Source organism: Bacillus sp. Leaf49 (assembly GCF_001426125.1).
Lineage (GTDB): Bacteria > Bacillota > Bacilli > Bacillales > Bacillaceae > Bacillus > Bacillus altitudinis.
This window is the reverse complement of record NZ_LMRK01000021.1, coordinates 171631-229301: the sequence shown is the minus strand read 5'-3', so window position 1 is coordinate 229301 and position 57671 is coordinate 171631. Positions and strand designations below refer to the sequence as shown.

The 57671-nt window shown below is 41.3% G+C and carries 61 protein-coding genes (2 of these 61 only partly in view); 44 read left to right on the top strand and 17 right to left on the bottom strand.

The genetic code is table 11. The features are described from left to right. Together ASG46_RS14290 and ASG46_RS14285 are read left to right on the top strand one after the other, a co-directional pair. Positions 1–51 carry the end of a hypothetical protein gene (locus ASG46_RS14290; RefSeq protein WP_046343310.1) on the top strand. The gene continues 123 nt to the left of window position 1, outside the view, so the window shows 51 of its 174 coding nt (coding positions 124–174); its start codon lies beyond the left edge, outside the window; the stop codon is at positions 49–51. A gap of 102 nt (positions 52–153) precedes the next feature. Further along, the gene (locus ASG46_RS14285; protein ID WP_170916880.1) at positions 154–984 is read left to right on the top strand and encodes an SMI1/KNR4 family protein; all 831 of its coding nucleotides are present in this window, start codon (positions 154–156) and stop codon (positions 982–984) included. A gap of 32 nt (positions 985–1016) precedes the next feature. On the opposite strand, the gene ASG46_RS14280 is transcribed toward ASG46_RS14285, so the two are convergent. Both ASG46_RS14280 and ASG46_RS14275 read right to left on the bottom strand, forming a co-directional pair. Continuing rightward, positions 1017–1892, bottom strand: coding sequence for a LysR family transcriptional regulator (locus tag ASG46_RS14280; protein WP_056704908.1), 876 nt, complete (start codon positions 1890–1892; stop codon positions 1017–1019). 23 nt (positions 1893–1915) lie between these two features. Further along, complete coding sequence (locus ASG46_RS14275; protein WP_017359621.1) at positions 1916–2614, bottom strand: aspartate/glutamate racemase family protein; 699 nt, start codon at positions 2612–2614, stop codon at positions 1916–1918. Between the two features lie 192 nt (positions 2615–2806). On the opposite strand from ASG46_RS14275, the gene ASG46_RS14270 reads away from it, so the two are divergent. Further along, positions 2807–3331, top strand: a complete 525-nt coding sequence (locus ASG46_RS14270; RefSeq protein WP_046343317.1) for a DinB family protein — start codon at positions 2807–2809, stop codon at positions 3329–3331. A 4-nt stretch (positions 3332–3335) separates the two neighbouring features. Here ASG46_RS14270 and ASG46_RS14265 read toward each other — a convergent pair whose 3' ends face one another. Together ASG46_RS14265 and ASG46_RS14260 are read right to left on the bottom strand one after the other, a co-directional pair. Beyond that, a complete protein-coding gene (locus tag ASG46_RS14265; RefSeq protein ID WP_052320235.1) occupies positions 3336–3899 on the bottom strand; it encodes a GNAT family N-acetyltransferase in 564 nt (187 codons plus the stop codon). Positions 3900–3915: 16 nt separating this feature from the next. Continuing rightward, complete coding sequence (locus ASG46_RS14260) at positions 3916–4821, bottom strand: LysR family transcriptional regulator (RefSeq protein ID WP_019743043.1); 906 nt, start codon at positions 4819–4821, stop codon at positions 3916–3918. Between the two features lie 112 nt (positions 4822–4933). On the opposite strand from ASG46_RS14260, the gene ASG46_RS14255 reads away from it, so the two are divergent. The 3 genes from ASG46_RS14255 to ASG46_RS14245 all read left to right on the top strand — a co-directional run bounded on the left by ASG46_RS14255 (position 4934) and on the right by ASG46_RS14245 (position 7838). Further along, complete coding sequence (locus tag ASG46_RS14255; RefSeq protein WP_056705039.1) at positions 4934–6094, top strand: MFS transporter; 1161 nt, start codon at positions 4934–4936, stop codon at positions 6092–6094. A gap of 74 nt (positions 6095–6168) precedes the next feature. Next, entirely contained in the window at positions 6169–6606 is a 438-nt protein-coding gene (locus ASG46_RS14250) for a GNAT family N-acetyltransferase (RefSeq protein WP_045035281.1), read from the top strand. 104 nt (positions 6607–6710) lie between these two features. Further along, the gene (locus ASG46_RS14245; RefSeq protein ID WP_056704906.1) at positions 6711–7838 is read left to right on the top strand and encodes a response regulator aspartate phosphatase; all 1128 of its coding nucleotides are present in this window, start codon (positions 6711–6713) and stop codon (positions 7836–7838) included. A gap of 714 nt (positions 7839–8552) precedes the next feature. Here the strand turns inward: ASG46_RS14245 and ASG46_RS14240 are convergent. Next, a complete protein-coding gene (locus ASG46_RS14240; protein ID WP_024720168.1) occupies positions 8553–8816 on the bottom strand; it encodes a hypothetical protein in 264 nt (87 codons plus the stop codon). 251 nt (positions 8817–9067) lie between these two features. Here ASG46_RS14240 and alr point away from each other — a divergent pair, with 251 nt between their 5' ends. Further along, entirely contained in the window at positions 9068–10249 is a 1182-nt protein-coding gene (alr, locus tag ASG46_RS14235) for an alanine racemase (RefSeq protein WP_056704903.1), read from the top strand. Between the two features lie 78 nt (positions 10250–10327). On the opposite strand, the gene ASG46_RS14230 is transcribed toward alr, so the two are convergent. Beyond that, the gene (locus tag ASG46_RS14230; protein WP_056704901.1) at positions 10328–11440 is read right to left on the bottom strand and encodes an NAD(P)-dependent alcohol dehydrogenase; all 1113 of its coding nucleotides are present in this window, start codon (positions 11438–11440) and stop codon (positions 10328–10330) included. Positions 11441–11654: 214 nt separating this feature from the next. Between ASG46_RS14230 and ASG46_RS14225 the strand changes: the two genes are divergently transcribed. The 5 genes from ASG46_RS14225 to hag (ASG46_RS14210) all read left to right on the top strand — a co-directional run bounded on the left by ASG46_RS14225 (position 11655) and on the right by hag (ASG46_RS14210) (position 16213). Further along, positions 11655–12269 carry a TetR/AcrR family transcriptional regulator gene (locus ASG46_RS14225; RefSeq protein ID WP_056704900.1) on the top strand — a complete coding sequence of 205 codons (615 nt, stop codon included), beginning with the start codon at positions 11655–11657 and terminating at the stop codon, positions 12267–12269. A 146-nt stretch (positions 12270–12415) separates the two neighbouring features. Beyond that, entirely contained in the window at positions 12416–13897 is a 1482-nt protein-coding gene (locus ASG46_RS14220) for a Kelch repeat-containing protein (RefSeq protein WP_056704898.1), read from the top strand. A 225-nt stretch (positions 13898–14122) separates the two neighbouring features. Continuing rightward, positions 14123–14338 carry a flagellin N-terminal helical domain-containing protein gene (locus ASG46_RS20650; protein ID WP_082515494.1) on the top strand — a complete coding sequence of 72 codons (216 nt, stop codon included), beginning with the start codon at positions 14123–14125 and terminating at the stop codon, positions 14336–14338. 17 nt (positions 14339–14355) lie between these two features. Next, positions 14356–15103 (top strand): flagellin Hag (hag, locus tag ASG46_RS14215; RefSeq protein WP_156376673.1); only part of this gene is annotated, 748 nt, incomplete at its 5' end. 288 nt (positions 15104–15391) lie between these two features. After that, the gene (gene hag / locus ASG46_RS14210; protein ID WP_008346306.1) at positions 15392–16213 is read left to right on the top strand and encodes a flagellin Hag; all 822 of its coding nucleotides are present in this window, start codon (positions 15392–15394) and stop codon (positions 16211–16213) included. Positions 16214–16239: 26 nt separating this feature from the next. Here the strand turns inward: hag (ASG46_RS14210) and ASG46_RS14205 are convergent, their stop codons facing one another. Further along, the gene (locus tag ASG46_RS14205; RefSeq protein ID WP_056704896.1) at positions 16240–17709 is read right to left on the bottom strand and encodes an NAD(P)/FAD-dependent oxidoreductase; all 1470 of its coding nucleotides are present in this window, start codon (positions 17707–17709) and stop codon (positions 16240–16242) included. Positions 17710–17930: 221 nt separating this feature from the next. Here ASG46_RS14205 and ASG46_RS14200 point away from each other — a divergent pair, with 221 nt between their 5' ends. Next, positions 17931–18755 carry a methyl-accepting chemotaxis protein gene (locus tag ASG46_RS14200; protein ID WP_056704894.1) on the top strand — a complete coding sequence of 275 codons (825 nt, stop codon included), beginning with the start codon at positions 17931–17933 and terminating at the stop codon, positions 18753–18755. Between the two features lie 39 nt (positions 18756–18794). Here ASG46_RS14200 and ASG46_RS14195 read toward each other — a convergent pair whose 3' ends face one another. Then, positions 18795–19166: a DUF5412 domain-containing protein gene (locus tag ASG46_RS14195; protein WP_017359605.1), complete on the bottom strand. Its 372-nt coding sequence runs from the start codon at positions 19164–19166 to the stop codon at positions 18795–18797. A 244-nt stretch (positions 19167–19410) separates the two neighbouring features. Between ASG46_RS14195 and ASG46_RS14190 the strand changes: the two genes are divergently transcribed. Beyond that, positions 19411–20034, top strand: a complete 624-nt coding sequence (locus ASG46_RS14190) for a poly-gamma-glutamate hydrolase family protein (protein ID WP_056704890.1) — start codon at positions 19411–19413, stop codon at positions 20032–20034. Here ASG46_RS14190 and ASG46_RS14185 read toward each other — a convergent pair. Beyond that, positions 20025–20609: an ImmA/IrrE family metallo-endopeptidase gene (locus tag ASG46_RS14185; protein ID WP_048001650.1), complete on the bottom strand. Its 585-nt coding sequence runs from the start codon at positions 20607–20609 to the stop codon at positions 20025–20027. The two genes, ASG46_RS14190 and ASG46_RS14185, sit on opposite strands and share 10 nt — an antisense overlap. Before the next feature lie 311 nt (positions 20610–20920). Here ASG46_RS14185 and ASG46_RS14180 point away from each other — a divergent pair, with 311 nt between their 5' ends. Then, positions 20921–21820, top strand: a complete 900-nt coding sequence (locus ASG46_RS14180) for an N-acetylmuramoyl-L-alanine amidase (protein ID WP_035700416.1) — start codon at positions 20921–20923, stop codon at positions 21818–21820. On the opposite strand, the gene ASG46_RS21475 is transcribed toward ASG46_RS14180, so the two are convergent. The 6 genes from ASG46_RS21475 to ASG46_RS14155 all read right to left on the bottom strand — a co-directional run bounded on the left by ASG46_RS21475 (position 21809) and on the right by ASG46_RS14155 (position 25595). Further along, a complete protein-coding gene (locus ASG46_RS21475) occupies positions 21809–21940 on the bottom strand; it encodes a hypothetical protein (protein WP_255201815.1) in 132 nt (43 codons plus the stop codon). The two genes, ASG46_RS14180 and ASG46_RS21475, sit on opposite strands and share 12 nt — an antisense overlap. Before the next feature lie 99 nt (positions 21941–22039). Then, complete coding sequence (locus tag ASG46_RS14175; RefSeq protein WP_008346289.1) at positions 22040–22216, bottom strand: type II toxin-antitoxin system SpoIISB family antitoxin; 177 nt, start codon at positions 22214–22216, stop codon at positions 22040–22042. Beyond that, positions 22185–22955, bottom strand: a complete 771-nt coding sequence (locus ASG46_RS14170; RefSeq protein ID WP_056704888.1) for a type II toxin-antitoxin system SpoIISA family toxin — start codon at positions 22953–22955, stop codon at positions 22185–22187. The genes ASG46_RS14175 and ASG46_RS14170 overlap by 32 nt, the downstream gene beginning before the upstream one ends. Before the next feature lie 343 nt (positions 22956–23298). Further along, positions 23299–24297 carry an inorganic phosphate transporter gene (locus ASG46_RS14165; RefSeq protein ID WP_017359158.1) on the bottom strand — a complete coding sequence of 333 codons (999 nt, stop codon included), beginning with the start codon at positions 24295–24297 and terminating at the stop codon, positions 23299–23301. Positions 24298–24312: 15 nt separating this feature from the next. Beyond that, on the bottom strand, positions 24313–24930 hold the full coding sequence (locus ASG46_RS14160) for a DUF47 domain-containing protein (protein ID WP_017359157.1): 618 nt from the start codon (positions 24928–24930) through the stop codon (positions 24313–24315). A 206-nt stretch (positions 24931–25136) separates the two neighbouring features. Next, complete coding sequence (locus ASG46_RS14155) at positions 25137–25595, bottom strand: ASCH domain-containing protein (protein WP_025207200.1); 459 nt, start codon at positions 25593–25595, stop codon at positions 25137–25139. A gap of 227 nt (positions 25596–25822) precedes the next feature. Between ASG46_RS14155 and ggt the strand changes: the two genes are divergently transcribed. The 18 genes from ggt (at position 25823) to ASG46_RS14065 (ending at position 43157) form a co-directional block, all read left to right on the top strand. After that, a complete protein-coding gene (ggt, locus tag ASG46_RS14150) occupies positions 25823–27577 on the top strand; it encodes a gamma-glutamyltransferase (RefSeq protein WP_008346275.1) in 1755 nt (584 codons plus the stop codon). 258 nt (positions 27578–27835) lie between these two features. After that, positions 27836–28867: a sulfate ABC transporter substrate-binding protein gene (locus ASG46_RS14145; protein ID WP_412055251.1), complete on the top strand. Its 1032-nt coding sequence runs from the start codon at positions 27836–27838 to the stop codon at positions 28865–28867. A gap of 11 nt (positions 28868–28878) precedes the next feature. After that, a complete protein-coding gene (gene cysT / locus ASG46_RS14140) occupies positions 28879–29724 on the top strand; it encodes a sulfate ABC transporter permease subunit CysT (protein WP_019743464.1) in 846 nt (281 codons plus the stop codon). A gap of 5 nt (positions 29725–29729) precedes the next feature. After that, positions 29730–30599, top strand: coding sequence for a sulfate ABC transporter permease subunit CysW (gene cysW, locus ASG46_RS14135; protein ID WP_056704886.1), 870 nt, complete (start codon positions 29730–29732; stop codon positions 30597–30599). Between the two features lie 15 nt (positions 30600–30614). Continuing rightward, positions 30615–31346: a sulfate/molybdate ABC transporter ATP-binding protein gene (locus ASG46_RS14130; protein WP_017359151.1), complete on the top strand. Its 732-nt coding sequence runs from the start codon at positions 30615–30617 to the stop codon at positions 31344–31346. 240 nt (positions 31347–31586) lie between these two features. Continuing rightward, complete coding sequence (locus ASG46_RS14125) at positions 31587–32054, top strand: PTS sugar transporter subunit IIA (protein ID WP_017359150.1); 468 nt, start codon at positions 31587–31589, stop codon at positions 32052–32054. Positions 32055–32104: 50 nt separating this feature from the next. After that, positions 32105–33478: a PTS galactitol transporter subunit IIC gene (locus tag ASG46_RS14120; protein WP_007498866.1), complete on the top strand. Its 1374-nt coding sequence runs from the start codon at positions 32105–32107 to the stop codon at positions 33476–33478. A 19-nt stretch (positions 33479–33497) separates the two neighbouring features. Then, positions 33498–33776 carry a PTS sugar transporter subunit IIB gene (locus ASG46_RS14115; protein WP_008346262.1) on the top strand — a complete coding sequence of 93 codons (279 nt, stop codon included), beginning with the start codon at positions 33498–33500 and terminating at the stop codon, positions 33774–33776. A gap of 62 nt (positions 33777–33838) precedes the next feature. After that, positions 33839–34285 carry a hypothetical protein gene (locus ASG46_RS14110; RefSeq protein WP_056704883.1) on the top strand — a complete coding sequence of 149 codons (447 nt, stop codon included), beginning with the start codon at positions 33839–33841 and terminating at the stop codon, positions 34283–34285. Beyond that, the gene (locus ASG46_RS14105) at positions 34282–35313 is read left to right on the top strand and encodes an alcohol dehydrogenase catalytic domain-containing protein (protein WP_056704882.1); all 1032 of its coding nucleotides are present in this window, start codon (positions 34282–34284) and stop codon (positions 35311–35313) included. The genes ASG46_RS14110 and ASG46_RS14105 overlap by 4 nt, the downstream gene beginning before the upstream one ends. Positions 35314–35493: 180 nt before the next feature. Continuing rightward, the gene (gene pdhA / locus ASG46_RS14100) at positions 35494–36477 is read left to right on the top strand and encodes a pyruvate dehydrogenase (acetyl-transferring) E1 component subunit alpha (RefSeq protein ID WP_008346257.1); all 984 of its coding nucleotides are present in this window, start codon (positions 35494–35496) and stop codon (positions 36475–36477) included. Between the two features lie 31 nt (positions 36478–36508). Continuing rightward, positions 36509–37489, top strand: a complete 981-nt coding sequence (locus ASG46_RS14095; protein WP_026050078.1) for an alpha-ketoacid dehydrogenase subunit beta — start codon at positions 36509–36511, stop codon at positions 37487–37489. 17 nt (positions 37490–37506) lie between these two features. Continuing rightward, on the top strand, positions 37507–38829 hold the full coding sequence (locus ASG46_RS14090) for a dihydrolipoamide acetyltransferase family protein (protein ID WP_056704880.1): 1323 nt from the start codon (positions 37507–37509) through the stop codon (positions 38827–38829). 12 nt (positions 38830–38841) lie between these two features. After that, a complete protein-coding gene (gene lpdA / locus ASG46_RS14085; RefSeq protein ID WP_056704878.1) occupies positions 38842–40224 on the top strand; it encodes a dihydrolipoyl dehydrogenase in 1383 nt (460 codons plus the stop codon). A 31-nt stretch (positions 40225–40255) separates the two neighbouring features. Then, the gene (locus ASG46_RS14080) at positions 40256–40951 is read left to right on the top strand and encodes an SDR family NAD(P)-dependent oxidoreductase (RefSeq protein ID WP_046526584.1); all 696 of its coding nucleotides are present in this window, start codon (positions 40256–40258) and stop codon (positions 40949–40951) included. Then, on the top strand, positions 40929–41714 hold the full coding sequence (locus tag ASG46_RS14075; protein ID WP_056704875.1) for an SDR family NAD(P)-dependent oxidoreductase: 786 nt from the start codon (positions 40929–40931) through the stop codon (positions 41712–41714). Before ASG46_RS14080 ends, ASG46_RS14075 begins: the two co-directional genes overlap by 23 nt. Before the next feature lie 93 nt (positions 41715–41807). Next, complete coding sequence (locus tag ASG46_RS14070) at positions 41808–42764, top strand: sugar-binding transcriptional regulator (RefSeq protein ID WP_017359143.1); 957 nt, start codon at positions 41808–41810, stop codon at positions 42762–42764. A gap of 63 nt (positions 42765–42827) precedes the next feature. Then, a complete protein-coding gene (locus ASG46_RS14065) occupies positions 42828–43157 on the top strand; it encodes a hypothetical protein (protein ID WP_008358910.1) in 330 nt (109 codons plus the stop codon). Between the two features lie 13 nt (positions 43158–43170). Here ASG46_RS14065 and ASG46_RS14060 read toward each other — a convergent pair whose 3' ends face one another. Beyond that, positions 43171–44496, bottom strand: a complete 1326-nt coding sequence (locus tag ASG46_RS14060) for an APC family permease (protein WP_056704873.1) — start codon at positions 44494–44496, stop codon at positions 43171–43173. A 329-nt stretch (positions 44497–44825) separates the two neighbouring features. Between ASG46_RS14060 and ASG46_RS14055 the strand changes: the two genes are divergently transcribed. Further along, positions 44826–45776, top strand: a complete 951-nt coding sequence (locus ASG46_RS14055) for a ring-cleaving dioxygenase (protein ID WP_046526586.1) — start codon at positions 44826–44828, stop codon at positions 45774–45776. A 42-nt stretch (positions 45777–45818) separates the two neighbouring features. Here ASG46_RS14055 and ASG46_RS14050 read toward each other — a convergent pair whose 3' ends face one another. Beyond that, complete coding sequence (locus ASG46_RS14050; RefSeq protein ID WP_056704871.1) at positions 45819–47138, bottom strand: S1C family serine protease; 1320 nt, start codon at positions 47136–47138, stop codon at positions 45819–45821. A gap of 169 nt (positions 47139–47307) precedes the next feature. Here ASG46_RS14050 and proG point away from each other — a divergent pair, with 169 nt between their 5' ends. The 10 genes from proG to ASG46_RS14000 form a co-directional block, all read left to right on the top strand. Further along, positions 47308–48132 carry a pyrroline-5-carboxylate reductase ProG gene (gene proG, locus ASG46_RS14045; protein WP_039963379.1) on the top strand — a complete coding sequence of 275 codons (825 nt, stop codon included), beginning with the start codon at positions 47308–47310 and terminating at the stop codon, positions 48130–48132. 189 nt (positions 48133–48321) lie between these two features. Then, positions 48322–49146, top strand: a complete 825-nt coding sequence (locus tag ASG46_RS14040; protein ID WP_025207215.1) for a M55 family metallopeptidase — start codon at positions 48322–48324, stop codon at positions 49144–49146. Positions 49147–49164: 18 nt separating this feature from the next. After that, positions 49165–50100 carry an ABC transporter permease gene (locus ASG46_RS14035; RefSeq protein WP_008346233.1) on the top strand — a complete coding sequence of 312 codons (936 nt, stop codon included), beginning with the start codon at positions 49165–49167 and terminating at the stop codon, positions 50098–50100. Next, on the top strand, positions 50097–51059 hold the full coding sequence (locus ASG46_RS14030) for an ABC transporter permease (protein ID WP_017359137.1): 963 nt from the start codon (positions 50097–50099) through the stop codon (positions 51057–51059). Before ASG46_RS14035 ends, ASG46_RS14030 begins: the two co-directional genes overlap by 4 nt. Before the next feature lie 7 nt (positions 51060–51066). Next, positions 51067–52080 (top strand): ABC transporter ATP-binding protein, encoded by a 1014-nt coding sequence (locus ASG46_RS14025; protein ID WP_007498841.1) that lies wholly within the window; start codon positions 51067–51069, stop codon positions 52078–52080. Further along, positions 52077–53696 carry a peptide ABC transporter substrate-binding protein gene (locus ASG46_RS14020; RefSeq protein ID WP_025207217.1) on the top strand — a complete coding sequence of 540 codons (1620 nt, stop codon included), beginning with the start codon at positions 52077–52079 and terminating at the stop codon, positions 53694–53696. The genes ASG46_RS14025 and ASG46_RS14020 overlap by 4 nt, the downstream gene beginning before the upstream one ends. Positions 53697–53972: 276 nt before the next feature. After that, positions 53973–54914, top strand: a complete 942-nt coding sequence (locus ASG46_RS14015; RefSeq protein WP_017367085.1) for a S66 peptidase family protein — start codon at positions 53973–53975, stop codon at positions 54912–54914. Beyond that, entirely contained in the window at positions 54911–55990 is a 1080-nt protein-coding gene (locus tag ASG46_RS14010; protein WP_025207218.1) for a dipeptide epimerase, read from the top strand. Before ASG46_RS14015 ends, ASG46_RS14010 begins: the two co-directional genes overlap by 4 nt. Further along, positions 55990–56907, top strand: a complete 918-nt coding sequence (locus ASG46_RS14005; protein WP_025207219.1) for a C40 family peptidase — start codon at positions 55990–55992, stop codon at positions 56905–56907. The genes ASG46_RS14010 and ASG46_RS14005 overlap by 1 nt, the downstream gene beginning before the upstream one ends. Beyond that, positions 56897–57671, top strand: the 5' portion of a protein-coding gene (locus tag ASG46_RS14000) for an ABC transporter ATP-binding protein (RefSeq protein WP_035700468.1). Its footprint extends 194 nt past the window's final position; only the first 775 of its 969 coding nucleotides appear in the window; its start codon is at positions 56897–56899; the stop codon falls past the right edge of the window. Before ASG46_RS14005 ends, ASG46_RS14000 begins: the two co-directional genes overlap by 11 nt.

Below are 57671 nucleotides of genomic sequence, written 5' to 3'. Positions count from 1 at the left end.
AATCGAAACATGACTATGATTGATCGAAATACAACTTCTGAAAACGTATAGACAAGATTAAAACAGACTTTAAGAGTCTGTTTTTTTATACAGTAGAATGAGTAAATGAACAGTTGGTCAATGTTATACTTATCTCAGATAGATACGAGGAGTTTGAAATCATTCTGGGAGAAAGAAGAAGAGAGTCCTTTTACGTTAGAAAAGATAGATGAGGAACAAATTCGTGAAGCAGAGGGAACGCTTGGTGTCACTTTACCTGATACATACAAAAAACTCATTTTAGAATGGAATGGTGGTTTTACAGTTCGTAATGCTTTTCCAACCGATCGGCCGAATTCATGGGCAGAGGATCATGTTCAATTCGACCATCTAAGAGGAATCGCCAAAGATGATGGAATTATGAATAGCGCTCAGTTAAGTGATGAATTGGAGATGCCAGAGGGACTTATTTTCATCAGCGGGGAAGAAGATACATGGATCGCCATGGATTACCGAGAAACGAAGGAACATCCTCCTATTCACTATTTTGATTTAGAGCTGGAAGTAGATTTTAAGCTGGCAGATAGTTTCGATGAATTTGTTGAGCGGTTATATACAGCTGACGACGCCATGGTTGAAGTAGTAGAGATTGAGGAGGAAGCTTCGGATTTATATATCAGTAAAGAAGAGCTTGAACTCATTTTTGAGAGAGGAGACCTTCGTCAGCAGAATCTCTTCAAAATAGCGCATTATCCGATGGAAGACATTGAAGAGATCGCATGGTTCTTCATGCGCATGAAACAGTGCATCAAACAGATAAAAGATCAACATGTCTTGTATGAAACAGCTACTGCTATTTACTCCAAACTTCTGTTAAACCCAGATATGCCAAGGAATGACTGTATCAATAAAGAGCTGCAAGAAATGGCAGAATTTCTAGAAAATAGTGGAGATCCGAATATCGCCTTTTTGGGAGGGGACATTCATCCAGTGAAAAAAAGATAGTGAAAGAAAAAAAGCCCCTAAAAAGGGCTTTTTTAATCTAATTCATGAAAAAACTGTTTGAGTTGATCAATGAAAACGGATTTGGATTTTCCCTTTTTATAGATAAACTCAATATTGATGTTGAAATCGATGGATGGCTCAATTGAAATTTGTTTTAATGTTCCTTGTTTTACTTCATTTCTAACACAATGATGAGGTAGAAACGATAGTCCCATTCCTTGCAGCACTAAATTTTTTGCAGTTTCCATATGATCAACCTCAATGGAGATGTTCGGTGTAATATTGTTTTTTTGAAATAATCGGTGGAGCATCAACCAATCAAATGACCCATAGTCAAAGAAAATAAAAGGTTGTTCTTCTAGTTCATTCATATTGATGTTGCCTAGGCTGGCAAGCGGGTGATGAGTTGGGACGAACAGCCCGATTGGATCGCTGAAAATCGGGATTGATTCAATTTGAGGATGTGTTTCAGTCCTGACAATGCCAAAGTCTACTTGGTTGTTAATCACTTTTTGGACAACATCCTTTGAATGTCCTGTTACAATTTTCACTTTCAGGTTTTCGTATTTTTCTTTTAGGGCGGGCAATATGTTAGGCAATAGATTATTGGAAATAGAGGATGCGCATCCAATCGTCAATTCATAAGGGATCATCGTTTGTTTGAGACTATGCTTTGCTTCTTGATAAGAATGGAGAATCTTTTTGGCATGCGGGTAAAACTGTTCACCTTTTTCCGTCAGAGATAGTTTATTTCTCTGTCTATCAAATAATTTCAGATCTAATTCTTTTTCTAACGATTGAATACGTGCCGAAACAGAAGGCTGGGTTAAATACAGTGCTTCTGCAGCTTTATTGATACTGCCTAGCTGGCATACATAAATAAACGCTTCTATATTCTCAATATTCATGTTATCCCCTTATATGACGTTCTTTAAATGTTTAGCTTTTCAAGCTCATACACTAATTTTACAGCTTCTTTCGCCAAAATGACAGTAGGGTCAATCACTTTCACAGCTTTGGTTGACCTTAGAACTAGAGGAATTTCTGTACAGCCGGCAATGATGGCTTCTGCTCCTTGATTGATTAAAATTTCTGCAGCTAACGCCAGTTCACTTTCGCCTTTACTCAATTTCCCTGCTTTCACGGCATAAATCCCATTCATCACACTTTTCTGAAGATTTTCACTAGGAGTCATGACATCAATCTTGTGATGGGCACAAGCCTTTTGATAGAGCTGGGTTTTTAATGTGCCATCAGTACATAGTAAGCCGACAGACGTATAGTGATGTTTGTTCAGGTGCTTTGCGGTTTCTAATGGCATATTCATAATAGGGATATGAGTGGCTAGTTGTACGTTTTCTAAAAAGAAGTGAGCGGTATTGCATGCAATCAGAATAAAGTCCGCTCCTGCGCGTTCTAATCTTTTAGCTGATGCAATCATATATTCTGTAGGATCTTCGCCTTTCCCAAATATGGCATTGGTTCTATCAGGGATTTGCGGATCATTATCAGCAATTACATGGAGATGATCCTGATCTTTTATCGCTGGTGTATGAGAAATGATTTTTTTCATCAGATCAATCGTCGCTAAAGGGCCCATACCACCCATAATACCAATTGTTGTAGACATGCATATCACCACATTTCATTTTTTTCTATTATAAAAAAAGAAAGGATGGTGAGTGTTATAGAAAAGTTCTATTTGTATATAGAAGGTTGATTAAAAGCAGCTTTTATTTTCTTCTTTATCTGTTTTGAGGTATGAGTTGCAATCTAATCAAAAAACATTAGAATAAAGAAAAATTGATAAAGGAGCTACCATATGAATTTCAATTTGGATGAAGCTTTAGATATGTTGAGTCGAACTCCTCGTACATTAGAAAGTCTTTTGTCAGGTTTATCGAAGGATTGGCTTCACAGTCGTGAAGGGGAGGGAACGTGGAATCCCGTTGAAGTCATTGAACATTTGATTGAAGCAGAGAAATCCAACTGGATTCCTCGATTAAGTGTCATTCTTGCTGATGGAGAGAATACCCCATTTCCTGCATTTGACCGCTACGCCCATTTGAATCAAACTGAAAGACAGATAGAACAAGCACTAGCGGAGTTTCATCATGTGCGGATGGAGAATGTGTCATACATTCAGCGTATGACACACTCAAGTCTTGATCTAGAGAAAAAGGGCGTCCATCCAGAATTTGGCATCGTGCAAGTGAGCGAATTACTTTCTGCGTGGGTTGTCCATGATTTCACCCATATCTCCCAAATTGTTCGGGTCATGGCGGAACGATATCGAACCGATGTAGGACCGTGGAGCGCTTATTTAGGGATTTTGAATAGGAAATAAATGTTTAATGACGCTTCGCGGCCCACTCAGATTGAAGAATGGCATATTGATATTCATCGACCCAATGTCCCTTCGACATATAATTTTGCAGCAAATGTCCTTCGCGTCTCATGTCTAAACGTTCCAGCACTCGAATGGATTTTTCGTTGCGTACATCTGTAAAGGCAATGATTTTATGCTTGTTCAGTGTAGTGAAAATATATTCGATCATTGAATTCAAGGCTTCATGAATATAGCCCTTTCCTTGAAATTCAGGCGCGAGTGTAAATCCTATTTCAACGATTCTAGGCTCGCTGCTGAGTGTATGAATGGCGCAATCTCCTATCAGCTGATTGGATTCAGATAAGGCAATCGCGTATTGAAACCACGTCCCTGGTTGATTAGGTTGTTGCGTCATTTGGTGTTGTACAAATGATTCAGCGTCTTCGTGCGTGTAGTTTTCCCAAGATTGAAATGTGGCAATAGAGGGGTTTGAACGGTATTGATAAAATGCTTCAATATCCTGCTGATCAAATTGGCGAATCACAACCCGGTTTGTTCTTGTAAATATGCTGTTTGCATTCTTCATGTGTTACCCTCACTTTTTAGTTTGTTCTTGATTTGAAAAAGTCTATTAGCCATTCAGATAGCTGTTTTTGCGCTTTGGTCACAAATCGATCGGCATAATACGTTAATTCAAGATGCCGAACAGGAGCAGGGGCAGAAATAGGGATAGAGACAATATTAGGCCATGCTGAATGTTGCTTTAACAGCCCTCTTGGCTGGATGGTGGCACCGATCCCGGCTTCAACCAACTGCAATAATGAAGTGGCAGACCCAACATCCATGACCGTGTCCAATTCAAAACCGTGTTCTTTACATACGTCATCGACCAAATCTCTTCCTAGATAGCCTTTTGGATACATGACCAGTGCATGCTTTGTCAGCTCTTTTAGCGTCACTTCACGCCTTTTTGCCAGTTCACTGTCTGAATGAACAAACAATTCGTAGGGCTCATCGCCAAGTGGAATTTGAATCAGTCGTTTATCCGCAGGCCCGCGCAGCCCAATTCCGATATCGACTTTATGTGAGAGCACTTCGTCACGAACAAAGATGGTCGAAAAAGCCTTTAGGTTGATCTCTGGATACAGCGTTTTAAATTCTACAAAAAGCGGAACAAGCTGAAAGTCAAGATCAGAGGGAAGGACGGCAAGCCGAACGGTACCCCGCTGTTCAGATAACAGTTCTTTCATGGCATTTTTGGCATCTCGTTCAGCCTGAAGCATTTTCATGCCATATTGATAAAGAAGCGTACCAGCTTCAGTTGCAACTACTTTTTTACCGATTCGGTCAAAGAGCGGCATCCCAACTTCAGCCTCAAGCAGCTGAATCTGTTGGCTTAATGTAGGCTGTGATATACCTAGTTGCTCTGCAGCCTTTGTGAAATGTAAATGATCGAATACAGCCATAAAATAGGTAATGTGACGAGTATCCATATGCCATCCTTTCATTAATGATAGTATTTTCCTATCATCATAATATGAATTATTGTATTGATCAATGAATGAAGCGGATTTATACTCATAGTAACCTCAACAAGATGAGAGAGGAAGAAGAGTATTGATAAAAAAAATATTTTATTTAGCTGCTTTATTTTTAGCTGCCTTAAACTTGCGCCCAATCATTACATCCGTGGCTTCTATGATGAGCATGATTCAATCAGACCTTGGCGTTAGTGCACTCACGGCAAGTCTTTTAACCACTTTGCCGGTCTTGTGCATGGGAGTGTTTGCCCCTGTAGCAACGAAACTAAGCCGCCGGTTTGGATTAGAGAGAACCCTTTTTTTCTCAATTTTTCTTATCACAATTGCGACTGGACTGCGTGGTACAAGTCAAACGGTTACCATCCTTCTTACGACTGCTTTTGCAGGAGGAGTTGGAATTAGTTTTGCCGGACCATTGTTGTCTAGTTTTATTAAAAAGTATTTCCCGAAAAGTCCTGGGATTGTCAGTGTGTACTCTATATCGATGACAGTTGGAGCTGCACTTGCTTCGGGCTTGACCATTCCGATTTACCTTCGCAGTGAGCATAACCTTCCACTTGCGTTATCCTGCTGGGCGATTTTAGGCGTTTTTGCACTGATTTTATGGCTCGGTCTAGCTCGTCAAAACCAACAAGCGGATCATGCAGATGTGCCGCTGAGATTACCGCTGCGAAACAAAAAAGCCATTCAATTTACTTTGTTCTTTGGCTTTATGTCTAGCATGTTCTATTCGTTAACAGCGTGGATTTCACCCATTGCGCTTGATTTTGGGAATAGTCCGCAGTATGCCGCCATGCTGCTTACGATATTTACGCTCATTCAGATTCCGGTGGCATTACTCGTTCCAAACATCGTCAATCGTCTAGGAAAGCCGAAATTATTTCTGATCTTATGCAGTTTGTCAGAGCTGATTGGCCTCATATTCCTTCTACTGCCAATGCCGATCCTGCCAGCTGTTATTTTTCTGGGGATTGGAGCAGGTGGATTATTTCCTTTAGCGCTTATGCTGCCTATTATTGAAACGCGTACGCCAGAAGAAGCCGGTACATGGTCAGCGATGTCACAGATGGGCGGGTACATCATGGGAGGATTTGGTCCATTTTTAATCGGTTTGATTTTCGATATCAGCGGACATTTTCAAGCTGCTATTGTCGCAATGCTCGCCATCGTGGTGCTGATGATTGGTGTTCAGTTATCTATGAAGTTAGGGGGAAAACGTGAAGAAGGATCCAGCTCATAATTTTACTCGCTGGAAGCATTTCGGTCATTATGTCTAGAGGCTGCCCTATTTAATTGGAAATTGGAGGGATTCACATGCTTATACGAGAAGCAAAAACGATCGACTATCCACAATTAAGAGACATTTATTTCGAATCCCGCCGGCAAAGTTTTCACTGGCTCCATACGGAAGAAATAAATCTGCATGATTTTGATCAGGATACCCGGGAGGAACAAATTTTTTTAGTCGAGAAGAACAGTAAAATCCTTGGTTTCATTTCTCTCTATGTACCAGATCGTTTTATTCATCTCTTGTTTGTCCATCCAAATGCGGCTGGTCAAGGGGCTGGAGATCTATTGCTTCAACATGCTATAGAAGTTCTAGGAACACCGGTCACCCTCAAATGCGTCTCCGAAAATCACAAGGCTTTATCTTTCTATCACAAAAGGGGTTGGAAGGCAGTGGTAGAAGAAGGAGAACCGGGGGCGGAATACTGGGTTCTTGTTTATGAAGAAAGATCATTTATGTTTTAGCTCCTTTACAAGGGGCTTTTTTGCGGTTTATTTTCGGTGTCGAAAGATTTATAAAATGATAATATATGTCGTTATAGGGAAAATAGAGGGAGGAGTAGGGGTGGATGAAAAAAGTACTTTCTTCTCACGTCGGCTTGAAAATCAATGAATGGTATTATCATATTCAAAGATTTAATGTTCCTGATGCCGAGGCGTATAAAGAAGAAATCAAATCGATGCTTGATGATATGGAAGAAAATCAGGATCTATTATTATATTTCTCACTCATGGAGTTCAGACATAAATTAATGCTAGATTACTTGGATCCTTTAGAAAATGGGAAAGAACGAGCGAACTTCAGGGAACTTGCAGTGAAGATAAAAAAAGATCAAGAGAAATTAACAGGATTGCTAGAATATTACTTCAATTTTTTCTACGGCATGTATGAATTTGAGAAATACGAATACTTAAATGCGATTACCTTCTATAAGCGGGCAGAAAAAAAGTTAACCCTTGTAAGTGACGATATTGAACGTGCCGAGTTCAATTACAAAATGGCTGAAATCTATTACCACATGAAACAAACCCACATGTCCATGCACCATATCGCACAGGCGATAGAATGTTACCGAGAAAAAGATACATACAGAGAACTTCAATGTTCTTTTGTCATTGGCTTAAACTATATCGATATGGGTTGTCCCGAAAAAGCCATTCCACATTTTGAACGCGCACTAGAACAAGTTGCCAATCACTCAACAAAAAGATTAGAAGGGTCAGCGCTCTATAATTTAGGGTTGAGCTATTTTCATCATGGTGACCTAGCACAAGCAATTATTCACTTTAATGACTCGATTCGAGCATTTAAAGAGCGGGGCTACGAGCATTTAAATCGGATTTTAGACCCTCTCGTGATGTTGTCAAAAGCCTATTTTAAAAAGAACGAACAGGATTTAGGTACGTATGCTTTGCATAGCGGAATAGAACTATCTGAAAAACTGAAAGATCATGTGCTGTTACGTATCTTTACGTTTTTAAAATCACTATACGTTGACAACAATTTTGAACAACTAGAACAAATTTCAGAATGGTTAGAGATGAAGTCCATGTATCCTGACCTTGAAGACTTAGCAAAAGATGCCGCAAAATATTATAATGAATTGGGAGATAAAGACAAGGCAATGCTGTTTTATGAAAAAATTCTTTATTTCCAAGTTCAAGTAAAGCGGGGTGACTGTCTATATGAAATTTAAAACTGTATCCATTGTATTCGTGGTGATGAGTGTGATAAGTGTTGTGAGTTATTTCACATCTGAAGTTACAGCAAGTCATGATGAAGCTAGGAGAGGTCATACAGCAAGTATCGGTTATTCTGCTTAGTAAAAGGCCCTTAAAGGGCTTTTTACTTTAAAATGGAATTTATGCAATGGATAAAGTATATTTTTCACATAAAATATACTGAGGAGGAAGTAAAATGACAATGTTAAAATCCAAATGATTTCGAAGGATTTTCATTATATTCTTTGCTTTAACCTTTATGATTAGCCTGTTAAATGGTATGTTTTTCGGCACAATCTTCTATTTGATTGTCACCTTTCTTATCGCTAAAGATTTTAATCAAAATCAATAGTTAGCAAAGCATTCATGAATCTAACATTCTGATTGGAAGGCAGGCAGTATAAGCCAATACTAGAACAACAAAGATTCAAAAGTTCTCAAGTCTCATTTTTCATTCGCAAAACTCCACTATAAACTCATTCAAAATTTGAATTGCCAATCTTAAATTTCTCTTTTACCTTTATATCGATTCAATGTTGAATGTTGTTAATAATATGAGAATAGCTAGAAAAGTGTACCACATGAAAAATGATTACTAGGGGGAATCACAATTTCATGTGAGGCCTCTAAGTAAGTGAAGTAAAAAAATCTGCCCTAATAAAGGGGGCAGATTTTTTTGCATTTTTACATTATTCGTAAACATAACAAGTGCCGCTTATAACAGTGACACATTCATAAGTATTAGAGTAAGACTTACCATTCGAATCTCTAAAGAAAACGGTAACGGTTGCTACTCCACTGCTATTGTACCCATTCCATTGATATTGATAGCCATCATACTTGTCCCTAATAGGGATTAAATTCGAAGCGGCATCAGCAGGAATTGCAGAGAACATTAAAGCACCAGTGAAGAGAGTAGCTCCCACTATTTTTTTCATTTTTCCCTTAAACATTAAAACATCTCCCTTTTCCTTATTTTTCTATTAAACCAATGTTTAACAGATGCTTATAAGAATAGCACGTCTAGTAGGAGAAAAATGTCAAAAAATGTCTAAGTAAATAAAAATTCAAAAAATATACATATTTAGGAATTATTTGTTTTTGGCATGATTGAATGTTTTTTCCTAAAAATGAATAAAGATAGACTACGCATAAAAGCGAACATGGATAAAGGGATGATTAAATTGATTAGGAGGAGAAATACATGCAAAAGCTTTGCAGGGAAGTCTGGATTGAAGTCAATCTTGATGCGATAAAAAGGAATATCGAAGCGATTCAAGCGCATATTCCAAGAAAAAGTAAGATCATGGCTGTCGTGAAGGCGAATGCTTATGGACACGGTTCAGTGGAGGTAGCACGGCAGGCACTGGAAAGCGGTGCGACGGAGCTCGCAGTTGCTAGCTTAGAAGAAGGGATTGTATTGCGAAGAGCAAAAATAGAAGCACCTATTCTTGTGCTTGGATTTACACCGCTCGATTGTGTGAAAAGGGCCGCAGCCTGGAGAATTGATCTCTCCGGCCTTCGAGAAGACTGGATTGCTCAAGCAAATGAGATCTTAGCGGAAGAAGAAAGCCAGCGCCGGCTTGGGATTCATGTCAATGTTGACACGGGGATGGGACGACTAGGTGTACGGACGAAGGAAGAGCTGTTAGGAGTGGTGGAAGCCCTTGAAAAGAGTGAAAACCTGAGGTGGGATGGAATATTTACGCATTTCTCCACTGCGGATGAGCCTGACCCTGATTTCACGTTGCTGCAGCACAGCATCTTCATTGATTTTCTTCGGTTTTTGAAAGAAGAAGGGATCAAACTGCCGACCGTACATATGAACAATACAGCTGCTTCGATTGCGTTTCCTGAATTTAGCGCCGATATGATCCGGCTTGGTATCGGACTTTATGGATTGTATCCCTCGCAATACATTAAAAGCTTAGACGCTGTTCAGCTAGAGCCCGCTCTCAGTTTAAAAGCAAGGATTGCGTTCGTGAAGAAAATGGTGACAAAGCCAAGAACGGTCAGCTATGGGGCAACCTATGTGGCAAAGCCTGACGAAGTCATTGCAACCATACCGATTGGTTATGCAGATGGGTACTCACGTGCTTTATCCAATCGAGGGTTTATGCTTTTCCGCGGAGAACGAATGCCAATTGCGGGCCGAGTCACAATGGATATGACGATGATCAGCTTAGGAGAGATGAAAGCAAAGCAAGGCGAGGAAGTCGTCATTTATGGCCGTCAAAAGGGCGGAGAAATTTCTGTTGATGAAATTGCTGAAATGCTCAATACGATTAACTATGAAGTCATTGCAACATTAAGCCGCCGTGTTCCAAGGTTTTATCGTCAAGGCGGGAAGATTATTAAAATATCGACGCCGGTGATGTATGTGTGAAGGTAAGGACAGCATGAAAGTCCAAAAATCCCCCTTTATATGGAAAGGGGGATTTTGAGTTTCATGTCTTATTTCGGCTTAAGCTCGATACTCTTTATCTAAAATAAGAATGGGTTTAATCGTAGATCCATTTTTAGAATCTTCAAAAGCTTGTTCAATCTCTTCTAATTCGTAGAATTTTGCTAGTTTCTCAACTGGGAATTGTCCATTTTTAAAGAACTTGACTAGTTTAGGAATGAATAGTTGAGGAACGGCATCGCCTTCTATCACACCTTTTAACGTGAGCGCATTGAGCATGAGATCATTTGTGACATTAAACGTTAAATCGCGTTTTCCTACTGCTACTGTTGCACAAGTTCCTTTGACACGCAGGCAGTGAAGGGCAGCTAGCGTGACTTCTGGTACTCCAGTTGTTTCAAATGAGTAATGTGCTCCTTTTCCTTCTGTGATTTCCTTCACTTTTTCAGCTGGGTTCTCATGTTTACTGTTGATGACATGTGTTGCACCTAATTCTTTTGCTAGCTCAAGGCGGCTATCATGGATATCAACGGCAATAATCGGATCACAGCCTGCGATTTTTGCTGCCATTAACCCACTTAAACCAACAGCACCTGTACCGAACACAACAAAGCTTGTACCTGGTGCTGGAGCAAGTGAATTTAAGACAGTACCGCTCCCAGTCATTAAGCCGCAACCGAATGGTCCTAAATAACGTAAATCAGTTTCTTTGTCTACTTTCACCACATTTTTCTCATCAACCGTTGCATATGTACCAAATGACGATTGACCAAAAAATTGTGATACATCTTGATGATCATGTGTATGGATAGGCGTTTCATTATGTTTATTACGACCAGAAAAATTCAGTGGAATCATGTTTTCACATCCACCAGCGTTCCCGTCAAGACAATTATGGCAATGACCGCAATAAGCGAAACCAAGTACAACGTGGTCTCCTTCTTGAACGGTTGTGACATTAGACCCTGCTTTTACGACAATGCCAGAGCCTTCATGTCCTAATAAAGCAGGACGTGGGACAGGGAGCGTGCCATCTAATACAGTGGCATCCGTATGACAAACGCCAGATGCAACGATTTTGACAAGCACTTCATCTGCTTTTGGATCATCTAGTAATAATATTTGTTTCTCGAAATCTTTTTCATTTGTTGTGACCATCGCTTGAATTTCCATATCATGTGCCCTCACTTTTTGTATAGTATGATATTCTGAAGAAAGATTAGATCAAATGTCACAAAAAATTCATTTCTTTATGACTAAGTTGATTGTAGGACGAAAGATTTTCCGTTTCAATCAGCAAAAAATCTTTTTTGTATAGGTTTTCAACACAAATGAATTTATGTATCTCTAATCAACATTTTTTAAAAAGTGTCTAAAGGAGGGGCCCATGATCAAAAAAGAGGATCGCCGTGTTGAGCGAACAAAAGAAACACTTCGTCAAACATTCAAAATACTAGTAAAAGAAAAAGGATATTCGCATGTAAAAGTGAAGGATATTGTGGAAAAGGCAAACTATAATCGGACGACATTTTATGTGCATTATGAAAGTAAAGATGAATTAGCAGCAGATGTTATTCACCGGGAAATGGTCAATTTCGAATATGAATTTTGTAAGCCGACTCGTGAAAATCCACTGTTGGATTTAACTCGCATGAAACCAGAGGGCACCGATGTATTTCAATATATCGTCGAAAATCGCGACTATTATGATTTATTAGTGATGGAAGACCGAATTCCCCACATACAAGAACAATTGCTTAAGAAAATACAATATATTTTCCAAAATAGAATGTCATTTGTGAGTGATCAGTATGCAGAAATCAACGACAGTTATTTTGTCCAGTATCGTTCATACGGGATCTTTGGTTTTATCATTGAATGGATCAGAAATGACTACAATGCATCTCCCTCAGAAATGGCACGCCGCATTATCAATTTATTATATATTCAGTCCTCACTTATGATTCAGTTGAAAGACGAAGAAGTGATTATGAAAAGGTGATGTCAGATAAATTTGATATATGTTGAATGATATTAATAGAAATAAGTGCATCCTGAATTTACGATGGGGCACAATGATAAAAATTAAATTTTATTACAAATATGTCGATAAAAGGAGGGGAATTTAAGAGATGGAGGAAAGAAAAGATGAAAAAAGGATTATTTTTAGTGTTTTTAGCCATTTTTATGATGGTCACAATTCATCCGTTAAATGCTCATGCAGCTGAGACAAATGGTTGGACGAAGCGAGCGGACTTACCGGAAGAACGTATCGGAGCAAGTGTAGGTGTAGTTGACGGAAAAATATATGTATTCGGTGGAGCTAGCCAGCAGTCTAAGTTCAATGATTCAACATATATGTATGATCCTAAAACTGATTCGTGGACAGAAAAATCAGCTATGCCAAGGTCAAGAACAGGTGCTGCTTATGCGACAGTAGATAAAAAAATCTATGTCATTGGCGGTCTCTATGAAACGACTAAAACAGTTCATAGAACTATGGATGTTTATGATACAGAACTTGACCAATGGACAGAAGAACCGATTAAGATGCCTGATAAATTTATATATACATCCTATACAACAGGTGCCTTACGAGCTGTTACAGTTGGAGAAAAGATTTATATCGTATCCTCTTTATCATCCTATAAAGAAAATTTTTATTCCTATGATACGGTAAGTGGAGAGTGGGAATCTTTAGATAGTTCCCTATTAGTGAATCACCAAGGTAGAAGTATTTCAGAAATAAATGGGAAAATATATATTGCTGGTGGTGAGGCTAATGTTAGCCGAGGGAAAGATAAAGACATTTTAGAATATGATAGGTCGCTAGGGAAGTGGCAACGCTTAAAGGATGTTCAATTAAATTCTTTTGCCTATGAAGCTGCATTTGCGACATATAATCATAAACTATTTATCATTGGTGGACAGCAAATTGGAGATAGATCTAGCAAATTATTAAAACAAGTTCAAATATTTGATCCAAAAACTAGTCAAGTTAAAGATTCTTTATATGAAATCCCTGAAGGTAGAGTTGGATCTGTGGCAGTTATTGCTGATGATCAATTATATGTTATTGGTGGAAGAGACTATGCTGAATCAATTGGTAGTCATTCTGTCAAAAACAATTTTAAATCTGTTATCTCTATTCCATTAAAAGATCTGCAAAAAGTGTCAACGGATCAGGAGGAAACAAAACCAGATGATGGTACAACCGAAGAGCCGAAAGATCAGGATGGGACAAATCCAGGTGATAGTACAACCGAAGAGCCGAAAGATCAGGATGGGACAAAGCCAGGTGATGGAACAACAGAAGAACCAAAGGATCAAGACGGAACAAAGCCAGGTGATGGAACAACAGAAGAACCAAAGGATCAAGACGGAACAAAGCCAGGAGAAGAAACTGCGAAAGGTATACTTTCCATTACCATGATCAATGGGTTACAAAAGGATTACCTGCTCTCAATGAAAGAAATCAACGATTTTCTTAATTGGTATAAAGAAAGAAGCTTTGGAATCGGAATGAATTTTTATGAGATCAATGATGAACACAATAAAGGACCTTTCACAAGTAAGAAGGATTACGTGGTGTACCAAAATATTTTAATGTTTGATATCAAGCAATATTGATAAAATGAAAGCTGCTGATAATAGATTAGCAGCTTTTTATATTTTGTATTATTGTTAAAATTAGGATGAACATCATAAAAAAATAAGATATTTTTTTAAAAATCTGCTAAACATCCCATAACCACGTCCGATAATAGAATTGTCAGGGTTGATAAGCCCTAGAATAAAGGACTTTTTTCAGACAAGGACGTCTGTCAGGTCCCACATACATGGAGGTAATAGGAAATGAGAATTAACCACAATATCGCAGCACTTAACACATTAAACCGTTTGTCTGCAAACAACGGTGCGAGCCAAAAGAACATGGAGAAACTTTCTTCTGGTCTTAAAATCAACCGTGCAGGAGATGACGCAGCAGGTCTTGCAATCTCTGAAAAAATGCGTGGACAAATCCGCGGATTAGAAATGGCTTCTAAAAACGCACAAGACCTTGCTGATTAAAATTGGCCATAATCGANACTTTCTTCTGGTCTTAAAATCAACCGTGCAGGAGATGACGCAGCAGGTCTTGCAATCTCTGAAAAAATGCGTGGACAAATCCGCGGATTAGAAATGGCTTCTAAAAACGCACAAGACGGTATCTCTCTTATCCAAACAGCTGAAGGTGCATTAACTGAAACTCATGCAATCCTTCAACGTATGCGTGAACTAACTGTTCAAGCAGGTAACACAGGTACTCAACAAACTGAAGATTTAACTGCTATTAAAGAGGAAATGGATGCGCTTATCGAAGAAATCGATGGAATTGGTGACCGTACTCAATTTAATGGTAAAAAGTTATTAGATGGTACTGGAGGAACATTTACTTTCCAAATCGGTGCTAACAAAGGTCAGTCTTTAGGAATCACAATTGACAGCATGAAATCCGCTGATTTAGGAACTACTGTAGCAATTAGTGCTATTGATGTAACTGATTTTGCTACTACATCTTTTGATAATCAACTTGATGGAATTGATGAAGCAATTACAGCTGTTTCTGCACAACGTTCTAAACTTGGAGCAGTCCAAAACCGTCTAGAGCACACAATCAACAACCTTGGTGCTTCTGGTGAAAACTTAACAGCTGCTGAGTCTCGTATCCGTGACGTTGACATGGCGAAAGAAATGAGTGAGTTCACTAAGAACAACATTCTTTCTCAAGCTTCTCAAGCAATGCTTGCACAAGCGAACCAACAGCCACAAAACGTACTTCAATTACTACGTTAATGAAAGGCCCCTTGATGGGGCTTTTTTTAATGCTGTTTTTTCTTCGTTTTTTCTCCTTAATTATGATTCTTAAATCCCTCTGATAAATCATGAAAAATGACCTTTAAATTTGGCATACTCTAGCGAAACAATCATAATGAATAAGACTTTTTCCTTATTTATTCCTTTTTTGTTAAACATATTCCATTAAAGTTCGATAAATGGATTGTAAGGCTTACAAAAAAATTCTAATTTAGAACTTTTGGACATGGATGTCTAATTGGTTCAAACACATGGAGGTCATTTAATATGAGAATTAACCACAATATCGCAGCACTTAACACACTGAACCGTTTGTCTGCAAATAATGGAGCAGGGCAAAAGAACATGGAGAAGCTTTCTTCTGGTCTTCGTATCAACCGTGCAGGAGATGACGCAGCAGGTCTTGCGATTTCTGAAAAAATGCGTGGACAAATCCGGGGGTTAGAAATGGCGTCTAAAAACGCACAAGATGGTATTTCCCTTATTCAAACAGCTGAAGGTGCATTAACTGAAACACATGCGATTCTTCAACGTATGCGTGAGTTGACAGTTCAAGCGGGTAACGTAGGTACACAGCAGACTGAGGATTTAACGGCGATTCAAGATGAGATTAAAGCACTTGTTGAAGAGATTGATGGTATCTCAAGCCGCACAGCATTTAACGGAAAGAACCTTTTAAATGGAGATGTTACAGACGGATTCCAATTCCAAATTGGTGCGAACAAGGAACAACATATTATTGTTGAAATTGGTAAAATGGATGCAGAAACATTAACAGTTAAAGATATTGATGTAAGTGTTGATGGCTTCAATTTCGATACTGAAATTGAAAAAATTGATGCGGCAATCGGCGCTGTATCTAAACAACGTTCATCACTTGGTGCGGTCCAAAACCGTCTAGAGCACACTATTAACAACCTTGGTGCTTCTGCTGAAAACTTAACAGCTGCTGAGTCTCGTATTCGTGACGTTGATATGGCGAAAGAAATGAGTGAGTTCACAAAGAACAACATTCTTTCTCAAGCGTCTCAAGCAATGCTTGCACAAGCAAACCAACAGCCACAAAACGTACTTCAATTATTACGTTAATTAAAAGCCCCCGTTGAGGGGCTTTTTTATGTTGATTTTAGCAACAGATGTAATTGAAAGTCAGGAACAGCTTCGTAGAAGAAAGCTCGATTTAATTCATCATTCTTTTGATCCCACCTCTGCCACCAGTGGCTGACATCACCAGTGAAGTCAGCTTGGATCATGTCTTGCAGCTGCTCTAGGTTGATGATGTTTCTCGGTTCTATTAAGAATGAATGCATACGATGATATGCCTCAAGGTATTTAGTTTGTTTTGTTTGAACGGCATATTGTACATAATAATTTAAAAATTCTTGTACAAATGTCAGATGGGGAATGGGGGTTCCTTTTAACTCGACGCCTTCCCATGCCATATCCGCAATTGCACAAAGCCACCAGCCAAGTTCATTGGCGTGCTGCATTTGTTGTAAGGTATGCCGTTCAAAAGAAATAAGCTCATCATCTTGTGCTTGTTTGAGCATACGCTCAAGTGTCTGTGCCTCAAGAGCGGCTTTTGTCATTCCCTGACCATGTATTGGATCTAATGTGCATAAGGCATCACCCATGACCAATAAGCCGCTTGGCCAATCTTCCATTTGTTCATAGTGGTTTCTGACACAAGCCGGAACTCTAAATCCTTTTGGTTTCGTATAGGGAATTAAATGAGTGATGGCTTCTGCTATCGAGGGATTGGTCAGCCTAGCGGTCTCTACATCAAACTGATCAGCGTCCGTTGTTGGATAATGAGAGCCGCCAGCTGCTGAGAGAAGAACCGCTACTAAATCATGATCTACTCGTTCAAACAGTCCTGTTGGAATTTTCTTATTTGGCTGTCCAACGATGACCATTGGTTCCAGATTCGGTGCCTCAGGTGGTATTTGGTAGTATCTTGTGCTATAGCCAAGAGACACGATTAGCTCATCTGTCTGCGGCAAGGTTCGCCCTGCGCTTTTCAGCCATTTTGGCAATTTAGACATTCTTCCAGACGTATCAATGACTAAGTCCGCACTTATTTTGTTGATGATTCCAGGCTTTATCCTCCGATCTTTGACCTGTAATCCACTCACTTGAGTCGTTTCTTCTTCAAAAAGAAGAGCCATCGCTTCATGTTTTTCTAAAAATTGAACACGTTCCTCACGTAACATTCTTTGCATCAGCACCCACTCTAGTACGGCGCGTCGTGTGACAGCTGTTTCTTCAGTATCCGTGAGTACTAACTCGCCATCTTTTGTCAAAAATCGAGATGTCTGATGCCATGTGTTGTACCCGCCCATTTCGAGTAATTCTTTTGTATAACCAGGAAATAGACGTTCTACTATTTGTTTGCCTAGTGGCAGCATTCTATGTGGATGAAAAGCTTGAGGCGTGCCAAGACGATTCTCAGGAGAGTCTGGCAATTCGTCCTTTTCAATAATCAATACTTCAAGGTAAAAACTTGATAAAACCTTTGCAGCGAGCATTCCCGTTATTCCGCCTCCGATGACGATCGCCCGCTCATACTTCATGGGTTGTGTCACAACATGCGCCTCCAGTGAATATATAAAATGGTTACATGACCATTTCATCATATGTTGATTTTCTAAGTATAGCAAATTCTTGTTTTTTTGAATATAGAAAGGAATTGGCATACTTTTTACTCGTAAATATGAAAAAAACTTCAATCTTGATCATTATTTTTAAAAAATAATGATCAAATTTAAGAGGAATGACCGATAAATATATTAAGGGGGTAGAGAGAATGGATATACTACAGAGTATTGTAACCGCAGCACCTTATATGATGAAGATTTTAAAAGATGAAGTGACGATGGGTGTCATTGATCGAGAAAAATTCTTGCTGTATTTGCCATCAAAAGATGTGGATTTTCAAATACGGACAGGAGATCCCATTAAACCAGATGATCAGAATATGAAAAATGCGCTTAGAGGAGAAACATCAAGTACATTCGTACCTGAATCGGTGTATGGGACGCCTTTAAATGCAATGGGATTGCCGATTTTCGATGAAAATCATCAAGTCATTGGTGCAATCGCTTTAGGTTTTCCGCTTAAAAATCAAATAGAACTCGAGGCGTATATGGAGTCATTGAACGACATCATTCAAAGTATTCAAGAAAAAGTACATGTGGTGGCGGCTCATTCAGAAGAGCTCTCTGCGACAAGTGAGGAAATGACATTCCAAACACAGCAAACACTTGAAAGCTCGAAAAAAACTTCAGATATTACTAAAATGATCAAAGGTATCTCTAAACAAACGAGTTTGCTAGGATTGAATGCTTCAATTGAAGCGGCCAGGGCAGGAAAAGAGGGAGCGGGTTTTAGTGTGGTAGCGAGCGAGGTTCAAAAGCTCTCAAGCGAAACCTCACGTGCAACGGAAAATATAGAAAGCTCATTGCAAGGGATTTCCTCTAATATACATACATTACTTGAGAGTAAGGGCCATATGAAAGGGTCATCTTCAGAACAAGCCCAACTTGTGATGGAGTTTAGTGAAATTGTAGACCGGTTGACGATGGTTAGTAAAGAAATGAAAGAATTTATGCAAAAGGCGATGTTAACGTAAAAAACGAATCCAAAAAGGGTTCGTTTTTTTGCTGGCTCGTTATTTTCTGTTTTTCTGATCAAAGCGATAATCGTATGTTTCACCTTTGACCACATTTAAAAACTCATGTCCAATTTGAACGAGCTGTGCATTTTCCCATTTAATCAGAGGATCTTTATCAGGGTACTTCCAGTAGATTGTTTTCTTGTGATGGGTGAGTTTGTTTTCAATTTCTGCTCTGACCGCATTCTCTTTTAGCTTTCCTCCGCTATGTCGATATGTGTTAATGGTATAGGTTCCATCAGGTGATGATATCGAGCGGATGAATGTTCCGTGAGACACGCCTTGAAGAGAGAAGCATTTCCAGTAAATAATTCCGGCGAAGCTAAGACATAAGATGGCAAGGATGATGGTGGTTTTCTTTTTAAACATGAATTCCTCCAGGTGTAGATCGCAATATTCTAATATATGAGAGAGATGACAAAAAGATTCATATAGTCCAAAAGTTCTATTCATTTCAATTATCGGTCATTTTTTCTCAACATTCAACAGTTAGCCCGTAAAGATAAGGAAAATTTAAGGATGCATTCAGATCACACTGGTCATTCGAAAACACTTTACAAAAGAATTTGCGATCAGTAGACTTATGCTCATATAGAGAAATGGGGCAGATGGAATGAATCAAATCATAGATACGTATCAAAATTATGAAGAGCTTTCCGCTCATGAAAGAAAAGGGATCGACTATCAAATTCTTCATCAGCGGAAAGGGGATCAGCTTGTCGTCCTGTCACCTCATGCGGGCGGAATTGAATCTGGCGTGAGCGAGCTGATCCATGAAGTAGCAACCGATTATTCTATGTATTTATTCGAGGGCCTTAAAGTGAAAGGCAATCATGTTCTTCACATTACGAGCACACGTTTTGATGAGCCGATTTGTCTTTCTCAAGTGCATACACATCATTATACGTTTGCACTGCACGGCTATGGAGAAACAGACGTCCTACAAACTTTAGTTGGCGGTACCGACAGGGAAAAAGCTGCTGAAACAGTGAAGTGTCTCACACAAAATGGCTTTCATGCCTTACTTTTATCTGAATCGGATCAATTTGCTGGAACACATCCTCAAAATATTAATAATCAGTGCCTCACAGGAAAAAGTGTTCAAATTGAAATTAGCCAAGCTCAGAGAAGAGCTTTCTTTCAAGACTTTAGGCGGAGCCGTAGGCGTGATACACAAACCGAACAATTTTATCAATACACAAATGCGCTGAAACAAGTGTTAAGTCTTTATGAATAAACTTCTGACGTCACGTGTGCTGACGCTTTTGTTTGATATGTAGCTTCATTTTCTGCGACCTTGCTGGCTCTCATTAAATAAGAAGTAAATTCTTTTTGAAATTGAATGCCGACTCTTCGCTGTTCAAATAGAGCAAGCCGTTTTTCAGCAAAAGCCCGAGTGACATGAAATGTTTGAGCAATATGCAAAATGGCTTGCTGCCTAAGGTTTGGGAGCGTCATTTGCAGCAGCATAAAAGTCGGAACACAAAAGTGATACATGAATTGTTTTGCTTGAAACTCTTGCAGTTCTCGAAAGAGCTTGTGCATGTTAAAGTGGTTGCCTGTATGCTTCAGCACATGACAAAGCTCGTGGGCGAAATCCTGCCACTGTTCTTCTGACGATAAGGCTCTGTTTAAAATAATACTGTAAAGACCTTGATGTTTGATCATCATGCTGCCAGTATCCTCGTAGTGTACCCATACATGAAATTCAGCTGCGATCCTATGCATGTCTACATAAGCAGGACCACTTATTTGCAGTTGAGTGTATAACCGTTTAATATCTTCTTCTAAATGGGTTAAAAAATAAGTCATGTCAAAACCTCCATACAAACGTATGTTCTATTTTTGCCGTAAAAGAAAAGTCCATATAGGACTAAATGGCTAATAAAGCTATCGCTTACTTTTTATATCGGCTTGTTTTTAACAATTTTAACATAAAATCAAAGAAAATTGGAAGTTTTTCCTGTTTTTTATTCTATTTTTTTATTTTTTACAAAGATAAAACGGCGATTGAATTCAAATTTTACCATATTCTTATGACGAAAACAAACAAATTTGTCTTACGTTTGCCACCGATTGATGAGCAAGATCAAACATCAATTCAGCAAAAAGGAGTGCAAAACATGGTACAAATTTATCAAGATTTTATTCCAGTTGGAAACGGAAATCGGCCAGGATATGCTATGACGCCGCTTTATGTAACTGTGCATAACACAGCCAATACATCTAAGGGAGCTGACGCAAAAAGTCATGCGGCATATGTCAAACGCTCAACAACAGAGGTAAGCTGGCACTTCACAGTGGATGACAGAGAAATTTTTCAGCATCTCCCTTTAAATGAAAATGGGTGGCATGCTGGGGATGGACATGGAGATGGCAACCGAAAATCGATTGGCATTGAAATTTGTGAAAACGAAGATGGAAACTTTCAACAAGCTGTCAAACATGCCCAGTGGCTTATTCAAAAGCTTTTAAAAGAACATGGCATTCCATTAGCAAATGTGGTGACGCATCAGCATTGGTCAGGAAAAACATGTCCACGTCTGCTGCTAGCTACATGGGATGAATTTAAAAGAGGAATTGAGACTGCAGGTGATCCGGAAACGGTGATCACATATGTGGTGAAAAGCGGGGATACGCTAACGAGTATTGCCAAAGCCCATGGTGTCACAGTGAGTGATTTACAGACATGGAATCAGATTAGTGACCCGAACATGATTCGAGTTGGACAAGTTCTCAAGATTTATCATGCAGAAGAAAAGCTCAGTTATGAACTGCCGGATGGGGTGTTAAAGGTGACATCACCTCTGACAAAAGGGGAGCATGTACGTCTCGTCCAAAAAGCGCTTGCTGCTGTGTATTTTTATCCTGACAAAACAGCTGCAGATAAGGGCATTGATGGCGTTTATGGGGAAAAAACAGCCAATGCCGTCGCGCGATTTCAACTGATGAATGGTCTAACAAGTGATGGAGTATACGGTCCTAAAACAAAAGTGAAGTTGCTTCAACTATTAAATCAGTGAGTCTTTCTTTTTGGCCGCTTGAATGACGGCTTCACTTTTTTCGTGTAATCGGCAGATATAAGGGGATGGCTTAAATTCAGCAAACTGAACATACCTCAATTGTTTAAGTTTCTTTTTCATATTGGCACCTCAATCGTTGCAGCAGTTGGTTTTATTGTATGCAAGTAGATGTGAAAACGGAAGTAGGACGCGGATGATGTTCCGCGTCCTTTAGTGTAATCAAGCTTTTTTATTTTTATACTCATCTAGGAGCTGTTCATTCTTTTTGAAAATACGCTCCGTATGGGGACTTACTTTGTAATCAGCCATACTAATATGGCGCTTTTTCTTTAAAATCTTAAATGGGTTTTTCTTGCGATTGTTATTATCCCCTTGAAGTGCGTGTTCCATCTTCATCACCTTCCTCTTCGTCAGGCAAGATTAGGTCATAAATCGTTGTAAGTGAAGTCATTAATAAATAGTCGAATTCAGTGACAATATCCTCAGAGGTCAGCTTAATCACAAAGTGTGCATCCGCTACTGAAAACGGGATGAGAACCAATTTGCCGAAATCATCGTAATACACTTCCTGCCTGTCAAGCTTTGCTTGAATGAGCGCTCTCTGGTCAAGTGTCCGCAGCAAGTCATCTTTTTGCTCCTGCGTATCATAAGGACAAAGAGCGGCTTGAATATTCATTTTTTCTGCAAAAGAATAAATCAGTCGTTCAATTCCCTCTATATAAGCTTCTATACTTCCATAATATACATGGATCGGTTCGTTTTTCAATAGGTATTGGTACGTTTTTAGTTTATTGAGGTAAGAATGAAGCAGGTCGTTATTTTGTTCTAGGAGTTGATGGGTGTCGGTTTCAAGTTCATGATTTCCGAGTTTTTTAATATAGGAGCTGAGGAAAATAAAGGCATCAGTTAATGCGAAAAAAACAGCAATAATCAGGTAGTGCATCCAATCGGTGAAGATTGAAGCAGGGTCATTTGTCCAGTACACAACAGCACCCGCTACATAAATCCAATACCACGTTTTACGAATCGCAAACATCTTTTCTTTTACTTTTTGTTCAAAGCGCCATACCGCAAATACATATACAGCAAGAGCACCTAGCAATAACCAAACAGTCAATTGAAAAAATAATAGCATGTTCTTCTCTCCCATAGACAGATGGATACTTATTTATTTCTATGGATATGATTGGAAACCCTGCTTCATGAAAAAATGGCTTGCAGGAAAAGAGCATTTGAGGATGCAAACAAATAAAAAAAGACCTGTTAGACAGGTCTCAGCGTGTAGACAAACCCTCGCATTCTTTGTCAGTCCTGCGCGCTGGTACTCACGAATGACAAATTCGCTCCGTGCCAGTACTCGTCCTTCCTAGACTGCAAAGGTTTTCTATCACACTGAAAAGAAGACAAAGGGCTAAAATAAAGTTCATTTTAGCCCTTTGTCAACTATCTGAAAAGACCTGTTAGACAGGTCTTTGATATTAGAGAATCGCATTTAACACAAAGTATATAAGTGCCCCTAGAGTTCCCGAAATCGGTAATGTGATCACCCAAGTGACAAGCATACGTTTTGCCGTACCCCAGTTGACTCCTTTTACTCTATGTGCAGATCCTACACCTAGAATAGAAGATGAGATCACGTGAGTGGTACTAACCGGTAAGTGAATAAATGTTGCACCGAAGATAATAGCTGCACCCGTTAAGTCTGCAGATACTCCGTTTACTGGACGAATCTTCATGATTTTACCGCCGACTGTTTTAATAATCTTCCAGCCGCCAATAGACGTACCTAGTCCCATTGCAAGCGCACAAGAGAATTGTACCCAGAAAGGAATGTCGTCTGTTGTATGCAAATTACCTGCAATTAAAGCCATCGTAATAATTCCCATCGCTTTTTGCGCATCGTTTGTTCCGTGGGTATACGATTGCAGTGCAGCCGTTAAAATTTGAACACGTCGGAATTGTTTATTTGTTTTTGCGAGATTGTTATTTCGGAATATAATTTTGATAATGGTATACACGATATATCCTAAAACAAAAGCCAGGATAGGTGAAAGCAAAAGTGCTTGAATGATTTTAATGAATCCCGAATAGTTTAAAGCGCCAAAACCAGCAGAGGCAATAACAGCTCCTGCAATTGATCCGATCAGTGCGTGTGAAGAACTACTCGGAATCCCGTAATACCAAGTAAGCAAGTTCCAAGTTATCGCTGCAATTAAAGCAGCCAAAATGACGACTGATCCGTTTTGAAGTGTAAAAGGATCTGCGATGTCTTTTGTAATGGACTTTGCCACACCTGTAAATGTCATTGCTCCTAAGAAGTTCATAAACGCTGCCATAATAATAGCATGTCTAGGCTTTAACGCCTTTGTTGAAACAGAAGTAGCAATGGCATTTGCTGTATCGTGGAATCCGTTAATGAAATCAAAAGCAAGTGCACAAATGACAATAAGTATGGTAAGGATGAGTAATGTATCCATGTTTAACTAACCCCGTTACGCATTCTTCATAATGATTGTTTCTAGATTGTTGGCAACACTTTGACAGGAATCTGCGATTTCTTCAAGTGTTTCGTAAATTTCTTTGTATTGAATGACCTTAATTGGATCTGTTTCTTTTCCAAACAAGTTCTTTAGTGATTTGCGGTGAAGATTGTCACAATTATGCTCAATCTCTTTAATTTTGATTGCGTGCGGATGAATATCTTTCAAGCGATTATCAGCCAGTAATTCAATAGTCGTTAAAATTTCTTTCGCACATTCTCTGATGTAGTGGCTGAATTTGTCGATATGTTCGTCAGAGCTTGTAATTGAATAAATTTCTAAAGTTGCTGAAAAATGCTCAATGCCGTCTAAAACATCGTCGAGGCTATTCGTCAATTGAAGAATGTCTTCACGTTCAATCGGTGTAATAAAGGCTTTATTCAGCTCTTTAATCATGGTATGAACATGATTATCACCTTTTGTCTCATATTCCTTCAATGTGTCAGAAAATTCTTTCAGAGTGGTTTGATTTGTTACTTTATAGCTAACAAAATACTCAGCAGTTTCATCTAAATTTTTAGCAATTTCCGTTAACAAGACGGAAAACTTGTCTTTTTTCCTTTTTAACATGTAAAAACCCTCCATTGTATAAATGAGACAATGCACACATCAAATAATTATATATTCTTTTGTCGAAAAAAAACAGGTGTAGTCGAAAATTTCTTCACTTTTTCTATTTGATCTTATTCTGACCTAAAGATGTGATCTCAACTCACCTTTTTCAGAAAGGGGAAAAGAAAGCAAAAAAGCGGACCATTTTTGGCACCGCTTAAAAGTTAAGAAGCTGAATAAACAAGCTTAAACCGCTCACAAACAAGAAGCATATCTTCCTTAAATGTTAATCCGTACGGCTTAAGGGCTTCTGTGAAAAATTCTTCATGTTCTTTGTACCAATAGTCATATGAAAGATCGCCTTCACCTTCTGCTTTTGCAAATGATTCAGGAACCTCATTCATTGGCATGATATCTACTTGTGTGATCTCTATGATGGCTTTTGGTTCCTCCTGGCTGTCCAAAATGACCGCATATTGACCGGGTTTTGGAAGAGGCTCTTGTTCTTTTTCGTAAAAAAGGTATCCAGAACAAGTGGCTGTTTTTTTTCCTTGTTGTACAAGGTCAAGCAAGTGATCTGGATCTGCGCCAAATGCCCAAGCAGAAACAGAGGCGTGATCAGGAGTTTTTTCTGATTTTTCTTCCCAATAAGATTCCCAAAATAAAGTGCTTTTGTGGTTCATCCTTTTTCCCCCTTTGTTATGAGTTTATTATATCGTGAAGTTTCCTACTTGGAAATCGTATGTCTTTATTACTACGAACTGTGCATGTCATATGTTTTGAAAACATGCGTTTTGTTTGGCAGATATAGGATGATAGAATGAAAAATTTTGAAATTTTAGAATAATCTATTGTATTCTGGTCAAGAAGTCGGTAAGGTCAAAGTAAGAATATGGAAGGGGTGTTGTTCATGAAACGCATTTCTCTAACTGTTTTGTCCATATGTCTGTTTGTTTTCTCGTTTTTCCTGCCGGTCAGCCAAGTCACTGCAAACGAAACTCATGGGAATAAAGTAGCTGTTGGCAAAGATGGGATGGTGGCTACTGCACATCCGCTTGCATCGGAGATTGGTGCTGACGTATTGAAAAAAGGTGGGAACGCAGTGGATGCTGCTGTTGCCATTCAGTACGCACTTAATGTAACAGAGCCAATGATGTCTGGAATTGGCGGCGGCGGATTTATGATGGTTTATGATGGGAAGACAAAGGAAACATCCATCATCAATAGCAGAGAGCGAGCACCACAGGGCGCAACACCTGACATGTTTTTAACAGATGATGGAAAAGTGATTCCGTTTGCTGAGCGATCTACACATGGAAATGCGGTAGGTGTTCCAGGGACTGTAAAAGGTCTTGAAGCTGCATTAGATAAGTGGGGTACTCGTTCTATGAAGGAATTGATTGAGCCCTCCATTCAACTTGCAGAAGATGGTTTTGAAATTGATTCTGTCTTGGCAAAAGCGATTGATGATCATCAAGCAAAATTGAAAAAAACGGCCGCAGCGCCAATTTTTCTTCCAAATGATCAGCCGCTCGAAGAAGGAGATCTGCTTGTCCAGCCAGGTCTTGCAAAAACATTTAAACTTATTGCGAAAAAAGGAAGCAAAGCGTTTTATGAAGGAAAAGTAGCAAAGGCACTTGCAAATACAGTTCAAGATTTTGGCGGGACGATGACTTCAAAAGATATCAAACGTTATGAAGTCAAGACTGACAAGCCAATCTGGGGAGACTATAAAGGATATCAGCTTGCAAGCATGCCACCACCAAGCTCAGGCGGGGTGTTTATGCTACAAATTCTCAAAATACTTGACCATTTTAACCTGTCTCAGTATGACCCCAAATCATTCGAAAAATATCAGCTTCTTGCTGAAACGATGCACCTCTCCTATGCTGACCGAGCCGCATATGCCGGCGACCCCGAATTCGTAGATGTTCCACTAAAAGGACTATTAGACGATGATTACATTTCAGAAAGAGCCTCTCTCATTCAATTAGATCAAATGAATCGCAGCCCGAAAGAAGGAGATCCTTGGGCATATGAGGATGAAAAAAATCCATCCCCAATTGTTCCTCAGCCAGAAGATAAAACCATTGGTGAGACGACCCATTTTACTGTTGCAGATCAGTGGGGAAATGTTGTGTCATTCACCACTACCATTGAACAATTATTTGGTACAGGGATTCTTGTTCCAGAGTATGGATTTTTCTTAAATAATGAACTAACTGATTTTGATGCACGACCTGGCGGTGCAAATGAAGTCCAGCCAAATAAACGTCCATTATCAAGTATGACCCCGACGATCATTTTTAAAGATGGAGAGCCTGTCATGACTGTTGGATCTCCTGGTGGAACGACGATCATTGCTTCTGTTTCACAGACGATTCTCAATTTACTTGAATATGACATGGAGCTTCAGGATGCGGTAGAAGAGCCAAGAATCTACACAAACAGCTTAACTTCGTATCGTTATGAAGTAGGTGTCCCTCTAGATGTAAGAACAAAGTTAAATGATATGGGTCACCAGTTTGGCAGTTCACCTATTGATATAGGGAATGTGCAAGCTTTACTGATTGATCGAAAAGCAGGGACATTTACTGGAGTAGCTGATTCAACGAGAAATGGAACTGCTGTTGGTGTCAATCTAAAGGTAGCTGCAGATCAATAGCATTTCCCGGGAAAAGAAGCGCCTCATCAGGAAGGCGTTTCTTTTTTTCATTAAAATAAAAACACAGTTGACACCTGTGAATAGTTTGAATAATATATAGACTAACATCAATCATACATAGCTGATCGGACAACCGAAGGCTCTTGGCATTGACGTACAGGACTTTTTTGTACTTCAATCGCTGAGGGCCTTTTTTGCGTATAGAACTGAAAACGGCAAGGTTGGTGTCACTATTCAATGTGAAAGGGAGCGGATAACGTGAAAAAATGGATATGGATGTCTATTGCGATCACACTTTTCATCATCACAAGTGCTGCATGCTCAAATGCGAATGAAGCCTCAAATCAAAAGGGAAAGGTTGAGCTGTTGAATGTGTCATACGATCCTACCCGTGAATTGTATCAGGAATACAATCAAGCCTTTCAGACTTATTGGAAAGAAAAAACCGGTGAAGATGTGACAATACAGCAGTCTCATGGAGGGTCAGGTAAGCAGGGGAGATCGATTATTGATGGACTCGAAGCAGACGTGGCTACACTTGCTCTTGGGTACGACATTGATGCCATTGCAGATCGAGGGCTACTTTCAAAGGATTGGCAAAAAGAATTTCCGAATCAGTCCACACCTTACACGTCTACGATTGTGTTTCTTGTGAAGAAAGGGAACCCCAAAAATATTAAAGACTGGGATGACTTGCTTCAGCCAGGTGTATCTATCATCACACCAAATCCAAAAACGTCAGGCGGTGCAAGATGGAATTATTTAGCCGCATGGGCATATGCCGATAAAACCTTTCATGGGGATGAAGAAAAAACGAAGGATTTTGTGAAAAAGTTATATGAGCATGTTGAGGTACTCGATTCAGGTGCTCGTGGCGCCACAACAACTTTTGTCGAGCGCGGTCTTGGTGACGTGTTAATTGCTTGGGAAAATGAAGCCTATTTAACACTGCATGAATTAGGCAAAGACAAATTTGAGATTGTCAGTCCCTCCATTAGTATTTTAGCAGAGCCGCCCGTTGCCGTTGTCGACCAAAATGTGAAACGAAAAGGAACAGAGAAAGTGGCAAAGGCTTATTTAGATTATTTGTATTCTAAAAAAGGACAGGAAATTGCGGCGAAAAACTATTATCGACCAAGAAATCAAGAAGTGCTAAACAAATATAAAGATCAATTTAAAGAAATTGATATGGTGACCATTGATCAGGCATTTGGCGGATGGCGAAAGGCGCAGAAAAGATTTTTTGATGATGGCGGATTATTTGATCAAATATATAGCGGACAAAAATAGGGGGCGACGTGATGAAGAAAGGCTATGCTGCCGCCAATAAAAGAAAACGTGTATTGCCTGGATTCGGGCTGAGTCTCGGAGTGACACTTGTTTATGTCAGTGCGATTGTCGTGATTCCTTTATCTATGGTATTTATTTGGACGGCTTCATTAGGAGCAGAAGGAATTTGGAATGTCTTTAGTGATGCGCGGGTGCTAAAGTCGCTGCAGCTTACGGTTACGACTTCTTTTGCAGCTGCACTCATCAATGCAGGTTTCGGTGTACTGATCGCATGGGTTCTCACGCGGTACTCGTTTCCAGGAAAGAACATCCTGGATGCCCTCATCGATTTGCCGTTTGCTCTTCCAACGGCAGTGGCTGGCATCGCTTTGACGACTCTTTATTCTCCGAATGGGTGGATTGGGCAATTTTTGCATGTGAAGGTGGCTTACACCCCGCTCGGGATTATTTTGGCACTGATTTTTATTGGCATTCCATTTGTCATAAGAACGGTTCAACCGGTCATTGAGGGGCTTGAGCAGGAAGTGGAAGAGGCTGCAGCCATACTTGGTGCTACAAGAAAACAGACCTTTTTTCATGTACTGCTGCCTGCCTTGTTTCCAGCGGTAATGACTGGATTTTCTCTTGCATTTGCAAGAGCACTCGGTGAATATGGCTCCGTTGTGTTTATAGCGGGAAATATTCCGTTTAAAACAGAGATTACACCACTGATGATCATGTCTAAGCTTGAGCAGTATGATTATCAAGGTGCCGCAGCCATTGCTTGTTTCATGCTGCTCTTATCATTTGTCATTTTGTTATTGATTCACGGATTGCAGTGGTTTGTCGAGCGGAAAAAACAAGTGGAAGTGAGGTGAGACGATTGGAAAGGGAGCTTCTTAAAGAGCACCGCATCAAGTACAGGAGTCCTGTGACGGAATCAAAAGCGGTGAAGAGTATGTTGATTGGTGTGGTGTATGCTTTTTTGATTTTGTTTTTACTCATGCCGTTGATTGCTGTGTTTTCAAAGGCTTTTGAGAAAGGATGGAGTTCTTATCTTCTTGCCATCTCACATCCAGACACGCTTGCGGCAATTAAATTGACTGTTTTCATTGTGATGATCACATTGCCGCTTCAAATGATTTTTGGGGTCAGTGCTGCTTGGCTCATCACAAAATTTCATTTCCCGGGAAAACGTTTGTTAACGACTGTCATTGATCTTCCGTTTGCGGTGTCACCTGTCATTGCAGGACTTGTATTTGTACTTTTATTTGGTTCAAATGGATTTTTAGGACCGTGGCTTTTAGCAAATGGATGGAAAGTGATTTACTCTGTACCGGGGATGATTCTTGCGACCATCTTTGTGACATTTCCTTTTGTTGCGAGAGAGTTAATTCCGTTTATGCAAAATGAAGGCATTCATGAGGAAGAAGCATCGCTTACGCTTGGTGCCAGTGGGTGGAAGACCTTTTTCCTTGTGACACTTCCAAATATAAAATGGGCCCTTTTTTACGGCGCCATTTTAGCAGGGGCTAGGGCAATTGGTGAATTTGGTGCAGTGTCGGTTGTATCTGGTCATATACGCGGAATGACGAATACGATGCCGCTTCATATAGAAATTCTATACAACGAGTATCAATTCCAAGCGGCTTTTGCTGTGGCCTCTCTCATGGCGTTTGTAGCGGTCATTACATTAATCATCAAGCAGATCATTCAGCAGAGAGATCACAGGCTTGGCAAGCGTTCAAAATAAATGGAGGGATCAGCCTTGGGGATTACAGCGAAACAAATATCAAAGCAATTTGGGCAGACGAAGGTTTTGCAAAACGTGGATTTGACGATCGGAAATGGGGAATTAATATCCTTACTAGGACCATCTGGATCAGGTAAGACGACTTTATTAAGAATTATTGCAGGGCTTGATGATGCGAATACAGGGCAGATCTTATTTGGAGAACAAGATTATACTCACATTCCAGTGCGAAAACGGCAAATTGGTTTTGTCTTTCAGCAATATGCGCTTTTTCGAAATATGACGGTATTTGATAATGTGGCTTATGGATTGAAGATGAAACCTAGAGGAGAAAGGCTGCCTAAAAAAGACATCAAAGAGCGGGTGCATGAGCTGCTGAAAGTTGTTCAATTAACGCAGTATGAACACCGTTATCCAGAGCAGCTGTCAGGTGGACAAAAGCAACGTGTAGCACTCGCACGTGCTCTAGCCGTTAAACCGAAAGCTCTTCTCTTAGATGAACCTTTTGGTGCACTAGATTCAAAGGTGAGAAAAGAATTAAGACATTGGCTGAAAAAAGTTCATCAAGAATTTCAAATGACGACAATCTTTGTGACGCATGATCAAGAAGAAGCGTTTGATATCGCTGATCGTGTTGTAGTGATGAATGAGGGCAGAATCGAAAAAATCGGCACAAAAAAAGAAATGACAGAGCAGACAGACAACCTTTTTGTAGCTGAATTTTTAGATATAGGAAGCCATATTTAACAAGAAGTTGATGTGATGTAATGAAAGAGATGCGGCAAAAAGCTGCATCTTTTTTTATAAAAATTTTCCTAGGAACATTGACTTATAATTTCGAATATTATAATATCTTTACAAAGGTAACAGTATTGAACATTTTATAAAACATCTATTTGTAAGCGCTTCACAAAAGGTTCTATTTTAAAATGTTCATTCTTTTTGTTACATGTGTTCATATTTAAACCAAATGAAAGGGGTGGTTGTTTGAACAGCTTGTTTGAGTTAGATCAACAGCTGATTGAGCTGCAATACGAAGCATCTTCAAGTGAGGAGGTGACTGCCTATTTAGCAGAAAGGTTAGAAACTGGAGGATATATTAAATCGAGCTTTTTACCAGCAGTGCTTGAAAGAGAAAAAACATATCCGACCGGTCTTCCTCTTGCGACCTTTGGGGTGGCCATTCCCCATACAGATCCTGAACATGTAAACAAACCGGCGATCAGTGTAGCGACATTAAAGGAACCTGTTATTTTTCATAAGATGGGAAGCCCTCATGAGACAGTTCAAGCCAAAATTGTGTTCGTTCTGGCAATCTCTGAACCTAGTAAGCAGCTCGTGATGTTAGAGAAACTGATGACGCTTTTCAGAAAAGAAGAAGTAATGACAAGTTTATCTCAGATGACATCGTATGAAGAAGCCGTTGATGTACTTCAAAAAGAATTAAACCAATAGTTATTCACGACATAATGTAAGCGCTTTATTTAAAATCAGGAGGTGGATGTATGATCAAGCAAGCCGTCGATTTCATCTTAGACTTAGGGCCAACAATTATGCTCCCAATTATTATGACGTTATTCGGTATGATTTTAAGGCAAGGATTTAAAAAATCCTTCCGTGCAGGTATTACGATCGGAATTGGATTTGTCGGGGTCAATCTTGTCATTAATTTACTCGTAAGCGGTCTTGGACCAGCAGCCAAAGCCATGGTCAATTCTCTTGGATTAAAGCTTGATATTTTAGATGTCGGCTGGCCGATTGGAGCCGCTATTTCATTTGGTACACCTGTTGCCCCTTTAATGATTCCTCTTGTGCTCTTGTTAAATGTTATTTTGCTGTCTGTTAACTTTACGAAAACATTGAATGTGGATATTTGGAATTTCTGGCATTTGATTTTCGCTGCTTCTGTTACTTACTACGCTTATCATAATATGTTCTTAGCCCTTGCCGTTGGTTTAATCGTTTCTGCGATTACACTAAAACTCGCCGATTGGACGGCACCGACGATTGAACACCATTTCGGATTAAAAGGCGTATCGATGGCTCATGCTGAAACGGTCAACTTCGCTCCGCTGATGTATGCGTCAAACCGCGTGATTGATAAAATCCCTGGTTTAAACAAAATTCATGCGGATCCAGAAACTTTGAAAAAACGTTTTGGCATCTTTGGTGAACCGCTTGTGATGGGTCTTATACTTGGTATCATTATTGGTCTTCTTGGTGGCTATGATGCAAAAGGTGTCATGACCCTTGGAATTCAAATGGCTGCAGTGCTTGTGTTAATGCCAAGAATGGTTGCTTTATTAATGGAAGGACTTATTCCAATCTCTGAGGGTGCTCGTTCTTATATTCAAAAGCGTTTCCCTGGAAAAAATGTCTATATTGGTTTGGATACAGCGATTGTCATTGGTCATCCAGCGAATATGGCTGTAGCCCTTTTGATGGTGCCAATCACCATTTTGCTCGCTGTCGTTCTTCCCTACAATGGTATGCTGCCGTTTGCAGACTTATCGGTTCTGCCATTTACAGTGGTATGGGCAGTAGCTGCCGCTCGTGGGAATATTATTCGCGGCCTCATTAACAGTATTTTTACTTTAATGATTGTTTTCTTCATTGCAACGAACCTTGCACCACTCGCCACAACAATGGGGAAAGCAGTTGGTTTCGACTTCCCAGAAGGGGCAAATATGATCTCTGGTATTGATCTTGGTTCACACGTCATTCCTTGGATCATGGTGAGACTTCTTGATCCGAGCAACCCTTACTTCATTGCAGCGATTGTCTGTGCACTGGCATATGCGCTTCTTTGGTACTGGGTGCGAAATGATATTAAAAAGCAGTATGCAAAAGAAATGGGCTTAGATCAGAAAGATCAATAAATGAGCTGGAGGGATTCTCATGGCAAAAAAAATATTAGTATCTTGTGGAACGGCAGTTGCTACGTCAACGGTTGTAGCAAAAAAGGTAGAAGAGACATTAAAGGAAAAAGGATACGATGTCATCGTTGAACAGTGTAAGGCATCTGAGGTTCCGCAGAAAGCGGAGGGTGCTGATTTAATTGTGACGACAACGCCTGTTAGTGATACAAAAGGAACGCCTGTGATTCAAACGTTGTCTTTTTTAACGGGATTTGGCATTGAAGAGGATATTGAAAAAATTATCGATCATATTAAGTGAACGATGGTTGCGTGGAGGAGCTGCGAAAGCTCCTTCCATGTCATTTGAAAGGAGGAGCTCTCATGCAGCAGCATGCTTATAGCCGAACGTCTGCCATGTTTTCTATTTTCCTTCCGGCCTTGTTAATATGTGTGTTTTTTCTCTGGTCTCTTTATACGTTGATGTCGGCAGGACCTGAGCCATTAGCTGTGTTAGGTGTCTATACGCTGCCTATCCTTATGCTTTCTAGCATCACTGGCCTGAATCAGCCAACGAATATCATGATTAGTGAAGATGAGCTGAAAATAGGTGCTTTTGGCAGGTGGCACACATATGTCGTGTCCGATATTAAAGGAAAATTGTTTTTAAAACCATATCCTCATATCGGGAAAGTATATGTCAGAGTGGGACCTGCGCGAATATTTGGCGGACGCTACTGGATTTCAAGTGAGATGAGTGAGTACAAGCAGCTCGTTCAATCCTTGCAGAGTCTTGCGACATGTGATGAAAAGGAGGATGCGGCTAAATGAAATCAGCTGTCTTTTATTCTTCAGAGGACATTCGTTACGAGGAGCGGAAGCGGCCAGCCATTGGTGATGATGAAGTATTATTAAAAATGCGTGCCTGCGGGTTATGCGGGACGGATATTTATAAAGCGACACATGAGACGGTACCTCCTGGCACAGTGCTAGGGCATGAAATCGCTGGTGACATTATCGAAACAGGCCGTCACGTCACACATGTTCAAACGGGAGACAGGGTGTATGTAGCGCATCATGTCCCTTGTTTTACTTGTGACTTTTGTCAAAGAGGATTTTATACAATGTGCCCGCAATTTGCAGCCACAAATGTAGAGCCGGGCGGTTTTTCGGAATATATTCGTGTTCCTGCTTTACATGTGAAGCATACAATGGGCAAACTCCCACATGACGTCTCATATGAACAAGGAGCGATGGTCGAACCGGTTGCCTGCTGTCTTCACGGCTTTGAAAGGGCGCCCGTTCATCCTGGAGATTCGGTGTTGATTCTTGGAGCGGGGCAAATTGGCTGCATTCAATTACAGCTTGCCAAATATTATTTGGCTGGAAAAGTGATGATCACAGACGTAAATGAGAACAGGCTCCTTCAAGCAAGAAATCTTGGGGCGGACGTCGCCTTTCATCCAGCATCTGAGCCAGTAGAAAACCGCGTCATGAAAGAAACAGGTGGAAAGGGAGCGGACCTTGTTATTATTTCTGTGGGGAGCAGTGCGCTTTTAAAAGAAGCATTTCAAGCTGTCGCAAGAGGCGGAACGATTTTGGTCTTTGCTCACTTTCCGAAAGGGGATGTCTCCATTCCAGCAGAACGTTTTTTCCATGATGAAGTGAAAGTAGTCGGAGCTTATTCGTCGCATCCATACCATTATCGTGAAGCGCTGGAGCTCTTAAAAGCAAAGGTCGTTCATACAGAAAAAATGGTGACGCATCGATATCCATTAAGTCAGCTTCGTCAGGCGATAGAATGCGCTAGGCATCCAGAAGGTGAAAGCGTCAAAATCATGATGTATCCAGATGAATGAGAATGTACGAGATGGAGAGAAAGAGAAGGTCTTTGGAAAAGGGCTTTGCCTTTCTCTTTTTTTCTGAAAAAAGATGAAAACGCTTAAAAAATAAACGGAAATGCTTGACTTCAATGAGAGTTAAACGTATGATAATTACAAATGTAACACATAAGAACAAATGTAAAGGGGAGAGAAGAAATGCAAAAACAAATCACTTTGCCTGAACAGATTAGTCATGAGAAATTAGCAGATTTATATAAACAAATGTGGTTAGTAAGATATTTTGATGAAAAGGTCGATCAATTCTTTGCTAAAGGATTAATCCATGGAACGACCCATTTATGTGTTGGACAGGAAGCATCGGCTGTTGGATCTATTGCTGTGTTAAAGGATGAAGATAAGATTGTCAGTACACACCGCGGACATGGTCACTGTATTGCAAAAGGTGCAGAGGTCAATAAAATGATGGCTGAACTGTTCGGACGTGAAACAGGTTACTGCAAAGGAAAAGGCGGTTCCATGCATATTGCCGATTTAGAAAAAGGAAACCTTGGGGCAAATGGAATTGTTGGCGGCGGTATTCCACTTGCAACAGGTGCGGCGCTCACGTCCAAGATGAAAAAGGAAGGCTTTGTGGTCCTTTGTTTCTTCGGAGACGGCGCCACAAATGAAGGCAGCTTCCATGAAGCGCTGAATCTTGCTTCCATTTGGGATTTACCTGTTGTGTTTATTTGTGAAAACAACCAATACGGCATGTCTGGTCCTGTGAAAGAAATGATCAACATTGAAGACATCTCAACAAGAGCAGAAAGCTACGGAATGCCAGGGAAAACAGTTGATGGAAATGACATGGTTGAGATCATGAATACAGTAGATGAAGCGGTAAGCCGTGCAAGAGCTGGAGAAGGGCCATCACTCATTGAAATGAAAACGTATCGCTGGAAGGGTCACTCAAAGAGTGATGCGAAAAAATACCGTACACGTGAAGAAGAGACAGAATGGAGACAAAAAGACGGAATTAAACGCTTTAAGTCACTCTTAATGGAGCTAGATGTTCTGACAGAAGAGCAGGCTGCTCGTTTACAAGAAGAAGCGAAGCAAGAGATCGAGGCATCTGTTGAATTTGCGAAAAATAGTAAAGAACCATCAATTGACACACTATTAGAGGATGTATACGCCTAATTAGGAGGGGAATCACGTGACAAACACGACAGTGAGAGAGATTTCATATTTAGAAGCCGTTCGAGAAGCAATGAGTCAGGAAATGAGAAAAAATCAAGATGTCTTCATTTTAGGTGAAGATATCGGCGTATACGGTGGCGCATTTGGTGTCACGCGCGGGATGATCGAGGAATTCGGTCCAGAACGCGTCCGCAATACGCCGATTTCAGAGGCTGCCATCGCAGGAGGCGCAGTCGGAGCGGCTTTGACAGGGATGCGTCCGATTTTAGAACTACAATTCTCTGACTTTATTACAATTGCAATGGATCAGCTTGTAAACCAAGCAGCGAAAACACGTTACATGTTTGGCGGAAAAGGGAAAGTGCCGCTTGTTGTCAGAACACCAGCAGGTTCCGGGACAGGTGCCGCAGCGCAGCACTCCCAAAGCTTAGAAGCGTGGATGGCTCATATTCCTGGACTAAAGGTGGTTCAGCCTTCAACAGCTTATGATGCAAAAGGACTTTTAAAAGCAGCAATGGATGATGACAACCCTGTCATTTTCTATGAACACAAGCTTTTATATAAAACAATTGGTGAAGTACCAGAAGAGCAGTATTCGATTCCTTTAGGGAAAGCGGATGTGAAGAGAAGCGGAAAGGACGTCACAATTGTCGCAACAGCCATTATGGTGCACAAAGCACTCGAAGCAGCGAAGGAACTAGAAGCGGAAGGAATCGATGTCGAGATCATTGATCCGAGAACGCTCGTCCCATTAGATGAAGAAACCATTATTGAATCTGTGAAAAAAACAGGCAAATGTATCGTTGTGCATGAGGCAGTGAAACGAGGCGGCTACGGCGGAGAGATTGCGAGTATGATAGCGGAAAGTGAAGCCTTCGACTATTTAGATGCACCTATTAAACGACTTGGCGGTCTTGCCGTTCCAATACCGTACAACCCAACGCTGGAAAAAGCAGTCATTCCACAAGTACCAGATATTATTGAAGCAGCAAAAGAGCTCGTGCGCTCTTAAGTAAAGGGGAGAAGATCATGCCAAAAGAGATATTTATGCCGAAGCTAAGCAGTACGATGGAGATCGGTACCTTGCTTCAATGGTTTAAAGAAGAAGGAGATTCGGTTGAAATCGGTGAGCCTCTATTTGAGATTATGACAGACAAAATCAATATCGAGGTTGAAGCCTATGATGATGGCGTTTTTCTAAAGAAATATTACGAAGCAGATGATCAGATTCCAGTTAATGCTGTCATTGGATATATCGGAGAGGCTAATGAGCAGGTACCGAGCGAGCCGCCAGCGCAGTCAGATGAAGCGTCTTCTGAAGACAGCGGAACGTCATCACCATCTGAACCATCTGTTTCGACTGAAGTTGAACCAACGGTGGGTGAGAAAGTACGCGCAACACCTGCAGCGAGAAAAACGGCAAAAGATCACCAAGTAGCCATTCACGAAGTATCTGGTACAGGACCAAAAGGCAGAATTCAAAAACGGGATGTCGAAGCGGCCCTTCATACGAACGAGGAAGGCCAGCGCATATCACCACTTGCAGGAAAAGTGGCTGCTCGTGAAGGGATCGACTTAGCGAATGTTGCTGGTTCTGGCGCTCACGGCAAAATCATGAAGAGTGATGTGACAGCAGCAGGCGCACAAAAGGCAGAAGCTGCTCCAGTGAGAACACAAAAACTAGCCGGGATGAGAAAAGTGATCGCAGATCGCATGTCACAAAGTGCCTTTACAGCGCCGCACGTCACATTAACAAGTGAAATTGATATGACAAAAGCAAAAGAAGTGCGCAAACAGCTGCTCCCAGCGATAGAAAAAGAGACAGGCTACAGATTGTCGTTTACAGAAATCATCATCCATGCGGTCAGCAGTGTCCTCACGCGCCATCCGCAAATCAATATGACGTTTGAACAAAATGAGCTCCATTTCCATGAGGATGTGCACATTGGTCTTGCGGTTGCTGTGAAAGACGGCTTAATGGTTCCGGTCATCTCTCATGCAAATCAAAAAGGGCTGAAACAGCTCACAAAAGAAGCAAAAGAAATTGGTCGAAATGCACGCGATCAAAAGCTGCTGCCAGACCAGTTGAAAGGGTCTACATTTACCATTAGTAACTTAGGGATGTATGCCATTGACACGTTTACCCCAATTATTAATCAGCCGGAAGTGGCGATTTTAGGTGTTGGGCGCATTCAAGAAAAACCTGTAGTGATCGATGGAGAAATTCAGGTGCGGCCAATGATGGGCGTCAGCTTATCATTTGATCATCGAGTGGTAGATGGTGCACCAGCAGCAGCCTTTTTAACAGACCTTAAAAAAGTGCTTGAACAACCATTTGAATTGCTAATGTAGGAGATGAATCGGATGACAAAAACGTATGATCTGACAGTCATTGGCGGAGGGCCTGGCGGATACACTGCCGCCCTTCAAGCCGCTGAACGTGGACACAAGGTTGCATTGATTGAAGAGGATTTTCTAGGGGGGACTTGTTTAAATCGAGGCTGTATCCCTTCAAAGACACTGCTCAAACATGCAGAAGTCATTGAATCCATTGAGAAAGCAAAAAGCTGGGGAATCGAAACAGGTGAGATGGTTCTTTCCTTCGATAAAATGAGAAAACGTAAAGATGATGTCATCGAAAAACTCAGAGGCGGAATCGCCTTCTTATTAAAGCAAGGAAAGATTGATGTATATAACGGCAGAGGCACAGCTGTGACAAAAAATCGTATTGACATTGAAAAACAAGATGGGTCAGAAACGATTGAAACAAAAGAGCTGATCATTGCCACTGGCTCATCACCTGCTATTCCGCCTATTCCAGGGCTCAAAGAGATTCAATTTGACACAAGTGATACGATCTTTGACATCCCAGATATTCCTGCATCTGTCGTCATTATTGGCGGGGGTGTAATTGGTCTTGAGCTGGCATGTATCTTCCAGAGTCTCCAATCAAAAGTCACCATTATAGAAGCCGCTCCGTCGATTATTCCGCAGGAAGATGAAGAAGCGTCGAAATTACTAGAAAAAGAATTGAAGAAAAAAGGCATCCATATCGCAAAGAAAACGACGGTGACAGAGGTAACAGAAAGCGAAGGAGTCAAAGCGATTCATGCGACAGACGATAAAGGAGAGACGCACATCTTTACGGCTGAAAGACTGCTAGTTTGCGTCGGAAGAAGACCAAATGTCTCTGCTGTCAGTCAGCTCGATCTTCAGCTGGATGGCCCTTTTATTAAAGTAAACGACGAGATGAAGACAAGTGCTGAAGGTGTATATGCAATTGGAGATGTAGCCGGCGGCTATCAGCTCGCTCATGCGGCGATGGCAGAGGCAGCTGTTGCGATTAGCAATATATGCGGCGAGCATGAAAGAATGAATCACGACATCGTTCCTAGATGTATTTATACATTGCCAGAAGTAGCGAGTGTGGGACTGACAGAGAAAGAGGCAAAAGCCAAAGGGCTAAACGTGCGGGCAGAGCGATTTGATTTAGCTGCAAGCGGAAAAGCGTTGGCAGCAGGTGTTCAAACCGGTTTTATTAAACTCGTGTACGATACCGTATATGGTGAAGTCATTGGCGCTACAATGGTTGGTCCGCATGTAACGGAGATGATATCAGAGGCTTCCTCATTTATGTATTTAGAAGGAACAGCTGAAGAGATGGCCAAAATGATTCATCCGCATCCAACCATCTCAGAAGGCTTTTATGAAGCAGCTCTTGATATTGTAAGTAAGCTGAGAAAATAAATGCCAAACAAGGGATAGGGAGGAGATCCGTGTGCATGTCCAGCTTCATCAGAAAGTGGCACTTGTGACAGATAGCACAGATGGATTTGGAGAAGCCATCTGTCTGGCTTTGGCCCGGGCAGGTGCACATGTTTTCATACACGCTTTTCGTGATGAATCAAAAGCAAAGTCGATAAGCGAAGACATTGAAAAATTAGGCGGCCAATCGACTGTTGTCATCAATCCGCTTGAGACACCGCGTGATGCCACGCTTATGCTAAGACAAGTCATCGATACATGCGGCAAGCTTGATATTTTAGTCAATCAAGCCGAGCAAACAGCAGATGGGGAGATTGATGACGTAAGTCCTGAGATATGGGTCGATGAAGTGGAAAGGTCCGTAAATACAGTCTTTCTTTCTAGTCAAGCCGCAGTGTGGCATATGGTGGATCAGAAGCAAGGCTGCATTATTAATATTTCCTCATCAGGCAGCATAACAGGTGATGGCGGGATCTCACATGCTACATCAAATAGTATGTTGAATGCCATGACAAAAGGGTTAGCGCGCGAATTTAAAGACAAAGGCATCCGGGTATTGGCACTACTTCCGCCGCCTCTCCATTTGCTTCCTGACAAAGAGCAAATCAAGGAGACGGTGGCTCATATGACGGTTTTCTTAAGTACATCGTACGGCGCATTTACAGATGGAGCAGCGATTATGCTTGATGGGGGTGAGAGCGCTGGCTAATCAACAAAAACCAGTTCTCATCGTAGGTGGCGCCCAAGGGATCGGCAAAGAAATTGCTCAGCGTTTTTTAAAAGAAGGGCATCGTGTAGCTGTGTCAGATATAGATGAACAGGGACTTTCGCTTTTAAAACAACAGCATCCTCAGCTGCTGACGTTCCAAGCTGACGTTTCATCGTGGGAAAGTGTTCAGCAAATGGCGTCAGCAGCTGAAAGGGAGCTGGGCGGTATTGGGCATCTTGTCTATTCAGCAGGAATGACGAAATCCCTTCCTTTTTTAGATGTTGATTTTTCACTTTGGAAAAAGACACTGGCTGTGAATCTATATGGTCTTTTCTACTGCATCAAAGCATTAGCACCCTATCTATGTGAGCGGAAAGAAGGCAGCGTCGTCATTATTGGATCAGGATCTGCGATAACAGGCTCTGGCGGCGGCATCCAGTATTACGCGTCAAAAGCCGGGGCATTTGGTCTCATGCGTTCGCTTGTAAAGGAATTGGGTTCCCATCATGTCCGCATCAATGTCATTGCACCGCGCGTCATTGAATCTCAGATGCTTGATAGTCTCTATCCGACTGAGTTTGAGAAAAATCAGCTTCGATCACTTATTCCTATCGGGAGATTAGGAAAACCGGAAGATATTGCTGGAGTCACTTTATTTCTCGCAAGTGACGAGGGAAGCTATTTGCACGGACAGATACTCTTATTAGACGGCGGGAGAACGTATCAGCCTAAATATAGCGAGGGAAAAAGAGCGGAGAGTTGATCGCTCTTTTTGTCATTTTCATAACAATTGTTCCAATTAGAAACGAATGTTTGGTATACTGGTAATCATAGTATATTAAAAGGATGATGTCACATGCTGAATTGGGAAGAAAGACGACAGCTCGTCAAGGTTGCTCATCTTTATTATACAGACGGGTGGACGCAGCAGGAGATTGCAAAAAAGCTCAATGTCTCAAGACCAGTCATTTCAAAGCTCTTACAAAAAGCAAAAGATGTGGGAATCGTTGAAGTGTACATTAAAGACGAAAGTATTCATACAGTGGAACTTGAAAAGCAGCTGGAAACAACTTTTCAATTAACGGATGCTGTCGTTGTCCCAAGTGTCGGGACAATGTCTGAGATGGTCAAACGGGCAGTCGGTCAAGCGGGCGCCTATTATCTTTCTAAAAACATGAAAGGCGCTGAGAAAATCGGTATTTCATGGGGGACCACACTTGCCGAGCTCGTGAAGGAATATCCATTTGAACGAAGAAACGATGTCAAAGTCATTCCTTTAGAGGGCGGAATGGGCAGGCAGGCAGTCGACATTCACGCGAATCAGCTGGCATATGAGCTGGCAAAGAAGATGAATGGTACGTGTTCCTATTTATATGCACCTGCGATTTTAGAAACAGAAGAATTAAAAGAGCGGCTGATGGCGATGCAGGACATAGAAGCTGTGCTTGAAGAAGGCAGAAATGTTGATATTGCCCTGATCGGTATTGGGAATCCGCATAAAGGCTCTACATTGAAAACAGTCGGTTATTTAAAAGAAGAGGATTTGTCTGGTTTAAGGCAATCAGGAGCTGTTGGTGATATTGGTTTTCGTTTCTTTGACGGGGAAGGGAAACCAGTCCAAGATGAGCTGAACCAAAAGGTGATTGGATTATCGTTAGAACAATTAAAGAACGTGAAAAAAGTCATCGCAGTTGTAGAAGGAACCCATAAGGCTGAAAGTATTTTAGGGGCCTTAAACGGCGGCTTTATTCAGGTGCTCGTCACCGATGAATTGACTGCGGCAGCTATTTTAAAGGAAGCGTCTGTCCAATAAACAGCTGACAGCTATCGTATTGTATAAAAAGAGCAACATCAAACGAGAAAGGAGCTGTGTATCTTGAAGAAAACCGAAATGGAAGCAAACCTACACTGTACTCGGTGCCAAGAAGAGACCCTCCACAGCATCGTTTATGTGAATGATCAGATGAAAAGCGTTGAGTGTACAGAGTGTCATCAGAAGATCAGTGTGCAAGTCGACATCATGAAGGAATTTTACAAAGAAGTATATGAAAAAATTGCCACAAAGCCGAAGCGGATGACGCAGGAGTATAAGGCGAATCTGAATGGATTTATTTCAAGACTCCCCATCCGGGTTTTAAGTAAGCCATACCGGCTGATGAGATATTTAAACGAATCTTATAAGGTCATTAAACAATATAAAAAATAAAGCAGAGGCTGTCTTAGCGCTCTGCTTTATTTTGTGTTTTTTTCATGTAGTAATAAATCGGCAGTCCGGCAATGCCGATCAGCATGGAGATCAGGCAGCTTAGCCAATCGGTGATCATGGTGCTGATTAAGACAAAGAAAGAGCCGATAATCGCAATGATCGGTGTGAGCGGGTAAAGTGGTACGCTATAAGCGCGCTTTATTCCCTTGTTTTGTTTTCTTAGCTTAAAGACAGCGAAAAAGGCCATCACATAAAAGATGTAAATCATGAAAATCGAAACCTCTGACAGCTTCTCGGGATTACTGACGATCATAAACACAATGGCAATCAAAATCTGTACAAATACAGCGATCCAAGGTGTTTGAAAAGTAGGATGAATGCGTGAAATGGCTTTGGCAAATGGAATTTGTTTTCGTTCTGCCATCGCAAAAATGACACGCGGGAACGAAAGAACCTTTCCATTCAAACAGCCAAAGATACTAATGATGATTCCGATACTAATAATTTTACCGCCAATGGGACCAAAGAGCATTGTAGCAGCTGTGCTTGTGGCATTTTCACCTAGTTGAACGATTTGATCAGCTGGTAACACATGCAAAAGGGCGATGTTAATAAAGAGATAACATGCTGTGACAATTAAAATACCGCCTGCCATCGCGCGAGGAAGCAGTTTCTCTGGATTTTTCATTTCACCGCCAAGCGCTGCAAGCAAAATCCAGCCATCATAGGCGAATAATGTCGCCAAAATTGCTGCGCCGAAGTTCATTTGTGCGATACTCTCATTGACGGCTGTGAAAATATGTTCATTTCCTTTCCATAAGCCAAACACAATAATTGCTGCAATCGGAACAAGCTTTCCGATCGTGGTCAGTCCTTGGACAAAACCACCATATTTCGTTCCCATGATGTTGATCACACATAAAAAAAGAACGGTGATAATGCCAATGGTTGTAGCCCATAAAGAAGAAAGAGAAAATAAATTAGCTAATAATGAACCAAAATAAAGACCAAGAGCACCAATAATCGCTGGCCCGTAAATAATAATTTGCACCCAGCCGCATAAGTAGCCCCAAAATTCACCGTATACTTCTTCAAGATAGGCATATAAACCGCCAGTACGTGGGATTTGTGTACCAATTTCAGCGACTGTGAGTCCGCCTGCTAGAGTTAAGATCCCGCCTAACAGCCATGCGAATAAGGCGATGCCTGAGCTTCCTGAATAAGAAAGGACGTTGCCAGGCTTCATAAAAACGCCAGATCCAATAATTGTTCCGATGACAAGAGATAGGGCAAAAAATAAGCCGATGTCTTGTTTTAACGCTGGTTGTTCTTTGTTCATTACACACGACCTCCTGCATCACTTTCATACGTTACTGTGACATGTATTTTGTTCATTGTAATACGATTTTAGGAAAACAAGAATTAAAAAAATTTTCTGATTTTCGTATTTGTATTTAAAAGTGTTCGTTTATTGGAGATATTAGGATGAATGTTATCTTAAAAACGAACAATATAAGAATATTTTTGATGTAATGTTAATTTAATAGGCGAAAGCCGAACATCCAATAAAGATGCAGCCGAATGGTTGACTTTTCTTCTAAAATGACCTATTTTATTCATAAGGATATTATCTTGAATTCGAGATATTTTATAATAGGAGTGAACACAATGAAAATAAATGGGATTCACCACGTATCAGCACTAACAGCAAATGCTCAGAAAAACGTTGATTTCTACCGCCAAATCCTTGGCTTAAAACTGGTAAAAAAAACAGTTAATCAAGATGATCCATCGATGTATCATCTATTTTATGGAGATGAGGTCGCCTCACCTGGTACAGAGCTGACGTTTTTTGAAATACCGATGCTCGCCCGCCGGCTGGACGGAACAAATGCGATCTCACGCACAGGTCTGATTGTCACTTCAGAAGAGGCACTCACTTTTTGGGAAAAGCGCTTTGAAGAAAAAGGTGTAAAGAAAGAAACAGCTTCTTTAAGAGGCGGCAGACCTGCTTTGAAATTTACAGATCCAGAAGGACAGCAGCTGTTTTTGACTGTAGAACCAAGCGTTCAAGATGGAGCGAAGCCGCCAGTGCATGATGAGATTCCTGCTGATTTTGCGATCAGAGGTTTGGGGCCAGTAGAATTAACAGTCGCAGAAGCAGATAAAACGATCAGTGTGTTAACGAGCATCCTTGGTTTCACAGAAAAAGCACGTGAACAATCAAATGATGGGGAAATCGTAACGATTTTTGAATCAGGACAAGGCGGAGCTGGAACAGAGATTCATGTCATTGAAAAAGCAGAAGGACCTGTTGAGCGATCTGGCAGAGGGAGTGTTCATCACGTAGCCTTTCGTGTAGCGGACGCAGAAGAGCTTGAAAAATGGCATGATAAAATAGCCAAAGCCGGTTTCACCAACTCTGGTGTTGTAGAACGTTTTTATTTTAAAGCCTTATATTTTAGAGAGCCAAACGGCATTTTGTTTGAAATCTCAACAGATGGTCCGGGATTCACAGTGGATGAAAGCGTGGATGAACTTGGTGATCAATTAGCACTTCCACCATTTTTAGAGCACAAACGAGCAGAAATTGAACAAAGATTGGTCCCAATCAAGTGAACATGAAAAAAGCAGCTCATAAAAATTGAGCTGCTTTTTTCGTTAAGAGCTGACTTGCTTTGATTCAGATTGTGTTAATGTCACTTGTTTTGTTTCTTCTGTTCCATTACGAACGAGTGTGATGCTGATGGTATCTCCTACTTTTGCATTCGTGTAAAGCTCGTGGCGTAATTCACTGCCGGTTGTCACTTTTTTGCCATTGATGGCGGTGATGACATCCTCTGCCTTTAATCCAGCTTTGGCAGCAGGTGAGCCAGCAGCGATTTCTTTTACGTACACGCCTTTATCGAGCTGACTGCTTGTCAGTCCAAGCGTTTCCTTCTGATAAGCATCTGGTACTTGTTCGAGATCCAGCATGCTGATACCGATATAAGGTCGTTCGATTTTTCCTTTTGTGAGAAGCTGATCTGCAATTGGTTTGACATCATTGATTGGGAGCGCAAACCCGATACCTTCCACACCTGTTTCAGAAATTTTCATACTGGTGATCCCCACAACCTTTCCGTCTGTTGTTAAAAGCGGTCCACCGCTGTTACCTGGGTTAATGGCGGCATCTGTTTGAATGACATTAATACTGCTTTCGCCAGCTGATGTATCCATAGACACTGTTCGATCGACACCGCTGACAATTCCTTGTGTCACTGTTCTTGATAAATCTTCACCAAGCGGATTTCCGATTGCAATGACGGTTTCTCCCGCACGAAGGGATGAGGAGTCTCCAAGTTCAGCGACTTTTGTAACGCCGCTGCTGCTAATTTCCACGACAGCAAGATCAGTCAGCGGGTCAGAACCGACTACTTTTCCTTCCACCGTCTTGCCATTATGCAAGGAGACTGTTAATTTATTTGCTCCTTCAATCACATGGTTGTTTGTTAATACATAGGCTTTACTGCCGGATTTTTTGAAAATAACCCCTGATCCGGTACCGCTTTCTTGCTCTTGACTGCTGCTGTTTTGATTTTGCTGTGATCCATCAAAAGGTGTGTTCATATTACCAAAATCTGTGGTTGTTTGACTTTGTGTTTGATAGTTTGTAATGCCGACGATGGCTGGTGATACGTTTTCGACCATACTGGAAATACTGCTGGTCGAATTGGATGTTTGTGACGCTGTTGTTTTTGACGAATTTGTACTTGTATCATTTGTCGATACAGCGGCTGTTTTCGTTGACGAATCAGTTGAATGATTTTCTGAATGCTGAGCATATGGAGTCAGAACGTAAACACCTAACGCTAACGTACCGCCTACAACCCCGCTGACAAATGGCTTTAGCCAGCCACTTGGCTTCTTCTGCTGTTTTTTCGGCTGTTCAATTGTTTGTAATTCATAAGAAGTGTGTTTTTCATCTTTGTGTTGTGTCATTAAGATCACTCTCTTTCATCGATTTTTACATGTATGTGTTCAAGATGTTTGACTGTATGTGGTGGATACTGACTTTATCGTAAGAAAAAAGTGTGGGATAAAAATGAAAACATTGTGGGAAATTGTTAAAATAAGTAGTGAATCTAAGCAAAATAGAGGAGATTAAACTGTGGAGACTATTGGAATCATTGGATATGGAAGCATGGCAGATATGATGGTACAAAAATGGCTGGATAAAGGAGTACTTCATGCCAGTCAGTTTATGATCCATACAAGAAGTGAAACGGAGCGTCTGCAACAGCTGAAAGAGAAGAACCAGCATGTCAACATTTGCTCTTTAGATGACATCTCTGCATCATGTGATGTCGTGTTTGTTTGTGTACCACCGCTTGCTGTACTTGATGTCTTAGATCAGCTGAGCCCCGCAAAGACATCTCTTCATATCGTATCAGTGGCAGCGGCTGTCACGTTAGACAAATTAATGCAACATACGAATCAGCCGGTGTCTAGATACATTCCCACTTTGACATCAGCCGTAGGAACGGGTGTATCCCTTGTGGCGCATGGTGAAACTGCTGGGCAGGAGGCACAAGAACGACTCCACCGCCTGCTTTCAGCTTTTAGTATCGTCAGGGAAGTGGAAGAGGACCGGTTTGATGCCGCAAGTAATTTGACAAGCTCTTCTCCGGGATTTATTGCAGCAATCTTTGAAGAAATGGCAAGAGCCGCTGTTCGGAATAGTGAGCTTTCTTTAGAAGAAGCCTATGAATTTTTAACATATGCGCTGCTCGGTACAGGACAAGTTCTTGTTGAACGCGGACTGACATTTGCTGAAACGGTGAACAGGGTCGCAACAAAAGGCGGGATTACAGGAGAAGGCGCTGCAGTCATCCAGCAGCAGGCACCGCAAATGTTCGATGACTTGTTTACACAAACGATGAAAAAATATGCGCAACTAAAATCGCAAATCGATGAAGCAGACAAACACCACTAAAGACATAGCTAGTGGTGTTTTTTCTGTAAAATAAATCCTTTATCATCAATGCTTTTGACCTGTATTACCTGAGTCTAATTTCCTTATTTTCAGACATTGTATTGAAAAATCAATCAAGTTCTCATATAATTTTTTAGAAAATTTAGAAAAATATACACAAATTTTAAGTTTAATTAAAGGGGGATGGGGATGAAGCTCTATTTATCAGTCGATATGGAGGGAATTACTGGTCTAGCTGATCATACATTTGTTGATAGCCGCCAGCACAATTATGAGCGCGGGAGAAAAATCATGACAGGTGAAGTGAACGCCTGTGTAGAAGCTCTTCTTACACATGGGGCGACCGATATTTTAGTGAATGATAGCCATTCTAAAATGAATAATCTGTTGATTGAAGATTTGCATGAGGAAGCATCTCTCATATCAGGTGATGTAAAGCCTTATTCAATGGTCCAAGGATTAGATCAAACGTATGATGCCGCTGTTTTTTTAGGCTATCATGCAAGGGCATCAATGAAAGGTGTGATGTCTCACAGTATGATTTTTGGTGTCAGACATTTTTACATAAATGATCATCCGATTGGTGAAATGGGCTTTAATGCGTATGTCGCAGGCTATTATGGTGTTCCGGTCATTCTTGTATGCGGAGACGATCAAGCAGCACTTGAAGCTGAAAAGTTAATGCCTGGCGTGAAAACAGTGGCGGTGAAAGAAACCATTTCAAGATCTGCTGTGAAATGCTTAACACCAGCGAAAGTGAGCACCCTCATCTCGCAGCAAGTGGAAGCTGCCATGAAACAAATTCATCAAATGAAGCCGCTCACGCCTCCTGAGCAGCCAGTGCTGAAAATCGAGTTTGCCAATTATGGACAAGCCGAATGGGCGAATTTAATGCCGGGTACGGCCATCATCGAAGGGACAACAACGGTGACGTACCAAGCAGAGAATATATTAGAAGCCTACCAAGCGATGCTTGTCATGACAGAGCTTGCCGCACGTACAACATTTTGTTAAGCGAGGGGGAGACAGCAGATGGCCAGCTTTTTGCTCAAGCGTTTGATTGCCATGATTGCCACGATTTTAACCATCACAACTTTAACGTTTATTTTAATGAAGGTCATCCCAGGATCGCCCTTCAATGAAGAACGAAATACAAACGAAACTGTCCAGCGAAACCTCGAAAGCTACTATCACTTAGACGAGCCACTCTATGTTCAATATATGATCTATTTAAAATCCATCGTTACTTTTGATTTTGGTCCTTCCATTAAAAAGCCTTCTGAAAGTGTCAATGATTTATTGGCGAGAGGTTTTCCAGTCTCATTAGAACTTGGTCTTATCTCTATTTTGATTGCTGTCATCTCCGGCATCTTGCTCGGAATCATGGCTGCCCTCCGGCATAATGGCTTGATTGATTATATCGCCATGACGATTGCTGTTTTCGGTATATCCATACCCAACTTTATCTTTGCTACCTTATTAATTCAGCAGCTTGCTGTGAATGTAAAACTCTTTCCTACAGCGATGTGGACAAGTCCAATGCATATGGTGCTTCCTACCATTGCACTGGCGGTAGGTCCAATGGCGATCATTGCCCGGTTAACGAGATCGAGCATGATTGAAGTGCTGTCGCAGGACTATATTCGAACTGCAAAAGCGAAAGGACTTTCCCCTTATAAAATTGTGTTTAAACATGCCCTGCGGAATGCACTTTTACCTGTTGTCACGATCCTTGGCACACTTGTCGCAAGTATTTTAACAGGCAGCTTTGTCATTGAAAAAATCTTTGCGATCCCTGGAATGGGAAAATACTTTGTCGAGAGTATTAACAACCGTGACTATCCTGTCATCATGGGAACTACTGTTTTTTACAGCATCATCTTAATTACCCTTCTTTTCATTGTAGATGTGACATATCGTCTGCTTGATCCAAGGATCCAGCTGCATCAGAAAGGAGGAAAGGCATGAGCATACACCTTCAGCATGATCAAACGAATCAAGCGCATGAAGTGCCAGATGAATGGTTTGCTCCTAAAGAACAAAAGACATCTGAAGTCCATGCCATTAAAAGACCCTCACTTTCGTATTGGGCAGATACTTGGCGACGGTTAAAACAAAATAAACTCGCTATGTTTAGTTTATCGGTGCTGATTTTTCTTTTCCTCATGGCTGTATTAGGTCCACTTCTTGCGCCGAATAGTGTGACAGAACAGCGGCTTTCTATGCAAAACTTGCCACCGTCAGCTGCTCACTGGTTTGGAACAGATGAGCTTGGACGTGATGTGTTTACACGTACTTGGTACGGCGCACGCATTTCATTATTTGTGGGCGTGATGGCCGCTCTCATTGATTTTGCAATCGGTGTCATCTATGGCGGTATTGCAGGCTATAAAGGCGGGAAGTATGACCATGTCATGATGCGGATCGTCGAGGTGCTTTACGGTCTGCCGTATTTACTCGTCGTCATTTTATTGATGGTCCTGATGGGGCCTGGGCTTGTCACTATTATTGTGGCGCTCACTGTCACAGGCTGGATCGGGATGGCAAGAATCGTGAGAGGTCAAGTCCTTCAGCTGAAAAGCCAAGAATATGTCCTTGCCTCGAAAACCTTTGGCGCAAAAAGCTTGCGCATCATCCGCAGAAATTTACTGCCGAATACGATGGGACCGATTATTGTCCAGATGACGCTAACTGTACCGACAGCGATTTTTGCTGAAGCATTCTTAAGTTTTCTCGGTTTAGGGATTCAAGCCCCGTTTGCAAGCTGGGGTGTGATGGCCAATGACGCCTTGCCGACAGTGCTGTCAGATAATGGCCACTGGTGGCGTTTATTCTTTCCGGCATTTTTTATTTCGCTGACGATGTTTTGCTTTAATAATTTAGGTGATGGCTTGCAAGATGCGCTTGATCCGAAGATGAAGAGGTGATGGCGTGATGAAAAAAATGCTTCGGATTATCGATCTGCATGTTAGCTTTCGGACATATGGCGGTTCTGTTCAAGCGGTACGCGGGGTGAATGTGGATGTGTATGAAAAAGAAACCCTCGCCATTGTAGGAGAATCAGGCTGCGGAAAAAGTGTGACGTCTCAAAGTATCATGCGGCTTCTCCCTGCATACAGCGCACAAGTCGATCAAGGGGAAATTTGGTTTCGTGATCGCAACTTGCTGTCATTATCTGAAAAAGACATGCGCAGCATCCGTGGTGTCGATATCTCCATGATTTTTCAAGATCCTATGACGGCACTCAACCCGACGCTAACAATTGGGGATCAGCTGATGGAAGCTGCAAAAGTGCATCAGAAGCTGACAAAAAAAGAAGTGAAAGAAGAGGCGCTTCGTATGCTTGACTTGGTGGGGATACCGCAGCCGAAAGAGAGACTGAAGCAATATCCGCATCAATTCAGCGGTGGCATGAGGCAGCGGCTCATGATTGCAATGGCTCTTATTTGTGAGCCGAAGGTGCTGATTGCAGATGAACCGACAACTGCACTAGATGTCACCATACAGGCGCAGATTTTAGAACTATTTAAGGAGATTCAGAAAAAAACAGGCGTGACGATTATTTTAATCACACATGACCTAGGGGTCGTAGCACAAGTCGCTGATCGAGTGGCCGTCATGTACGGGGGGAAAATCGTTGAAGTTGGGACAAGGCGAGATATCTTTTACAGTCCGCAGCATCCCTATACAAAAGGGCTACTGCAATCCGTTCCAAGGCTGGATATGAAAGATGAACTCATTCCTATTGAAGGAAGCCCGCCTGATTTATTTGCCCCGCCAAAAGGATGTCCATATACCGATCGATGCCCGTCTGCGATGAAAGTGTGTGATCATATCATGCCGCATGAAACGCAGCGTTCACCTACACATGCAGTACATTGCTGGCTTCAAGATGAACGAGCGAAGCAAACGGTTTTATCTTCAACACAAAGGGGGAGTTTTTCATGAGAAAAACAGGTTGGATTCTCAGTATGTGCTTTATCGCAGTGATGCTGCTTGCAGGATGTACAGCCAATGAGCAAGCAGGCAAAGGATCTTCAAGCAAGGGCGAAGAGAAAGTTTTAACATTAAATAATGAAAACGAACCGACATCATTTGATCCGCCCATTGGTTTTAATAATGTGTCCTGGCAAGGGCTCAATAACTTAATGGAAGGATTAACGAGACTGAATGAAAAGCACGAACCATCTGCTGCCATGGCGGAAAAATGGGACATCTCAAAGGACGGAAAAACGTACACGTTCCATTTAAGGGATGGGATTAAGTGGTCAAATGGTGATCCAGTCAAAGCAAGTGACTTTGAATATGCGTGGAAGCGGCTGCTAGATCCAAAGACGGGCTCTTCTGCGGCATTCTTAGCTTATATGATTGAAGGGGGCGAAGCGTTTAACAGCGGAAAAGGGAAGAAAGAAGATGTAAAAGTCAAGGCTGTTAATGATCAAACGCTAGAGGTCAAGCTAGCATACCCGCAGAAATCTTTCTTAAATATGACCGCAAACCCTGCCTTTTTCCCGGTGAATGAGAAGGTAGCGGAGAAGGACCCGAACTGGGCCAAGGATGCGAAAACCTTTGTCGGTAATGGACCGTTTAAGCTGACAGAGTGGAAGCATGATGAAAGCTTTACAATGGAAAAAAGTGACACGTATTGGGACAAACAAACGGTCAAGCTAGATCAAGTGAAATGGCTCATGATTAGTGACCGAAACACAGATTACCAAATGTATCAATCAGGAGATTTAGATACGGCCTTCGTTCCGGCAGAACAAAGTGAAGACCTGTTAAAAAGCAAAGATGTGCAAATTGAAGATCAAGCAGGGCTGTTTTTTTATCGCCTAAATGTCAACATGGAGCCTTTTCAAAATAAGAACATTCGCAAAGCCTTTCAAATGGCGATCAATCCTCAGGATATTGTAGAGTACGTGACGAAAAATGAAGAGAAGCCAGCACGTGCCTTCGTTTCACCAGGAATTTTAGATTCAAAGGGTGAAGATTTCAGAGAAGCTGGCGGCGATCTTGTCAAACATGATACGAGTGAAGCTGTAAAACTATTAGAAAAAGGGTTGAAAGAAGAAAACTATTCAAAGCTGCCGCCCGTCACATTAACATATAGTACAAAGCCTGAAAATAAGAAAAAAGCAGAAGCCATTCAGCAGCAATTAAAAGAAGCGCTAGGGGTAGATGTGAAGCTTGCCAACATGGAAGCAAATGTGTTTGCAGAAGATCAAAAGGCACTCAAATTCCAATTCTCGCAAAGTTCATTTCTAGCTGACTATGCAGACCCAATCAATTTCTTAGAGAGCTTCCAAACAGGAAATGCGATGAACCGGACAGGTTGGTCAAACGATACGTATGATCAGCTGATCAAAAAGGCGAGTCAAGAAGCAGGTGAACAAAAGAGAAATCGTATGTTGCATGATGCCGAGGCACTTCTGATGGAAGAAGCACCGATCATTCCCATTCATTTTTATAACCAAGTCTATTTACAAAAAGAAGGCGTAAAGGGCATTGTCCGTCATCCTGTTGGTTACATTGATTTGAAATGGGCACAGGTAGATGGAGAGTAAATGAAAAAATGAGAGAACGGGACGCTTTGAAAAAAGCGTCTCAGCGTGTAGACAAACCCTCGCATTCGGTGTCAGTCCTGCGCATGCTCGTCCTTCCTAGGGCTGCAAAGGTTTTCTATCACGCTGAAAAGAAGACAAAGGGTTAAAATAAAGTTCATTTTAACCCTTTGTCAACAATCTGGGACGCTTTGAAAAAAGCGTCTGTTCCTTTATTCGTTCATGTTATGAAGAAGATGCCCATAGATTGAAAGAAACGAAGAGAAAGAGGGGATTGGCATGAACCATCTGCCAGTGGCACTTCAAACAGGAGATACAGTGGGAATCATTGCACCAGCAAGCCCGCCTGATGAGCTGAAATTAGCAAGAGGTATTTCTTTTTTAGAAAGCTTAGGGCTAAAGGTGAAAAAGGGGAAGTATATCGACTCCCGGTATGGTTATTTAGCAGGTCATGATCATGAACGAGTGGAAGATATTCATCACATGTTTCAAGATCCAGACGTGAAGGCAGTGATTTGTGCTTGCGGAGGATACGGAACAGGAAGAATTGCAGAAGCCATTGATTATGACCTCATTCGCCGGAACCCAAAAATCTTTTGGGGATACAGTGATATTACGTTTTTACATACAGCGATTCAGCAGCAGACGGGTCTTGTGACCTTTCATGGTCCAATGCTCTCCTCTGATGTGGGACTTGAGGAGGTTCATCCGTATACAAAAGATACCTTTTTACAGCTATTCACTCCGAAAGCCTTTTCGTATACGAACCACCTGTCACCTCTTCACACTTTTTATCATGGCACGGCTTCAGGCGAAATCACCGGAGGAAATCTTGCCCTTATCGTCACGACACTTGGTACACCTTTTGAAATTGATACAAAGGGGAAGCTTTTATTGATAGAAGATATTGACGAAGAACCATATAAAATCGATCGAATGATGCAGCACTTAGCATCTGCAGGAAAATTACATGATGCGGCGGGATTTATCATTGGTGATTTTCATCAATGTGAGCCGAAAAAGAAAGAGCAGTCGTTAACGCTCGATCAGCTATGGGAGACGTATATTGTCCCGCAACAGAAACCTGCACTTGGCGGCTTTCGGATCGGTCATTCATCTCCAAACTTCGCCATTCCAATCGGCGTGCAGGCTACATTAGATGCTACAGGGAAAAAACTGCATATTTCCCCAGGTGTTGCAGCGAAAGAGGCGATCAAATGAAAATCGTAGATGTTCGCACATGCAGAACGAGTGTACCGCTAAAGAAGCCTTTCAAAACAGCATTAAGAACGGTGTATGATGCCGCATCTCTTATTGTGATCATCACCTATGATCAAGGTGATGTCAGCTATGGAGAGGCAGTGCCGACATCGGTCATTACAGGTGAAACACTGGAAAGCATCGACTATGCTATTTGCGCTGTGATGAGGCCGATCTTGATTGGGGCCTCATTGTCACAATATGAACAAATCTTTTCAGCGATCGACCGTGTACTTGTAGGAAACACGAGTGCAAAGGCTGCAATAGATATGGCGATTTACGATGGTTTAGCGAAGCAGGCTGGCCTGCCGCTTTATCAATATCTTGGTGGTTATCGCGATCAGCTGGAAACGGATTACACGGTTAGTGTCAACCGTCCGCTAGAAATGGCAGAGGATGCGAAGCAATATGCAGCTGAAGGCTTTCGTACCTTAAAGATCAAAGTGGGAAAAGATGATATAGATACGGATATTCAGCGGATCAAGCGGATTCGAGAAAAAGTCGGGCCGGATATTCAAATCAGGCTTGACGCCAACCAAGGCTGGACGTGGAAGGAAGCGATTGTGGCCATTCGAAAAATGGAGGCACTCGATATTGAACTAGTCGAGCAGCCAGTGCCTAAAGAAGACATCGAGGCTCTGCGCCGGGTGACGGAAGCAACAGACACATTGATTATGGCAGATGAAAGTATTTTTAGCCTCCATGATGCCATCAAGGTGTTAGAAACGAGAAGCTGTGATCTCATCAACTTAAAATTAATGAAAACAGGGGGTATCAAAAAAGCGCTGAAAATCAATAGTTTAGCAGAAGCATACGGCGTCAAGTGCATGGTTGGCAGTATGATCGAGTCAAAACTAGGGATTACCGCAGCCGCTCATCTTGCTGCAAGCCAGCCGAATATTACCCGTTATGATTTTGATGCGCCGCTTATGCTCAAAGAGGACTTAATAGACGGAGGAATTGTCTATCAAGGAAAAGATATTCTCTTTCCACCGCATCATGGATTAGGCATTCAAGGAGTGAAAGGGGTCTTATGATGTTATATGAATCAAAGGTTCCAGTCGCAAATATATGGACAGCACCGCAGTCGCCGAGAGATATGGATCGACACGTTCTTCAAAGTTCCGTCCAGATCAAAGAATGGATTGATCAGCAAACATATGAACAGAAATTGGCCTTATGTGAAGAAAACCTTATTCAAACCCAAGTACTGCTTGGCGAACGAGTCATTGGGCTGGAGGAGACAGATGGCTGGATGAAAGTTGTCATCCCGCAGCAGGCAAGCCGGAAACACCCGCAAGGCTACCCAGGTTATATCCCTGTAGAGCAATTAAATGAAGTATCAGAGAGTGAACCAGCTGCTAGTCCCTTGATTGTTTGTCAGAAAAAAGCGGTTTTATATCAAAATGGAACACCGGATATGGAGGTTAGTTTTTTAACAGAACTAGCACCTGTTGAAGAAATGAGCGATTCCTTTGATGTTCTGACTCCAGTAGGAAGAAGAGAAATCAAAAAAGAAGATGTGCGCCGCGCTTCATCACCTTCTTCTATGAGCGGTAAGGATGCCTTAGCCATAGGAAAACAATTTATTGGACTGTCGTATTTGTGGGGCGGCATGAGCAGCTATGGCTACGACTGTTCGGGTTTTGTTTACAGCATGTACAAAGCGTGTGGATGTTTATTACCGAGAGACGCAAGTGACCAAGCAGTTCAAGGAACTCCAGTCGCATCAAATCATTTGGCGCCAGGTGATCTCATGTTTTTTGCCAATGACAATGGGAAGGGAGCAGTTCGCCATGTAGGGATGTATGCTGGAGATGGCATGATGCTTCACTCGCCAAAAACGGGCAGACAGATTGAACTTCTTTCTCTTTCTGGTACTTCATATGAACAGGAATGGGCAGGAACAAGGCGGTATTTGAAAGCTGAGAGGGGGAGATGTGATGGGAAGTGAACCACTTCTGCAAGTCAACAACTTAAAAAAGCATTTTCATCTATCGAAAGGAAGAACGTTAAAAGCATTAGATGGTGTCACCTTTCAGCTGAAACAAGGCGAAACCTTTGGTCTTGTTGGTGAGTCAGGCTGCGGTAAATCTACACTTGGAAAAGTGCTCATGCGGCTTTATGACCCGACAGAAGGTGAAGCTTTGTATGAAGGGAAAAGTCTCCATCACTTATCGAACCGAGAATCATTTGATTTCAATAGACAAATTCAAATGGTGTTTCAAGATCCGTATTCTTCTTTAAATCCTAGGCTCTCTGTAAAAGATATTATGCTAGAACCGATGGAGATCCATCAATTGTATGGCAGTCAAAAGAAAAGGATCGAGCGCGTGAAGGAACTGCTTGAAGCGGTGGGGCTAAGTCATGATTTTGCTACACGCTATCCTCACGAATTCAGCGGAGGTCAGAGGCAAAGAATAGGGATTGCTAGAGCACTCGCCTTATCGCCAAAGTTTATCGTGGCAGATGAGCCGATTTCTGCACTAGATGTATCCGTTCAAGCTCAAGTCGTGAATTTGCTGAAAAAACTGCAAAAAGAAGAAGGATTGACGTTTTTATTTATTGCCCATGATTTATCGATGGTCAAATATATTAGCGATCGAATCGGTGTCATGTACTTAGGACATCTCGTGGAGATGACCAGCAGTGATGCTTTATATAAAACACCACTTCATCCATATACACAAGCATTGCTGTCTGCTATCCCGATTCCAG

Excerpts from the sequence above, each read along its gene's own strand:
- ASG46_RS14025 (WP_007498841.1), top strand. The coding sequence starts at position 51,067 with ATGAAAAAAATGCTTCGGATTATCGATCTGCATGTTAGCTTTCGGACA.
- ASG46_RS14185 (WP_048001650.1), bottom strand. The coding sequence starts at position 20,609 with ATGACTTATTTTTTAACCCATTTAGAAGAAGATATTAAACGGTTATAC.
- ASG46_RS14035 (WP_008346233.1), top strand. The coding sequence starts at position 49,165 with ATGGCCAGCTTTTTGCTCAAGCGTTTGATTGCCATGATTGCCACGATT.
- ASG46_RS14070 (WP_017359143.1), top strand. The coding sequence starts at position 41,808 with ATGCTGAATTGGGAAGAAAGACGACAGCTCGTCAAGGTTGCTCATCTT.
- ASG46_RS14250 (WP_045035281.1), top strand. The coding sequence starts at position 6,169 with ATGCTTATACGAGAAGCAAAAACGATCGACTATCCACAATTAAGAGAC.
- ASG46_RS14180 (WP_035700416.1), top strand. The coding sequence starts at position 20,921 with ATGGTACAAATTTATCAAGATTTTATTCCAGTTGGAAACGGAAATCGG.
- ASG46_RS14050 (WP_056704871.1), bottom strand. The coding sequence starts at position 47,138 with ATGACACAACACAAAGATGAAAAACACACTTCTTATGAATTACAAACA.
- ASG46_RS14010 (WP_025207218.1), top strand. The coding sequence starts at position 54,911 with ATGAAAATCGTAGATGTTCGCACATGCAGAACGAGTGTACCGCTAAAG.
- ASG46_RS14225 (WP_056704900.1), top strand. The coding sequence starts at position 11,655 with ATGATCAAAAAAGAGGATCGCCGTGTTGAGCGAACAAAAGAAACACTT.
- ASG46_RS14055 (WP_046526586.1), top strand. The coding sequence starts at position 44,826 with ATGAAAATAAATGGGATTCACCACGTATCAGCACTAACAGCAAATGCT.
- ASG46_RS14075 (WP_056704875.1), top strand. The coding sequence starts at position 40,929 with ATGGGGGTGAGAGCGCTGGCTAATCAACAAAAACCAGTTCTCATCGTA.
- ggt (WP_008346275.1), top strand. The coding sequence starts at position 25,823 with ATGAAACGCATTTCTCTAACTGTTTTGTCCATATGTCTGTTTGTTTTC.
- ASG46_RS14155 (WP_025207200.1), bottom strand. The coding sequence starts at position 25,595 with ATGAACCACAAAAGCACTTTATTTTGGGAATCTTATTGGGAAGAAAAA.
- ASG46_RS21475 (WP_255201815.1), bottom strand. The coding sequence starts at position 21,940 with ATGAAAAAGAAACTTAAACAATTGAGGTATGTTCAGTTTGCTGAATTT.
- ASG46_RS14275 (WP_017359621.1), bottom strand. The coding sequence starts at position 2,614 with ATGTCTACAACAATTGGTATTATGGGTGGTATGGGCCCTTTAGCGACG.
- ASG46_RS14195 (WP_017359605.1), bottom strand. The coding sequence starts at position 19,166 with ATGTTTAAAAAGAAAACCACCATCATCCTTGCCATCTTATGTCTTAGC.
- alr (WP_056704903.1), top strand. The coding sequence starts at position 9,068 with ATGCAAAAGCTTTGCAGGGAAGTCTGGATTGAAGTCAATCTTGATGCG.
- ASG46_RS14175 (WP_008346289.1), bottom strand. The coding sequence starts at position 22,216 with ATGAAGATGGAACACGCACTTCAAGGGGATAATAACAATCGCAAGAAA.
- ASG46_RS14190 (WP_056704890.1), top strand. The coding sequence starts at position 19,411 with ATGAATCAAATCATAGATACGTATCAAAATTATGAAGAGCTTTCCGCT.
- ASG46_RS14245 (WP_056704906.1), top strand. The coding sequence starts at position 6,711 with ATGAAAAAAGTACTTTCTTCTCACGTCGGCTTGAAAATCAATGAATGG.
- ASG46_RS14060 (WP_056704873.1), bottom strand. The coding sequence starts at position 44,496 with ATGAACAAAGAACAACCAGCGTTAAAACAAGACATCGGCTTATTTTTT.
- ASG46_RS14115 (WP_008346262.1), top strand. The coding sequence starts at position 33,498 with ATGGCAAAAAAAATATTAGTATCTTGTGGAACGGCAGTTGCTACGTCA.
- ASG46_RS14240 (WP_024720168.1), bottom strand. The coding sequence starts at position 8,816 with ATGTTTAAGGGAAAAATGAAAAAAATAGTGGGAGCTACTCTCTTCACT.
- ASG46_RS14110 (WP_056704883.1), top strand. The coding sequence starts at position 33,839 with ATGCAGCAGCATGCTTATAGCCGAACGTCTGCCATGTTTTCTATTTTC.
- ASG46_RS14260 (WP_019743043.1), bottom strand. The coding sequence starts at position 4,821 with ATGAAAGGATGGCATATGGATACTCGTCACATTACCTATTTTATGGCT.
- ASG46_RS14005 (WP_025207219.1), top strand. The coding sequence starts at position 55,990 with ATGTTATATGAATCAAAGGTTCCAGTCGCAAATATATGGACAGCACCG.
- ASG46_RS14265 (WP_052320235.1), bottom strand. The coding sequence starts at position 3,899 with ATGAAGAATGCAAACAGCATATTTACAAGAACAAACCGGGTTGTGATT.
- ASG46_RS14160 (WP_017359157.1), bottom strand. The coding sequence starts at position 24,930 with ATGTTAAAAAGGAAAAAAGACAAGTTTTCCGTCTTGTTAACGGAAATT.
- ASG46_RS20650 (WP_082515494.1), top strand. The coding sequence starts at position 14,123 with ATGAGAATTAACCACAATATCGCAGCACTTAACACATTAAACCGTTTG.
- ASG46_RS14030 (WP_017359137.1), top strand. The coding sequence starts at position 50,097 with ATGAGCATACACCTTCAGCATGATCAAACGAATCAAGCGCATGAAGTG.
- hag (WP_008346306.1), top strand. The coding sequence starts at position 15,392 with ATGAGAATTAACCACAATATCGCAGCACTTAACACACTGAACCGTTTG.
- ASG46_RS14200 (WP_056704894.1), top strand. The coding sequence starts at position 17,931 with ATGGATATACTACAGAGTATTGTAACCGCAGCACCTTATATGATGAAG.
- ASG46_RS14170 (WP_056704888.1), bottom strand. The coding sequence starts at position 22,955 with ATGCTATTATTTTTTCAATTGACTGTTTGGTTATTGCTAGGTGCTCTT.
- ASG46_RS14020 (WP_025207217.1), top strand. The coding sequence starts at position 52,077 with ATGAGAAAAACAGGTTGGATTCTCAGTATGTGCTTTATCGCAGTGATG.
- lpdA (WP_056704878.1), top strand. The coding sequence starts at position 38,842 with ATGACAAAAACGTATGATCTGACAGTCATTGGCGGAGGGCCTGGCGGA.
- ASG46_RS14280 (WP_056704908.1), bottom strand. The coding sequence starts at position 1,892 with ATGAATATTGAGAATATAGAAGCGTTTATTTATGTATGCCAGCTAGGC.
- ASG46_RS14015 (WP_017367085.1), top strand. The coding sequence starts at position 53,973 with ATGAACCATCTGCCAGTGGCACTTCAAACAGGAGATACAGTGGGAATC.
- ASG46_RS14040 (WP_025207215.1), top strand. The coding sequence starts at position 48,322 with ATGAAGCTCTATTTATCAGTCGATATGGAGGGAATTACTGGTCTAGCT.
- ASG46_RS14230 (WP_056704901.1), bottom strand. The coding sequence starts at position 11,440 with ATGGAAATTCAAGCGATGGTCACAACAAATGAAAAAGATTTCGAGAAA.
- ASG46_RS14120 (WP_007498866.1), top strand. The coding sequence starts at position 32,105 with ATGATCAAGCAAGCCGTCGATTTCATCTTAGACTTAGGGCCAACAATT.
- cysT (WP_019743464.1), top strand. The coding sequence starts at position 28,879 with ATGAAGAAAGGCTATGCTGCCGCCAATAAAAGAAAACGTGTATTGCCT.
- pdhA (WP_008346257.1), top strand. The coding sequence starts at position 35,494 with ATGCAAAAACAAATCACTTTGCCTGAACAGATTAGTCATGAGAAATTA.
- ASG46_RS14270 (WP_046343317.1), top strand. The coding sequence starts at position 2,807 with ATGAATTTCAATTTGGATGAAGCTTTAGATATGTTGAGTCGAACTCCT.
- ASG46_RS14220 (WP_056704898.1), top strand. The coding sequence starts at position 12,416 with ATGAAAAAAGGATTATTTTTAGTGTTTTTAGCCATTTTTATGATGGTC.
- ASG46_RS14165 (WP_017359158.1), bottom strand. The coding sequence starts at position 24,297 with ATGGATACATTACTCATCCTTACCATACTTATTGTCATTTGTGCACTT.
- ASG46_RS14090 (WP_056704880.1), top strand. The coding sequence starts at position 37,507 with ATGCCAAAAGAGATATTTATGCCGAAGCTAAGCAGTACGATGGAGATC.
- ASG46_RS14105 (WP_056704882.1), top strand. The coding sequence starts at position 34,282 with ATGAAATCAGCTGTCTTTTATTCTTCAGAGGACATTCGTTACGAGGAG.